Genomic DNA, 57,015 nt, shown 5'->3' on the forward strand with positions numbered 1-57,015 from the left:
ATCTGTTATCAGATTAAAAGAAAAGGTAATGGCAGTGTATATCCAGCAGCTGGAAAGAAAACTGAAAGACACCTGGTCTCTTCAGATGCAGGTAGAGCGTGGAAATCCGGTTCGTACATTTTCAGGAACAGATTTTAAAAAGAATGACGAAGACAGGACATTCAAAAAACAAAGGAATGCCTTGAAAAATGAATTAAAAAACTACAAAAATGACCTTAACTAAAAGTAAATATTATTTTGAAGCATTAGATTATTTTCCATTCAATCTTTCTGAGTGTATGGATGCTCTGAACTATGCTCTGTCTTATGAACCGGAAGATTCAGACAGCCTCTGCCTGATGGGCCGTATATACTCTGAAGTTCTTAAAGATTATGAAACTGCTAAAAATTTCTTTAACGAAGCACTGCAAAACAATATGGGAAATGTGAATATCCCTAAATATTATATTGAATGTCTTTTGAATTATGAAGATTATGACGAAGCAGAAAAACTAATCGGCTTTGCTTATACTATCAAAGGAATTGATAAAGCTGATATTCTACGTTGCAAGGCACTTTTATGTGAAAGAAAAGAGGAATATTCCGAAGCGCTGGAACATTTAAAAAATGCTGAGAGATTTAGTTATTGCAAAGAAATGACCGCTACATTAAAAGAAAGAGAAAGATTCATCAGGAAAAAAATGCCAAAAATGGAAAAAGAAGAGAAGGTCATCTAGATCTTCTTTTTTTTTGCATAAAATTAATAAAATAGATCACAATGTTATGAATAATTTATAGATTTGCTGTAAATAAACAATTTTATGAATAGAAAATTATTTTTACTTCCGGTTTCGGTAGTCTTTCTCTTTGCCTTTGGCAAAATGAATGCACAAAACGCTACAAAGCTTATTCTGGACTATTACCGGAAAAGTGGAAAATTGATTCAGAAGAACAGCAGCAGTGATAAAGTTGGAGTGATTGTTCTGAATGAAGATCCTTCAAAAAGCCTTGGAGCTACTGTTGTTTATGTACAGCAAACCTACGATGGCCTCAGGATATATAATGCTTTGGGAAAAGTAATTATAAAAGGTGATCAGATCATTTCTGAAAAGAATGACTTTAGCAGGAATATTTTAACAGCCGGTTCTTCACAAAACGCAAAGAGGTTTACGGAAGATTTTATCAGACAAAAATTGGGACTCACCAAAATTTCAAAATTAGATTATTCATCTGATTTATATTTTGAGAAGAATGGAATGTATGTTCTTTCAAAAGAAATATTCGTTTCAGACGGAAATTCTGCAGATGTATGGCACGTTATTATGGATGCTGCGAGTGGCGAGATACTGAGTAAAGATAACATGACTCTTCATTGTAATTTTGAAAACAGTTCGGATTCTCATGGACCATCCTTTGACGTATCAGATGCCCATACGGAACAGCATCCCATAAATTATAAAGCTGAGACTCCAGCTGGCGCAGCTAATCTGCTTTTACCTGGTAACGCTTCGTATAATATTTTTGCACTACCGGTGGAAGCGCCAACATTTGGAACCCGTACCATCGTCAATAATCCATGGGATCTGACAGCGTCTCCTGAAGGATGGCATTCTGATGGTACAAATAATTATACCATTACAAGAGGGAATAACGTATATGCGTATTCGGATCAGGACAATGCCAATATCCCGGGATATTCTCCTGACGGGGGGAGTACTCTGAATTTTAATTATGCTTTTGCCGATGACCGGTATGCCGACCCATTTGCCTACAGGGACGCTGCCGTAACCAATTTATTTTATATGAACAATAAGATGCATGACCTATTTTATAAGTTCGGATTTACAGAAACAGCAAGAAACTATCAAACCAATAATTTTACGAATGGAGGATTTGGTGGTGATGCGGTAAGAGCAGAAGCTTTTGATGGAAGTGGCCTGAATAATGCTAATTTCAGCTCAGGATATGAAAGAATTACAACTGCAGGTGTGATTCAGGTTTTAGCCCCGAGAATGCAAATGTATCTGTATGACAGAACCCAGACCGCAGCTGATCCTATTGTAAGATACCAATACAATGCGCCGGCAACGGCAGTAAGCAGACCGAAAGTATTAACCGGTGGGGCTTCATTCGGGCCTATCTTTGGACCTCCTGTTACGGGAGATCTTGCCTTGTCTGTCCCCACCGATGCCTGTACGGCGCCTGCAGCAGGAAGTCTTACGAATAAAATTGCAATAATGACCAGTACGGGATGCGAGTATGGACTTAAAGTACTGAATGCACAAAATGCCGGTGCCATTGGAGTCATTGTATACAGGCCATCCACTGATACTCCGGCAAGCATGGGAGGAGGAACATCAGGAAACCAGGTAACGATTCCAGCCATAAATATAGGGAAAACAGAAGGTGAATTCATGGTGGCACAGCTGAATGGCGGTACGACAATGAACGCTACCTTAAATGTTGATTTTAGCGGATTTAAGCATTCAAGCTTTGACAACGGGATTATAGCCCATGAGTACGGTCATGGAATTTCAAATCGGCTTACAGGACAGGGATACAGTTGTCTTTCAGCAGCAAATACAACTGAGCAGATGGGAGAAGGGTGGTCTGATTATTTTGCACTGATGCTAACCACGAGACCCGGTGACACTTCTGCTGTTGCAAGAGGTGTAAGCACTTATCCAAAAGGCCAGCCTAGTACGGGAGAGGGAAACAGGCCGGCAAAATATTCTCCGGATTTTTCAATAAATGATTATACCTATGCGAGAACAAACACGGCAGTGATTCCCCATGGAGTCGGATTTATATGGGCAACCATGCTATGGGATCTTAGCTGGAAGTATATCGAAAAATATGGATATAACAGTGACGTCTTAGCCAGTACAACTTCAGGAAATGCCAAAGTCTTACAGCTGGTGATAGATGGACTTAAACTACAGGCCTGTAGCCCGACGTTTATTGACGGGCGAGATGCCATTCTTCAGGCTGATGCCGTTGGAAACGGAGGCGCAGACAAATGTATGATCTGGAAAGCTTTTGCCAAACGGGGGCTGGGAGTAAATGCTTCTGCCGGAGTAAAGACGGTGGCCAATGATCAGGTAGAAGATTTTACAGTTCCACAGGAATGCGATACTATTCTTGCAACCCAGGATGTTAAAACAGCTGATCACCAATTCATTGTATTCCCGAATCCAACCTATGATGAATTCTTTGTAGGAAATATCGATCAGTCCTCTAAAGAAGTTAAGATTAAAATGTTTGATATGTCTGGTAAGCTGTTGTTGTCTGATTCCAGGGAATCCGGTTCAAAAAAGGCCATTTCTACAAAAGGATTCCAGAAAGGAGTGTATATGGTTCACATTCAGCAGGGAGATAAAACACAGCTTGAAAAGCTGATCGTAAGATAAAAACTCTGTTGAACAGGATACAAAATAAAAAATAAGCTTTCCAAAGAAAGCTTATTTTTTATTTACAGAAATCAGATAATCGTAAACCATTTGATGCTGGTCATCATTAAGCTTGGCTTTTGGAGCCATACGGTTTAACGTTTTGATCCATCCCTGGTTGTCATGCTTGGTAGGTTCAGGCAGTTTGTGGCATTTTGCACAAGAGTTTTCAAAAATTGTTTTTCCCTGAGCCAGCTGTTCGGATGCCGTGTACTTGGGACCTGTTACAGCTGTGCTTTTCGGACCACAGGATACAAGAAATGCCGATGCTGCGATACTCGTTAAAATTAATTTTTTCATACCGTATTATTTTTGTTTGATCTTTATTTTTTCCCAGAAACAATATAATCGTATACCCACTGATGCTGCTCATCGGTCAGCTTTGCCTTTGGAGCCATTGAATTCATGATGCCTACCCACTGTACAGGATTGTGCGAAGCCGGATCCGGAAGTTTGTGACATTTACCACATGAATTTTCAAAAATCGTTTTTCCCTGGGCAATCTGCTCTGCTGTGGAAAACGCCGTTCCAGGAATAGCGGGAGCCGTTGAAGCTTGCGGTGTACAGGAAACTAACAGGATAAATGTGAATAATGCCGCAGCAATGAGTTTTTTCATTTTTCTTATTATTGTTGAATAACAAATGTAATCAATTCCACAGGCCGCTGATACAGAGCGATGTATTTTTAATTTAGAAGAAATAAAAATTAAAAATTGACGAATAATGAATCCAAAAAGACACGTTGTTATTTTTCTGAGCTCATTCCTCACTGGCTATTGATCATTCGCTTTTTAATTATTAATTTTGAAACAATGAAATTTTCTACAGAAGAGTTAATAGCGGGAATACGGTCAGGGAATAAACGTCTGATCGCAAAAGCTATTACACTGGCTGAAAGTAAAAAAGCAGAGCATAGATTACAGGCGGAAGAACTTCTGAAAAAAATAATGCCTTTCACGGGCCACTCTGTTCGGGTAGGGGTGACCGGAGTTCCTGGTGCAGGAAAATCAACTTTTATAGAGAACTTCGGCAGGCTTGCTATTGCTGAAGGTAAAAAAGTCGCTGTCCTGGCTATTGATCCCAGTTCATCCCTTAATAAAGGAAGTATTTTGGGTGATAAAACAAGAATGGAAGAACTGGCCAGGGAAGAAAATGCATTTATCCGGCCTTCCCCGAGTTCCGGATTTCTAGGAGGTGTTGCCAATACCACTTTTGAAACCATGATGATCTGTGAAGCCGCCGGATACGATTATATTTTAATAGAAACCGTTGGAGTGGGACAGTCAGAAGTTCTGGTCGCAGATATTACTGACGTTTTCCTCTTTCTTAAAATTATTGGAGGCGGTGATGAACTTCAGGGAATAAAACGTGGAATAATGGAAATGGTAGACCTTATTTTTATTAATAAGGTGGATCAGGACAATTTGCAGAAAGCTAAAAATACCAGATTAGAACTCAAAAGAGCTCTGGACTTTATTCCACCCAAGGAAAAAGGCTGGAAGATTCCTGTTTTATTGGGGTCAGCCCTTCATAATGAAGGACTGCAGGAAATTTATGATACGATCAGTGAATTTATCGGGCTTAAAAAGAAAACCGGCCGTTTTGATGAGGTACGAACCCAACAGGCTGAAAAACGTTTCGAGTATTGGGTTCAGGAATATATCTTATCCCTGATGAAAAAAAGTAATTCTGTGGAAGAAGCCTATCTGATGCATAAAAAAAATGCTTCAGAAATGGTTTCCAATCCAAGTACTGAAGCAAAATTATTTGTAGAAAAATTCTTATCTGATCAAAAATAGGGATTAAGGATTGTCTGTTTCCTGTTTAACCACTCTTTTGGAAACGTAGCCACTATAGGTGATAGGCTGCCTGTCGTTACTTCGTATATAAACAAATGCTTTACCGTTGGTAAAAATTTCAATATTGATCTCGTCAACATTTTTTACATCATTAGGTTTGATCATTACCATCCATTTCCCTTTCTTACTTTGAGACGGCTTCACACTAAAATCTTTTGAAGTAAACCTGTAGCTGTTACTGCTGGTATCACCGTAGCTCGGATTGAATACTCTTCCGAAATAAGGAAGGACCACTTCCAGGTTGGTTTTACTCATTTCTATTGTATAATTTCCATTGAGATCCAGCATTCTTGCAGCCGTGGAATTCGGTATGGAGTTCATTACATTAATTACATCATAATTCATAGGATTAGCTCGCTGCGCATGAAATGTGAAGTCCTGTGAATTCACCAGCGCATCCACTGTTTTTGAATCTGCAGAACCTTGGGATGCACAGCTCTGAAAAAAGAACAGAAATCCAAAAAACATTATAAGGGAAATATACTTTTTCATGATTGAGATAATTATTCAAAATAAACAGCAAAATGTATGCAAATATATTCGTTCTGAGATATTTTGGAATAAAAATTGTTAAGGTTGACTTATTAACACTCAAACTATGAAAGTTACACATCTATTAGGAATGGGAGCTGTTGCTCTGACCTTTGCCGCCTGTACTACGAATCCGATCACCGGAAGGTCGTCTTTACAGCTGGCTAATAATTCAGAAATTTTAACAATGTCTTCACAGGAGTACAGAACGACATTGTCTAAAGGTAAAGTGATTTCCGGTACAGCAGATGCTAAGAGAGTGGTAAGCGTAGGGAACAGAATAAAAAATGCTGCAGAAAGATATTATCAGAGTATTGGCAGATCGGCAGATCTTGCCAATTACAGCTGGGAATTTAATCTTTTGCAGAGTAATGAACTGAACGCGTGGTGTATGCCGGGAGGTAAAGTGGCTGTTTACACAGGTATTTTACCCGTTACCAAGGACGATAACGGGCTTGCAGTCGTAATGGGACATGAAGTTTCCCATGCATTGGCAGGTCACGGTAATGAGCGTATTTCTCAGGCTATGGTAGCGCAGTATGGGGGGGCTATTCTTGGGGGAACCATTTCCAATGCTCAATGGGCTAGTGTTTTTCAAAAGGTATATCCTATCGGCTCACAAGTCGCTTTATTGAAATATGGAAGAGGACAGGAGTCTGAAGCCGATAAAATGGGACTTTACCTGATGTCGATGGCAGGGTATGATCCGAGAGCAGCAGTACCTTTCTGGAACAGAATGGAAGCCGCCTCTTCAGGATCCAGACAGCCAGAATTCTTGTCTACTCACCCAAGTCCTGAAACAAGGATCTCAGATATCAATAGAGATTTACCGAAAGCTTTGGAATATTATAAGGCTGCGGGAGGAAAAATATAATTAGAATTTTAATCTTGAGTAAGCCTTATTAAATTTTTAGTAAATTTGGTAAGGCTTTTTTTATAACCACCTAAACACAATATTATGAAGAGTTTATCAATCACAGGACTTATCCTTTTAGCTGTTTCCGCTTTACTGTTTTATCTTACCACAGACTTTGCCGTAGAACAAATAAAAATCTCTCATATTATGGGAATGATGGCAGGGGTTGGTATTGGCCTTATCATCGGCGGACTTGTGGGATACCTGAGCAAAGGGACTGCAATACGGGAAGAGCAGAAGAAAAAGGAATTCAAGCAACTGCAGAAAGATAAAGAAGAGCTGGAAAAGCAGGCTGCTGATATTGCCCAGCGTCAGGCAGAACTTGAAAGACAAAATAGAAACCCTCAAATCTAATCCGAGGGTTTCAAGTTGTTATTTTCGATCGTTGTTTAAAATTTATATCCCAAACCTACCATAAACAGGTTAGGTCTGTTATCATACCTGATCTCCGAACCGGAAACGCGGTTGATGAAGTTTCTCTGGTCTTTGCTGAATGCTCCTTCGTATCTTGCATTGACGATAAGCTTTTTGATTTCCAGTTGTGCACCAAACTGATATCCTACTGTAAAATCATTTTTAGCATTCTCTTGAAAATCGTTGTATGTATTGTCTTTGCTTAAATTAAAGCTTCCGACAGGTCCTACGAAAACCCCCAGCATATTTCCTAAAAGGTTGTACCCTAAAAGAACCGGTACATCAATACGGTTGCTTTTAACATCAAAAGTAGTATTTTCAGTAGTGAACTCATTTTTAAAATGAGTATAGTACACTTCCGGCATCAGGAATAACGACGTTGGAAGAGCTACCTTTAATGAAAGCCCCACATTGAAACCTACATTGTTTTTTCCTGTTCCCTCAATAGCATCGTTCACAGTTCCTTTTATATTAGACCATGATGGTGAACCCGTAGGGAAAATAATGTTGGCCTTACCTGCCAGTGAAATTTGTGCAGAAGCCCACATCGAAAATCCTATTAATGCTACACTAAGTACCTTTTTCATTATCATCTATTTTTGTAATTGTATTTTCAATTGTTTTATTATTCTCAAGTAAATATTCTCTCAGCTCCTTAAACAGTTCTGAAGAATAAACGAAATCGATCAGATTTTTATTGCCTGCAGTAATCAGGATCTCCTTATTCCCTTCCCATTCTTTGATTCCAAGTCTAAGGTACACAATTTTTTCACCAATTGTCATGACAGAATTCATGTCGTGGGTATTGATGATCGTCGTTGTGTTATATTCTTTTGTAATCTCATACAGAAGGTCATCAATAATTTTTGAAGTATAGGGATCCAGCCCTGAGTTAGGCTCATCACAGAACAGATATTTGGGATTGTTGACAATAGCTCTTGCAATCGCCACCCTTTTCTGCATTCCCCCTGAGATTTCGGAAGGATATTTTCTTTCAGCCTTATCCAGGTGTACCCTGCCTATTACTTCGAAAACCCTTCTTTTTTTCTCTCTGTAGGTGAGATTGGTAAACATGTCGAGCGGGAACATAATATTTTCTTCCACGGTAAGAGAATCAAATAGAGCACTTCCCTGGAATACCGTTCCGATCTCGGAACGCAGGTGCTGCTTTTCATCTCTGTTCATCGTATTAATGTCTTTGCCATCAAAAAGGATTTCACCTGATGAAGGATCGTATACATTCAGTAAGCTTTTTAGAAAAACTGTTTTTCCTGATCCACTCTGACCGATGATTAAGTTTACCTTTCCTTTATCAAATGTGGTTGAAATTCCCTTAAGTACTTCAACATCTCCAAAACTTTTCTTAAGATCTTTTACCTCAATCATCAGCTTAATATTAATTGGGTTAAAATTAATTCGGAAATGATAATGAATACCATTGTCCATACCACTGCCTGTGTACTGGCTCTACCTACTTCCAGAGAGCCGCCTTTCACAAAATATCCGAAATAAGCAGGAACCGTTGCAATGATAAAAGCAAAAACAATGGTTTTGGTAAATGCGTAATAGATAAACAGGTTGGGCATATACATCTGAATTCCCACGATATAGTCATTTTCATTCCAGTTTCCTGTTAAAATACCGGCAATATATCCTCCGCCAATACCGAATACAATACTGATGGCAATAAGAAGTGGATTAAAAATCATACATGCAATGATTTTTGGAAATATCAGAAAGTTGGGTGAATTTACCCCCATAATATCCAAAGCGTCAATTTGCTCAGACACTCTCATGGTTCCGATGCTGGAAGCAATATACGAGCCTACCTTACCAGCAAGAATTAAGCTGATAATCGTAGGAGCAAATTCCAAAACCAGTACGGCTTTTGTTGCATATCCTACGAATGAAGGCGGAATGGGGAATGAGGATGCATCAAAGTTATTGAACATCTGAATAGCTACTACAGCCCCCACAAATATGGAAGTGAAGACCACAAGCCCGAAAGAATTTACTCCCAAATCATTAATTTCTCTCATGAACAGCTTCCAAAAAACCCTCATTTTCTGGGGTTTCTGTAAGGATTTACCTAGTAAGATCATGTATTCTCCTACTGCTGTGAAAAACTTTTTTAACATACTGCTAAATTAGACTTTTTTATTGAATTAGGCTAAGGTTGTAATTAAGACTAAACGTAGGTTTAATGTTAAAATTTTCCCGGTTGATAACCCGGGCTACAGCCTTATTTTGCGTTTTTGTCACCACCAATGACCAGTAAGATCGTTTTCAAAATAACCACCAGGTCTAATACAAAACTCCAGTTCCTTACATAGAATGCGTCGGCAAGCACTCTTTTTTTCATTTCAACCTCCACATCACCAAAGTCACCACGGAGTCCGCTGACCTGCGCCAGCCCTGTAATGCCCGGATTTACCATACTTCTTAAGCTGTATCTTCCGATTTTGGGCTTATAGTAATTATCTACAGACAGCATATGAGGGCGGGGGCCCACCACAGACATTTCCCCTTTCAGAACATTAATGAACTGTGGAAGCTCATCAAAGCTGGTTTTTCTCAAAATTTTCCCGACTGTGGTGATTCTGGAATCATTTTCACGCGTGGTACTTGTGGCAGATTCATCATTAACCACCATAGTCCTGAATTTAATACAGTTAAAAACCTCTTCATGAAAACCATATCTTTTCTGCACGAAAAAAACCGGCCCTTTTGATGTCAGTTTGATAAGAACGGCAATGATCGGAAACAGCCACAAGCAAATTCCTAAGATCACCACAATGGAAAATACAACGTCAAAAAGCCTTTTTAAAAGGTAGTTGCTGTAATAATCCAACGGGTATTTTGTTTGGTTTAAAACCGGCTGTGTCTGCACGTATCCCAAGTCATAGGAAAAGAGGTCAATTTGTGAAATGTTGGGAATCAGTGAAATATGAACCTTGTTTGCTTCCGCTAATCTGAAGATTTCATCTTCTGTTTTAGGATCAAATGTGTTTTCAAGAGGTAAAAACAAGGTATGAATCCCATTATTTTTCCAGAAAGACTGAAGTTCGTCTAGATGGATGTTTTGAGGGTGATAATCGAAAATTTTATAGCCATAATCTTTTCTTTCCGTTAAAATATTTTTAAGAATATTCGTGGAAGTATTCTCGTCGAGAAACATAACATTCCTGTTATTCACCCCTAATGATCTCAGGTATTTTATTCCAAAATAGATAAGAGATTTTGTAAGCAGGATGAAAGAAAACAAATACAATGACAGCCATGAAAGTTCCGAGCTGAAAAATTTATTGTTGCTTACTTTTCTAATCAGCAAGAGACCAAGCACAAACAGCAGAAAATGGGTTACGATACGTTCTATAAAAATAGTATAGGTGAGATTTCTCCGGATATTATAGATTTTTGTTCTTCCACTTAGTAAAATCCAAAAAGAGATCAGCAAAAGCAAAGGAAAAGAATTTTCATACCAGATATCTTTGTCATGTACCGTATGCTGATTTCTGCTTAAAAAAAAGAATATAAATACAGCTGCTATAACCAGAAGGTCAAGCAAAAGGATAATCGATTTTAAATATCTTGAGTATCGAATTCTCTGCATCAATCAGTATTATAACGGAGACGGCTAGCTAATGTACGTATTTTTAAGGGATGTTCAGATATTTGTGAGTCTGAACAGAAGCCTGCCATTCCGGGTGTTCCAGAATGAAATCTGTAATTTTCGGATACATGTCATCTCGTTTGCTCCATTCGCTCTGAAGATAAAGCCTGCAGTTTTCAGAAACTTTTGCAGCCTGCTCCTGTGCAAATGCAAAATCGTGATTATTGAAAACGATAACTTTAAGTTCATTTGCTTTCTGGTAGATCTCTTCTTTCGGCATCCCGGTTTTCTTTGGCGAAAGCGTAATCCAGTCCAGTTGGCCACTCATAGGGTAAGCTCCCGAAGTCTCAATATGGATGGTACACCCCAGGTCTTTCAGCTTAGAGGTCAGGATCTCCAGATTCCACATCAGTGGCTCGCCACCGGTAAGTACGATCGTTTTACAATGCTTGGCTGCCGTTTCTGCAATTTCTGTGGCACTCATCAGTGGATGAAGTTTGGGATCCCAGCTTTCTTTTACATCACACCAGTGGCATCCCACGTCACAGCCTCCCAGTCTAATGAAATAGGCGGCTTTTCCGGTGTGTGCTCCTTCTCCCTGTAAAGTGTAAAAATGCTCCATTACGGGGAGCATTTTACCTTCTTTTAATAAAATATCTTCTTCTTTATTCATTTTAAAATTAGTCGTTATAGACCGAAGTCTTGTAGGCAATGATGGTATTTTTCATCAACATTGCTCTTGTCATGGGGCCCACCCCTCCAGGTACCGGAGTGATCCAACCTGCTTTTGCTGCACAGCTGTCAAAATCTACGTCACCGGCAAGGTAATAGCCTTTGGGAGAATCGTCATCTACTCTTGTGATCCCTACGTCAACAATCACTGCACCGTCTTTGATCATTTCTCCTTTTAAGAAGTGGGGATCTCCCAGCGCTGTAATGACAATATCTGCCTTTTTAGTATATTCTTCAATGTCTTTAGTGTAGGAATGGGTTAGGGTAACCGTGGAGTTTCCAGGGAAATCTTTTCTTCCCATAAGGATGCTCATCGGTCTTCCTACAATTTTGCTTCTTCCGATAATAACACAGTCTTTTCCTTTGGTTTCGATATTATATCTTTCCAGTAAAGTTAAGATCCCGAAAGGAGTTGCAGGTAAGAAAGTATCCATTTCCAGGGCCATTTTTCCGAAATTTTCCGGGTGGAAACCATCCACATCTTTTCTAGGGTCAATTGCGTTGATGATTTTTTCCTGATCAATCTGATCTGGTAAAGGCAACTGTACAATGAATCCGTCTACCGCTTTGGATTTATTCAGTTCGTCGATTTTTTCCAATAATTCGGATTCGGAAACTGTGCTTGGAAATTTAATCAAACTGGATTGAAATCCTACTTCCTCACAGTCTTTTACTTTCGCATTTACGTAAGCCTTACTCGCTCCGTTGTTTCCAACAAGAATAGCAACCAGATGGGGTGCTCTTCTTTTTCCTGCAAGGATTTTTTCTACTTCAGACTTGATCTCTGCTTTTATTTCTTTGGATACTTTAAGTCCGTCAAGAATTTCTGCCATTTTTACTTTTTTTACTTTATTTTAGATTAGATTTTTTCAAATACAACAATGTCCTGAAATTCGTCAGCATTTTCCTTTTGTACATCATTTCTCCAGTAGCCACCTTTTACAGTCGTGACTTTCAAGCCTGCATCGGAGGCTATTTGGTTTAACAGTGGAATGCTTACCGCAATATTCGCAGCCGTTACTTTATCATCCATCAGCTTGTAACCTTCATACTGATAGGGAAAATGCATGCTTCCTCCATTTTTTTCAGCATCATCATACAGGAAGAAGGTAGCCAGACACTGGCCGTCGCCTTTTAGAACCCTGCTGATTTCCTGCAGATATCTTCTGATTTCAGGGATCTGCATATGAGTAAATACCGAGAACAGAAATGCTTTGTCAAAACGGGCATTGTTATATGGAAATGTAAAATGCTCTGCCTTTTGGCTAAAAGTATTGTACAGATCATTATATATTGGGGTAAACTTAAAATTGAAATTCGGGTATTTGTTATGAATGTGCTTATCACACCATCTGATCCCTTTTTCCACCGCATCAAAACCGTCATATGTACCTTTATCAATGAATCCGGATAAGGCAACAGCAGTGCGTCCTATTCCGCATCCCACATCCAGAACATGATCGCTACTTCGGAGGGCAATGTACTTTTTCAATACATTCATCTGGCGGATCCCATGAGGAATGAAGTCGCTGCTTCCCACATAAATGTCCCCTTTTTTAGGCTCGTTTTCAGCTCTTTTTCCGGTAATTCCTTCATAGAGATCTATAGGGAAATAATAAATTTTCCTTCCCAAAAGTCTTAAGCCGGGAGGCAGTTTATAATAATATGATCGTAATGCAGACATCTGCTATTTATTTCCTTTATAATAATTAATTAACCCGTTGGTGGAACTGTCATGAGAAGTGACGGGGGAATTGTTTTCAAGTTCAGGAAGAATTTTATTAGCCAAAACTTTACCCAGCTCAACACCGAACTGATCGAAACTGAAGATATTCCAGATCACTCCCTGTACAAAGATTTTATGCTCATACATGGCAATTAGCTGACCCAATGAAAAGGGAGTTAATTCCTTGAATAATATAGAGTTGGTCGGTGTGTTTCCATGGAATACCTTGTAGTTTAAGAGTCTCTCTATTTCCTCGTCAGACTTGCCGGAACTTCTCAGCTCTTCTTCTGCCTCTTCCTCCGTTTTACCAAAAGCAAGAGCTTCAGTCTGCGCGAAGAAATTTGCTAACAGTTTTTCCTGATGATCTGAAACCTCATTACAACTTTTTACATACGCAATAAAATCAGCAGGAATCAATTCTGTACCCTGATGGATCAGTTGATAAAAGGCATGCTGCCCATTGGTGCCCGGTTCTCCCCAGATGATCGGGCCGGTTTCATATTCTACGAATTCACCGTTTCTGTCTACACACTTTCCGTTGCTTTCCATATCTCCCTGCTGAAGATAGGCAGCAAAGCGGTCCAAATATTGAGAGTATGGCAATATAGCATAGGTTGTGGCGGCATAGAAGTTTCGGTACCAGATTCCTAAAAGTCCCATTAAAACAGGAACATTTTCAGAAAAATCTGCCGTCTGGAAATGTTGGTCAGTATCAAAGGCTCCTTTTAACAGCTGTTCAAAATTTTCGTATCCTACAGCCAGTACAATGCTTAACCCGATGGCACTCCAAAGCGAATATCTTCCACCTACCCAATCCCAGAACTCAAAAATATTTTCCTCTGCAATTCCGAAGCTTTTAACAGCTTCAATATTAGTGGATAAAGCCACGAAATGCTTTGCGACATCTTCCTGTTTTCCTGCCTTCAGGAACCAGTCTTTAGCAGAGTTGGCATTGGTCATCGTTTCCTGCGTTGTAAATGTTTTGGAAGCAATGATGAATAAAGTGGTTTCAGGATTTAAGTTTTTAACCACCTCTGCAATGTGATTTCCATCAACATTGGAAACGAAATGGACATCCAGTCTTGTTTTAAAATGCTTTAAAGCCGAACAAACCATTACCGGCCCCAAATCTGAACCTCCGATACCGATGTTTACAACATCTGTAATATCTTTTCCGCTGAAGCCTTTATGTGTACCTGAAATAATTTTTTCAGAAAATGCTTTCATATGGTCAAGAACTCTTTTGATCTGTGGCTTGATGTTCTCTCCGTCTACAAGAATTTCGCGGTCAGAAAAATCCCTTAATGCAGTGTGCAATACCGCTCTTCCTTCCGTTTCATTGATCTTGTCTCCGGAGAACATTTTGGAAATAGCGTCTTTTAGCTGACAGTCTTCAGCCAATTGCAGCAAAAGGTCCTTGGTTCGGGAGTCAATTAAGTTTTTAGAATAATCAAAGAGATAGTCTTCTTTTTGTAAAGAGAATTCTTCAAAACGGTTGGGGTTATACTGGAAAAGGCTTCTCAGGTCAAAGTCATTTCCTCCGAAATGTTCGTCAAGGGCTTTCCAGCTGTTGGTTTGTATAGGATTTATTTTTGATAGCATATTCAGGAATTTTTTTGATTCAGAAATAAATATCGGATTGAAATGGATTAAAATCCATAGTGATTTATTTCTGATTTGCAAATTTAAGGAAAAATAAAACCTCAAATAAATTTGACGATGATAAATAACGATTTTTTAAAAAACAAAACCCCAGAAATGATATGAGGGACATTGCAAATCCAAGTTGTAATACATTTTTCATCTGTTAAATTTTTCTGGTTTCCTATTCTTTACGCAGTAATCAAAAGGTAACTGATATCCGTTATACTATATTTAAAAAATAAAAACCTCCCGAAAACAGGAGGTTCCAAAATCTAAAATTATGATGATAACCAATTGGTTAGGATGTTGTTATTCTTTGCTGGTCTGCTCCGGTATGGAGATTTTTCTTTTTCTTAAAAAATAGATCAGTGCACTGGCAATTAATAAGAGCGGCCAGATATTAATAAGCGTTACAATAATTTTCTGAATAAGATAAAACCCATAGACAAATCCATCTTTTGCATCATAGATAAAGTTATATCTGTATTTATTGTCGATGCTGTTGGTATTGGTAATGGCGATTTCTGCAACGCGGAGTTTAGGCTCTTTGATGTAGATGTCTACGGTACTGTATGTAAGGCGATCTGCCCTATTCATGCTGGTGAGTTTTTGGAGATTTCCTTCAGATTTGTTTTGATCATCAAGAATTACCTTGTCTTTATTGCTTGAAATCTTCCCAATATTTTCTGATGTTTTTTGATTTCTTTTCTCTTCCAGTTCTGCATATCTGATATTAGCGGTTACATCTTCCGCATGAATAGACCTTGAGTTTAGAAACAGCTTGTCATTATTCACTGATGTTAAAAATTCTCCCAGCTTTTCAGTAGGTACACGTACCTGCATCGTATTTTCTGTCTGATATTTTTTAATAAGCATAGCTTCCTGATCAGACGTATTATAGGTGTCTTCAGAAACAACATTGCTTCGAAGATTACTTTGGGTAACAAAACCTCCCATTTGCTGAACGGATTTCTCAATGGAGATCGTGGCATGATAAACGTCTTTTACTCCCATATTGATATCAGCTGTTTTAATAAACTGTTTGTCTTTTACATTCATACTCGCAGCAGAAGAAATACTGTCTGAAGTCATAGCGGATGCTGAATCTGTTGCCTGATAGCCTGTGTAATCAGTAGCGGAAGATTCTCCTTTTTTACATGAATAAATTCCCAACAGCAGAACGGTAGAAAGTGATAGCGTTAGATAAGTCGTTTTCATAGCATGAATTTTTTAATGGTTTCTTGAGTCAAAGTTCCATCAGGATCTTTTGTAATGCTTGAAAATCAGAAGTAAAAGGATTGTAAAGAAATTATTCTAATGTAAATTTCTGAAAGTAAGCGTTTTGTAAAACAGGGCGTTTTTTGATGACTTGTTTTCGGAGTAATTTTTGCTTATCTTTTACAAACCAAAAATTACAGTATATCATTATGTCAAATACCTTTTCCAAAATCAGAAATGCATTAAACCTATTCACATCTATAGATTTTGATCAGTTGAACACGATTTCTAAAAAAGTAGATCTGCCAAAGCTGATGCATAATTTTTCAAAACTGGATGATAAACAGCTTTCCGGACTTATGAAAATGCTCGATCCGGAAAAGAAACAAAGAGAACTTCCTCCTATTGATGGTGACTTTTACGATATCTATCATACATTGACTCCTGAGCAGCGTGAAATTCAGCTTAAAGTAAGAGCCTTTATGGAAAAAGAAGTGAAACCTCTGGTCAATCATTACTGGTTAAGAGATGAGTTTCCGTTTGAGCTGATTCCGAAATTCCAGAAGCTGGATATTTGTGGTGTTACTTATGAAGGATATGGTTGTCCTGGGATGCCTTTTCTAATGGAAGGTGTTATTGCCATGGAGATGGCAAGAATAGATGCGTCTATTGCTACTTTTTTTGGAGTACAGTCGGGGCTGGCAATGGGCTCCATCTATATCTGCGGTTCAGAAGAGCAGAAGCAGAAGTGGCTGCCGCAAATGCAGAAATTTGAGAAAATAGGTGCCTTTGGTCTTACTGAGCCCGAGGTTGGTTCAGGAGCGGCCGGAGGACTTACAGTGACTTGCAAAAAAACAGAAGAGGGATGGGTGCTTAACGGACAGAAAAAATGGATTGGAAACGCCACATTTGCGGATCTTATCATTATATGGGCAAGAGATCTCGATAGTGGAGAAGTGAAAGGATTTATTGTAGAAAAAGATAATCCCGGATATTCCGTAGAAAAAATAAAAGGGAAAATGGCCCTGAGAATTGTTCAGAATGGTCTTATCACCCTTAAAGACTGTGTCGTAACGGAGGAAAACCGTCTTCAGAATGCCAATTCGTTTAAAGATACCGGAAAGGTACTCAGAATGACCAGAGCAGGGGTTGCATGGATGGCTACCGGCTGTGCAAGAGGTGCTTACGAAAGTGCTTTGGACTACACCAGAAAAAGAGAGCAGTTTGGGAAGCCTATTGCGTCATTTCAGATGATTCAGGGGCATCTGGTGGAAATGCTTTCCAATCTTACTGCGATGCAGACGATGGTTTTCCGATTGTCTGAAATGCAGGACGAAGGTATTCTAAAGGATGAACATGCTTCTCTGGCGAAAGTTTTCTGTACCCTGAGGACAAGAGATATCGTTTCAAGGGCAAGGGAAGTTTTGGGTGGAAACGGAATTTTGCTGGAGTATGATGTTGCCAGATTTGTAGCTGATGCTGAGGCAATCTATTCTTACGAAGGGACCAAAGAAATCAACTCGCTCATCGTAGGACGATCGATTACAGGATTCAGCGCATTTGTGTAGTTGGGACATCCAATAGAGTAAAATTGGCGTTACGGAATACTTTTCAGGATAATGTTCTTTTGATTGGTAAGATTAGAGCGATCTGTTAAACAGTTAACTGTTGTAATATTATCTAACCCACCAGATTTTTATATTTACCCTTGTTGTCAATAAGGATCCAGATATTAATCAGAAACAAGGCAGCAGAAATGATGATCCCCGTTGTCGACGGATCTCTGAATAGATTATGAACAACAATTCCTACCATTACAGGGAGAATAATGATGGCTCCTAACGCTCTTGTTTTAGGAAAAATAAACAATAACCCACCAATGATTTCTACAGCGCCCACTAATGGAAGCAGCCAGCCAATTTCTCCGAAAGCAGCATAAATTTTAAGCTGTGCTTCAGTAAGTTTCGGTGTAGGGCTGTAATTGAGAAATTTATTTAATCCGGCATTAATAAACATAATTCCGAATAAAAGACATAGAATGAATTTTACAATTTTCATAATGAAGATTTTATAGTAAATGTAAAATAAAAATAGTATTCATTTATCAAATGATGGTGAAAATTAATTATTACTATGTTAATGATAGGTTAATGGTGGTTTTTGAATAATTTAATTTTTTATATTTGAGAAACAAATTAAATTCATATTATGTTGAAAAATCTTAAAAAATTAAACCGTATTGATTTGCGGGAAATTCAAGGCGGAGCAGGTATCGGATTATGTGATATAGGTCCTGTAGGATGCCCATGCAAAATTCCGGCTGGCCACCCTTGTTTAGGAGGCGGGCCTGGTGGAGGAGGAACACCGGAACCTGACCGAGGATATTGTCCTGATTCACAAACCTATATTCTGTGTACAGAAACCTGTCCCAACGGAATGAGCCCATTATGTGCGCTGCCTTAGCAAAATAATAAAAGACTGTCTTTTGTCAAGGCAGTCTTTTTTCTGTTTTTATTCTTTAAATGAAGGTATTCAGTTAGTTATTTTTAATCCATCTCTTTGAGCGTAATATTTTTCGAGATCTTATAGCTTTTCTTCTTTTTGTTAGGTTTCTGTTCTTCACCCAAAAGTTTTCCCCAGGGTTTCATCCCGTCTACTCTTTCACAGATAATTTTAATGATGGCAATAGCCGGAATACACAGAAACATTCCTGCAATTCCCCAAAGATGCTCACCCAGAAGAATACCGATAAAAGAAAACAGGGCATTGATCTTTACTTTTGAACCCACTACAAAAGGCAGGACAATATTTCCGTCAATGGCATGAATCGCTATATATCCAAGGGCTACGTAAATGCACGTGGATGGAGTTGCGGTAGCAAATGCAATAAAGCAGGAAATAAGGAGTGATATAAAAATTCCAAGATAGGGAATCACATTTAATAACCCGGTTAAAACGGCAAGCAAGATTGCATATTTTACTCCTAAAACAGTCAATACAATAGAAGTAAGAACCGATACAATAATTACCTGAAGAAAAAGTCCGAAAATATATTTCTTCGTCATGATACGGATTTCAGTCACGGCTTCCTGCACGCTGGCTTTATGTCTTTCGTTGAAAACAGTAACAATAAAATTATTAAGCAGCCTTCTGTAATTTAAAATAAAAATAAAAAACAAGGTGAAGAAAATGATGAATCCAAATCCTGTAGAAAATATTCCGAAAGTAAAACCTAAGATGGCACCGGATGACGACAGGAGCTTGTTCAGTCCCTGGTTGATATAGTCTACCTGTTCATCTACTTTTACATTAAATGTTTTTGATACCCAGTGCTGAAGATCGTTGAAAATGGTGGTAAACTGTTCTCTGAGGTGAGGCAGATCTTTGCTGAAGTCAGAAAGCTGTGAGCTAAAAAAATAAATCAGTCCGCTCAGAATAATCAGCATAACAAAAACAGAGGTCATTGTTGACATTGATCTCGGAAACCTTAGCCTTTTTTCCATAAACGTAGCAGTCGGTAAAAACAACATTGCCATGAGGAAAGCAAGAAAGAACGGTGCCAGTATGCTCTGCCCTAACGCGAGAAGGTAGCCAAGACCTATGATGGATATAACCACAAGGGTGAGCTTGACAAGGAAAGGAAGTCTAAGTAAATTCATAATCTAAAAATCTGCTGTGTGTAATAAAAGTAAGAAAAAACTGTGGAATTGAGAAAGTTTTTACCCCCATCCCGTCAGGTTTTCTTTTAGGTAAGCAAATTGTATTCCACCCTATGATGAATTGAGGGGTAAAGTCTTTAAAAACAAAAACACGCCCCGGTTACGGAGACGTGTTTTCTTATTGAGAAGTTAATATGTTAATAAGTCGTCTTACTTTTCGATGGCAATGTCAATTACTTCCTCCATTCTGCTGACATAGTGCACTTTTAGATTCTTCAGATAATCTTTTTTGATCTCTTCCACATCTTTTCTGTTCGCTTCACAAAGGATAACATCCTTGATGCCGGCTCTGGTAGCCGCAAGAAGCTTTTCTTTGATTCCTCCTACAGGAAGTACTTTTCCTCTTAATGTAATCTCCCCCGTCATCGCAAGGTGAGGTTTTACCTTTTTATTTTTATAAGAAGAAACCATTGAAGTAAGCATGGCAATCCCTGCAGAAGGTCCGTCTTTAGGTGTTGCTCCTTCCGGAACATGGACGTGAATATTTTTCTTATCAAGGTCTTCCTGGTCAATTCCCAGTTCATCGTGTCTGGCTTTAATATATTCCAAAGCAATCGTTGCAGACTCTTTCATGACCGTTCCAAGGTTTCCGGTCATCGTCAGAGCACCTTTTCCGTTGCTTAGAATGCTTTCGATGTATAGAATATCACCACCTACGCTGGTCCACGCAAGGCCTGTTACTACACCGGGAACTCCTGTGATCTCTGACAGACTTCTGGGTCTTGGAACTCCAAGAATCTCATCTACTTTCTTCAGTGAAATTCGTGGGTCATACTCTTGTACCAGAGCAGTTTGAAGAGCTACCCATCTTGCAATAGAAGCAATTCTCTTTTCCAGACTTCTTACGCCGCTTTCAGACGTGTGAGCTTCTATAATGTGTTTAAGTTCAGCGTTTCCAAGTTTAAATGATTTAATATCAAGACCATTTTCTTCCTGCTGTTTCCTGATTAAATGTCTTTTTGCGATCTCAATTTTTTCTTCCAGGGTATAGCCCGCAATCTGGATAATTTCTGTTCTGTCCAGAAGAGGAGTTTGTATGGTAGAAAGTGAATTGGCCGTTGCAATAAACATAACTTTGGATAAGTCATATCCCATTTCAAGGAAGTTGTCGTAGAATGACTTATTTTGTTCGGGATCAAGGACTTCAAGTAATGCTGAGCTTGGGTCTCCATGAAGTCCCTGCGCAATTTTATCAATCTCATCCAAAACGATAACCGGATTAGAGGTTCCCGCTTTTTTGATCGACTGTAAAATCCTTCCAGCCATTGCTCCGATATATGTTTTTCTGTGTCCGCGGATCTCACTCTCATCATGCAGGCCGCCTAAGGATAATCTTACATACTTTCTTCCCAGAGCATCAGCAATAGATTTTCCCAGTGAAGTTTTTCCTACTCCGGGAGGCCCTACCAATAGTAGGATGGGTGACTTCATGTTGTTTTTTAGTTTTAAAACAGCCATGTGCTCCAGAATTCTTTTCTTAATATCTTCAAGTCCGAAATGTGCCTTGTCTAATACTTTTTCTGCCTTCACAATGTCAAAAATATCTTTGGTGTAGGTCTCCCATGGAAGATCTGTGAAGAAATCCAGGTAGTTTCTCTGTACATTATAATCCGGGGAATTGGGATTCTGACGCTGCAGTCTGCTGATTTCCTTCTGGAAGTGTTCCTCTACTTCCTGATTCCATTTTTTTGTTCTTGCCTTGGCAATCAGATCTTCCACGTCACTTTCAGGACCTCCTCCCAGTTCTTCCTGGATGGTTCTGATCTGTTGGTTCAGAAAATATTCTCGCTGCTGCTTGTCAAGATCTTTAGACGTTTTTTGATGGATCTGGTTTCTAAGTTCCAGTTTTCTGAAGTCCTCATGCATCATCTCATAGCATTTGTTGGCTCTTTCCATGAGGCTTTTTTCTTCCAGGAGCTTCTGCTTTTCCACAGACGGAAAGCTGGCATTGGTGCAGATGAAATTCAGCAGATCGTCATTATTGTTGATGTTTTTAATCGCAAAATTGGCTGCGTTGGGAATATTGGGGTCCAGCTCGATGATCTTCAGAGCAAGCTCTTTGACATTTTCAAGCAGTGCCTCGTATTCTTCCTGATTTTTCGGCTTTGTATCTTTTAATTTTGATATTTCTGCTCTGAAATAAGGCTGCTTGTCCAGGATTTTTTTGATTTTGAATCTGTGAAAACCTTTCGTAATAGCAGTAATATTACCCTCCGGCAGTCTGATGATCTTGATGATCTTGGCCAGGGTGCCGGTTGTATAAATATCTTTTTCATCAGGCTGCTCCATATCCGAATTCTTCTGGCTCACAATGCCGATGAAATCCCCATTCTTCTGGGCTTCCTCAAGCAGTTGTATTGAGGTTTTTCTCCCTGCTGTAATAGGAATTACCACATTGGGAAACATGACCATATTTCTTACGGGAAGTATAGGGAATATTTTCTGTTCGGAATTTTTATCAGTCTCCGAAAAGTCGGAAAGATTGATTTCTTCAGCTACAATATCAAAACCGTCACTGATCATTTCTTCTAAACTAATATCTTCAAATTCTGTCATAGTCAATCGAATGACAAATTGTCATCTTCGTTTTTTATCGTTAAAGGGATTTTTTATAAGATGCTCTGAAAACGTGTGGCATATTATAATGTTCTAAAATGCACAATACTTATGCCATTCATTTTTTGCTAAAAAATATGGTCAAAATTTCCTTTTTTAAATAATCTTTAAGAATTAAAATCAAATTAAGGAAGTTCTGCTTCTGTAATTTCTTAAAAATGTGTATTTTCGCAAACTGATAAAAAACTATAATTTATAAAATGGCAATTTTAGGACAGATTAGGAGTAAGCCTTGGCTTTTAATGGGAGTAATAGCCTTAGCGCTTTTGGCGTTCCTGGTGAATCCCGATAGTATCGACAAGGTTTTTGGTAAAAATCCTGACATTTTAGGAAAAGTAAACGGTGAGAAAATCACCCGCGAAGAGTTTAATGATCAGCTTTTCGTGCTGCAGCAGCAGTCTGAGCAGCAAGGTCGTCCGAAAAATGGTCTTGAAGAGCAGGCTTGGCAGTTACTTGTACAATCTAAGCTGATCAAGCAGCAGTTTGAGAAACTGGGCTTTGAAATGACCGATGATTATTTCTGGAATCAGATCCAGTATGATCAGATGTTTGCTCAGAATCAGCAGTTGTTTGATGAAAAAGGTAACTTTAAAACTCAAGAGCTTAAAAAAGAAATTGAAACATTAAAAAACACCAATCCTCAAGGGTATACACAATGGTTGAAAACAAGAAAGACTATTGAGTACAGACTGATGGCAAGACAGGTGTTTACCAATATTTCAGCAGGGATTACTACAGGTAAGAAAGAAGCCGAAGAATTAATGAAGCAGAGAGATCAGCTTGCTGATATCGACTTTGTGAAAATTGATTATGCTGCCTATCTTCAGAAAACGAAGATCAATGTGACCACACAGGATCTTGCAGACTATATCAAAAAGCATCCGGTAATGTTTAAAGCTGAGCCTAGCAGAAATATCGGTATCGTATATTTTCCGTCTAAGCCAAGTGCTGCAGATGATGCAGCAGTGCTGAAAGATATTACAAAACTATACTCAGGAGGAACAGATGCCAGCGGTGGTGCTGAAAACTTCCAGAATACAAAAAGCGATTCTATGTTTGTGATGGCCAACTCGGATGCGCCATACAATCCTCAGTACGTGAATCCTGCACAATTGCCTCCGACGATAAAAGATCAGATCACTACTGCAGCAGTGGGACAGACATTTGGCCCATATAAGGAAGGAGATGTTTATGTAGTTTCTAAACTTGTTGGAAAAAAGACGTCTGACTCTACATTATCCAGACACATCCTTATTGCTTTCAAAGGAAGCCCTGCCGGTGAAGGAGTAACCCGATCCAAAGAAGAGGCCAAGAAGTTGGCAGATTCTATCGGAGCGATTGTAAAATCAACGCCGGCTAAATTTACAGAATTCTTAAAACTTTCCAGTGATCCAAACTCTGCAGCTCAGGGAGGTAGTCTTGGATGGACGACTCCGGAAACTCCATTTGTTCCGGAATTCCTTACCTACCTTGCCAATAACCCTAAGGGGGCAACAGGGGTTGTGGAAACACAGTTCGGTTACCATATCATCAATATTGAAGATAAAAAAGCCGGATCTATGGGATATAAAGTTGCTAACTTAGTGAAAGCTATCAAAGCATCAGATGCTACAGAAGCTGAAGCAGATAAAAAAGCCAGAAAATTCATTCAGCAGGTTCAGGGGAAATCTTTCAACGATTTTGTGAATATTGCTAAGAAAGGAAATTACCAGTTCTCCAATCCTAAAGCGGCTAAGAGATTTGAAGGCCAGCTTCAAGGTTTGGGCACTGAAAAAGATGCTGAAATCTTAACCTGGGCTTTCGACAAGAAAAGATCTAAAGGAGATACGGAATTCTTTACCGTAGACGGAACAGGAGATAAAATTGTAGTATATCTTAACGGAAAACAGGAGGCAGGTCTTGCTGACCCTGAATCGGTAAGAGATCAGATTGAAGTAATTGTTAAAAATAAACTGGCAGCGAAACAAATCTCTGATAAGATTGCAGGAGCTAAAGCTTCCAGCCTGGATCAGATTGCTAAATTGTTTGGCGCTCAGAAACAATCCGCTCAGGTTAACATGCTGAATCCTTCAGTAGCAGGAGCGATGGAGCCTAAAGTTGCCGGTGCAGCTTTCGGTGTTGCGAAAGGTAAACTTTCAAATCCGGTTGAAGGAGGAACAGGAGTTTATGTTCTGATTAAAAAATCTGAGACGGTAAACAAACAGCCTGGTGATCTTAAGCAGTTCACGGAATCTCTTACTCAGAGAAATGCCGGAATGTTCGGACAGGGTTGGATGAAGAGCCTTCAGGATAATGCAGATATCGATGACTACAGAATCGAAATCTGGAATAAGGTGGGAAATCAGCAACAATAAGAAAATCATCACACTGATATAAAGCGACAAAATTTTTTGTCGCTTTTTTTGTATTTAACGCAGAATAATAAAGGAAAAGATTTATTTAAAATGTACTATATTTGCTTATTAGAAAAAAATTAGCAAGTGAAGTTCAGTAAAGAATTAAAAGCTGGTGTGATCGCGCTTCTAGCTGTTGTAGGCTTTGTAGTGTTGTTTCAATTTATGAAAGGGAAGAGCCTTTTTACTACCGACAATATATTTTATGCCAAATATGATAATGTGGAAGGACTCGCGCAGTCTTCGGCGGTTTCTATCAATGGCCTCAAAGTAGGACAGGTGGATAAAATCATCCCATTAACTGATAAACAGGGTAAAATAAACTTTGTTGTAAAAATTACAATTGATAACAAATTCGAATTTTCAAAAAACTCGTCACTGGAAATTTTTGAACCGGGATTGATGTCCGGTAAGGAAATGAGAGTAAACCTGGCCTACGGTGGAGCTACTGCAAAAGATGGTGACACGCTGAAAGGAGCTTTCAAACTGGGAATGATGGGAAGCCTTTCTTCTCAGGTTGGACCTGTGAAAGACCAGTTGCAGGTAGTCCTGCACAGAGTAGATTCCTTAATGGCTAATGCCAATCAGATTTTTGACTCACAAAACAGGGCAGAGGTAAGAGCTTTGTTAACGAACCTTAACAAGACCGTAGGAGCGTTGCAGACTACCGCTGGGAGTGTAAATAACCTGGTTGGACATAATGATCCTAAACTTCAGAAAGTTCTGGATGATGCAAGCGTTACGATGCAGAGCGGAAAAGTAACTCTGGATAAATATGGAACCCTGGCAGAAAGTATTGATACCAAAAAGCTTAATGCAACCATTGCAAGCTTGGATGCTACCGTAGGAAAGCTGAATCAGGTCATTACAGGAATAGACAACGGACAGGGGAGCTTAGGGAAACTGATGAAGGATGAGCAGCTTTATAATAATCTGAATTCTGCATCTACCAACCTGAACTCGCTGATTGAAGATATGAAAGCAAACCCTAAGAGATACATCAATTTCTCGGTTTTCGGTAAAAACAACAAAGATTAATATACCTTATGCAGTACATTGATAACATTATTTTCCTGATTTTATTAGTGGCCGGATTTGGATTGTTTGCCAAAAGCCTCCAGAAGATTTATCGAAATATCATGCTGGGCCACGAGATCAACAGAACCGACAGAAAGGCGGAGCGCTGGAGCATCATGGCGAGAGTTGCCATGGGGCAAAGTAAAATGGTAAAACACCCTGTTGCAGGGATTTTACACCTTTTCGTATATGTAGGTTTTGTCATCATCAATATCGAGCTTATCGAAATTATTGTTGATGGACTTTTCGGTACCCATCGTTTTCTGGCTTCAATTTTTGGAAACGGATTTTACAGCTTCTTCACAGCAACATTAGAAGTGTTAGCCCTTCTGGTAGTGATTGGAGTCGTTGTGTTTTTCATCAGAAGAAACTTTTACGGGGTTAAAAGATTAACCATGAAAGAGCTATTCGGATGGCCGAAACATGATGCCAACTGGATTCTTATTATCGAATTTGCCTTGATGGTCGCTTTCTTCACCATGAATGGTGCCGATTGGGTGCAGCAGCAAAGAGGGCTTCTTCCGGAGCACGGAAGTTTTCCGATCAGTTCTGCCGTTCTAGGTCCGATTTTTAACGGATTTGGTGATGGTTTCTTAGCCTTTACAGAAAAAGGGGCATGGTGGTTCCACTTTGTAGGAATTCTATTCTTTATGAACTACCTGTATTATTCAAAACATCTTCATATTATACTGGCATTTCCGAGTACATGGTATGCCAATCTTGATAAGAAAGGAAAATTCAACAATCTGGATTCAGTAACGAAGGAGATCAAGCTGATGATGGATCCTAATGCTGATCCTTATGCTGCTCCTGCCGAAGGAGCTGAAGCTGATGTGCCTTCAAAATTTGGTGCCGAAGATATCTTTGATCTGAACCAGGTACAATTGCTGAATGCTTATGCATGTACAGAATGTGGACGTTGTACTTCCGTGTGTCCGGCAAATATTACGGGCAAAAAACTCTCTCCAAGGTTAATCCTTATGAAAACAAGAGACCGACTGGAAGAGGTAGGAAAAAACATTGATAAAAACGGAAAATTTGAAGACGATGGCAAGAAACTGTTGAATGACTATATTACTAAAGAAGAGCTCTGGGCTTGTACTACCTGCAATGCGTGTACAGAAGCTTGTCCGGTATTGCTGGATCCTCTTTCCATTATTTTTGAAATGAGAAGATTCCTGGTGATGGAGCAGTCTGCTGCCCCGCAGGAACTGAATCTGATGATGACCAATGTGGAAAACAATGCTGCCCCTTGGCAGTATAACCAGGCAGACCGTCTTAACTGGGCTAATGACTAATTTTCATACTATGAAAAATCTATTCTTCATATTTCTGTTCATCTGTTCAGGTCTTGTCATGGGGCAATCCGCTGATCAGAAGAAAATTCTTGAAGATTCACAGGCATTTATGTCCATGTTTCACAAGAAAGATTATGAAGGAATGCTTGATCTGACTCATCCGGCACTCTTTGAAAAAGTGGATAAGAATTCAATGATCAATGGTTTCAAAACCATGTTTGAAGGCAACGATGAGTTCAGAATAGAAATGGTAGATACAGACAAGAGCACATTCAATGTTTCGGATGTTTTTACCGCACAGGATGGAGCCAGATATGCTTTCAGTACCTATGCAATGAAGATGAAAATGGTTTTTCTTAAGGAAAAGTTTGATGATGAGAAAAAGAAAATGATGCTGGGAATGATGGAAGCACAAGGGATGAGTGCTCAATTCTTAAATGATACGACCTTGGAAATGAGCAAGCAGAGCATGATCCTTGCCCTCAATGACAAAAGCACTGGGAATACATGGAAGTATCTGAACTATGATGAGGCTAATCCTTTATACGTTTCTATAGTGCCCGTAGAGGTCATGAAGAAAGCAAAGGAGTACTATGCAAATTTATTAATTAAACAAAAAGGAAATGCAAATTAAAACCATGGCAGAATATGCTGCCGAAGGAAAAGCCCCGGAAGTTTTATTTTGGGTTGGATGTGCCGGTAGCTTTGATGACCGCGCCAAAAAAATTACAAAAGCATTTTGCAAGATATTAAATAAAATAGGAGTTGAATTTGCCGTTCTGGGCCAGGAAGAAAGCTGTACAGGTGACCCGGCAAAAAGAGCCGGAAACGAATTTGTATTCCAGATGATGGCACTTACCAATATTGAGGTACTGAATGCCTATGAAGTGAAAAAAATCGTCACTGCATGCCCACACTGTTTCAATACCCTAAAAAATGAATACCCTAACCTGGGTGGACACTTCGATGTCGTTCACCATACCCAGTTTCTTAAAACCTTGATGGATGAAGGAAGATTGAAAATTGAAGGTGGGGCATTCAAAGGGAAAAAAATTACTTTTCATGACCCATGCTACCTGGGACGTGCCAATGATGAATATGAGGCTCCCAGAGTACTGCTTGAAAAGCTGGATGCAGAACTTGTGGAAATGAAACGCTGCAAAACCAACGGGCTTTGCTGTGGAGCAGGAGGAGCACAGATGTTCAAAGAACCTGAAAAAGGGAATAAAGACATCAATGTTGAAAGAACGGAAGAAGCGTTATCCTTTGAGCCTAAAGTAATCGCAACAGGTTGTCCTTTCTGTAATACCATGATGACGGACGGGGTAAAACACTTCAACAAAAATACAGAAGTAGCCGTAAAGGATATCGTAGAACTTCTTGCAGAAGCAGAGGATTTGTAAACGGATATTTAATGAAAATAAAATGGCGGATTTCCTTTTTGTTGGTCGTTTTAATACTGGTTCTTTTAACCGTCCGGAATTATCAAAACAGGGTCTATGATTGGGATATGCCAGGGTATTTAGGATGTTTGTATACTTCTGAATTTCCTGACTCCCCGGATAAAGTTCGCCAGATTACCTATATATCCATACAAAAAGAAGCACCGGACGATCAATACCAAGATCTGATCGGAACTGCTCCTTTTAACATTCCAAGGCAGTATTTCGCAAAAAATACCCAGGCATTTACAGAACAATTACCCTATTTTCGCATAAAAGTAGGATATATCTGCATGATCAGTCTTCTTTATAAGCTGGGTGTTACGTCTCCTTTATCAGTCCTACTCGTGAGTCTTATTTCTTATTTTTTTTCAGGGTTACTCGTATTTTACATTCTAAAGATTCTATATCCCGAAAAATATATAATGACTGCTTTCCTGACGGTTGGGATCATGCTTTTCCCTCTCATGACTTATATTGCAAGGATACCGGCTCCTGAAATGTTTATTTTCCCATTTCTTCTCACCTTTATAATAGGTCTAATAAGAAAGTGGAGCACGCTGACCATGTTCCTGTTGTTGCTGGTCATTACTTTTATACGGCCGGATTATGCAACCTTTACCTTGTCTTACCTTGTTACTATTTTTTTATTTACCTATTATAAAGAAGAAACAGTCTATATCTCTTTTATAGTACAAGGGGCTGTTATATTTATACTTTATATATCGATCATCAACTTTTACGATTATCCAGGGTGGAAAAATCTGTTTTTTGATTCATTTATTAAGCGAAGACCTATTATTTCTGCGGAGCCTCCCGAATTTGGGATCAGCGATTATGTATCCATACTGTATCATAAAGCTATTTATTTTAAGAAAATTACTTTTGCTGCTTTGCTCTTTATAGCTGTGGTTTTTTGGAAATCCAAGGATCTGTGGGTACGGGTGTTTTCAGTTTTTTTCTTTGCGAATGTCTATATTAAATTTCTTTTCTTCCCCCAATCTGCAGAAATCAGATTTTTCTTTCCATTGATTTTTCTTTTATTTCTGATGATGATGTATGCGATAAGCCAAAAACACAATAACTTTAAACTCACGAATATTTCTTAATTTTACATCTTAAATTATAGGATATGAAAATCGAAGAATCAAATATCGTAGAGACCAACGACTACAGAGTTATTATATACCCTGCCTCCAGACCTTTTGAAACGAAAGAGGCAAAAGCAATTACCGAAAAACTGTTTGATTTTCTGGCCACCTGGGCAGCACACGGAAAACCGCTATCTTCTTCTTTTAAAATCGAAAAGAACCAGTTTATTGTGGTTTGCGTAGATGAAGAAAAAGAAATGGCGTCAGGCTGCAGTATTGATGCCTTAGGTAAAATAATGAGAGAAATTGATGAGGAATACCAGCTGGGACTTTTTGACAGAATGAAAGCGAGTTTTGTAGAGAACGGAGAGGTGAAAACCCTAAAGCTTCAGGATTTTAAAGCCAAGCTGAGAAATGGTGAGCTTACCAATGATATCCAGGTTTTTGACTTTTCTAAAAATACGTATCTTGACTTTTTAAGTCACTTTCTTCTTCCTTTAGAGAAAAGCTGGGCTGCTTCTATAAAGTAATCTGAATGAAAATACTCTTTATCTCCTCATGGTTTCCCAGCAAAATTGAACCCACAAATGGTAATTTTGTGCAACGCCATGCAGAGGCTGTATCGCTGCTGCATGATGTGGAAATATTACATGCCATAGGAGATTCTACACAGAGAGAAGAGTTTATATCTGATGATCAGATCATTAACGGGATAAGGACCCTTATAGTGTATTACAAAAACTCCGGAAATCCTGTTCTGAATTTTAAAAGAAGAATGCAGGCCTATAAACTGGGATTTCTTAAGTTGCAGAGACCAAACCTTGTCCATGCCAATATACTGCAGAATACCATGCTTTTTGCAGTATATATAAAAAAGAAATATAAGATTCCATTTGTGGTGTCAGAGCATTGGTCGGGTTTCCTCAAGGTAAACAGACAGAAACTTTCTTTTACAAAGGTAATTGTAGCACGATATATCGCCAACAGGGCCTCGTGCCTTCTTCCAGTGAGTAAGATTCTGATGGAGAACTTGAAGGAACTGAAAATAGGCAGCCAATTCAAGGTGGTTGGAAATGTAGTGGATACAGATATTTTTGTTCCTTCAGATGCTTCTGGTCACCAACCTTTTACATTCCTTCATCTTTCTAATCTTATTCCGCTTAAAAACCCCGATATGATCATCGAAGCTGCTGTCAGGCTCAGAAAGGAGTTTAACGGTTTTGAGCTTCATATTGGTGGAGATGGTGATGTGGAAAGACTGAATGCGAAAATTAAAAAGTCAGATGCTCAGGAGTTCATCAAAACTTTTGGTGAGATCTCCTATCAGCACGTTGCAGAAAAAATGAAGAGAAGTAATTGTTTTGTCCTTTTCAGCGATTATGAAAGTTTCTCTTGTGTGCTTCTGGAATCCCTTTCTTCAGGTGTTCCGGTCATTGCCACACGGGTTGGAGCAATTCCTGAGATGATCAGCAATAACCATGGAATTGTGATTGATAAGTCTGAAGAAGAACTGTACAAAGCCATGAAAAATATGCTGATGGGAGTGCACAGAACGGATACTCCGGCTGAATTGCATCATTATGTTGAAAATGGTTTCTCAAAACCGGCTATTGCAAAAGAATTTAGTACTGCTTATCAACAATTTGTCTCATTTACAAATACATGCTCAACCACTTTAAAATGACTCTGATCAGGCTGAAATGAAAAGTTTAAAGGATTTTATCAGGGCTTTTTTTGCCAATAAAGGACAGCATGTTTTTCTTTCCCTGCTGATTGCGAAAGTATGTGCTTTTTCCGGCTCCCTGGTTATGATCAGGATTTTACCCGAGAGAGAATTCGGAATTTTGAGCATTGTAGCATCTGTTTTTGCCATTTTTGCACCGTTCAGTGGTCTGGGAAGCGCTCAAAGTCTGATCCGGTTCGGATCCTTAAGCAATTCTGAAGAGGATAAAAGAGAATTGTCAGCTTACCTTTTCAAAAAAGGATTTGTTAACCATCTGATGATTTGCCTGATCTTTTTCTTCCTGTCATTTTTCTATGTCTCGCACTATTACTACATCTTTTATATCTTTCTTTTCTTTACCATCAGACTTGTTGGTGTATATTTTCTGAGCCATGTGCAGTCTGAGCGTCGCATCTACTTGAAAAACAAGGAATTTGCGATGGTGAATAATGTTGTTAATATCTCCGGGCTTGTGATGATGATTGTCTTTTCCTATTTCTGGGGACTTTATGGATACCTGGTTGCCAATGCCGTTGCACCTTTTCTATCGTTGTATTGGTATCAAAAGCCAATATTGAAGGTGAAGAATTACAGATTACGGTTTACTAAAAAAGAGATCTGGAGTTTTGCCCTGCATGCCTCCGTTACCGCATTGCTTTCTGATGCTTTTTTTTCGGCAGATATTTTACTGCTAAACTATTTCAGGAATGAAACCGCGGTAGCCAATTACAAGGTGGCCATGCTTATTCCTGCCAATATCACCTTCCTTGCCCTTTCATTTATGCAGAGCGATTATCCTGTTTTGGCTAAAAATTACTGGGACAGGACTTTTTTAAAGAATTATATCATCAACTACTATAAGATCTTTATTCCGATTACTATTGTAATATTCACAGTGGGCAGTTTTCTCAGCAAAATCATTATACAGCTTTTTTTTGGAGAGCAGTATGTAGACAATGCCATTACTTTCGTTCTTCTGCTTGGAGTATTCTGTGGAAGTATGCTCCTGAGGAATTTGTACGGGAATATGCTTTCGGCAGTCGGCCTGATGAAAAGAAATACTTTTTTCTCCAGTCTTTCATTACTTCTTTTAACCGGCTTTTCGTATTTCCTGGTTCCCAGATATGATATTGTGGGAATGGCTGTTGCATTGGGAATTACCTTGACAATTATCGGATTTTTAATGATGTTTTCATTTTTCGCTTATCTTAGAAGGCTGAAATAAAGTATATTTGCGTTATGAAAAGCATTCTTTTTGGACTATTGGCTGTTATCTGCACACTTTTAAGCTGTAAAAGTGATGAGGAGTCTTTGCAGAGAATTGATCAGATCATGAATATCTATATGAAAAGCGATACCAATCCAGATCTTTTAAACAGCAAAAAAGAAGGGTCCTACATTTCGTACTCTGTAAATGATGCTTTTGGAACCAGAGATATCTCTCCTGTTACGATACCTCTCAGGATGACTACAGATTCACTCTTTTATATGGAGTATATCGCCGGAGCGAAAAGAATAAGATCCGATTCTACAGGTCCTGATAATCCAGGAACCGGAAATTTTTATCATTCGCGGATGCAACTTACCCTAAGAAAAACAGTCGATTCCCTGGTTCAGGAAACTGAAGGTATACTGGAAATTCAATATAGAAATACCCCTACACTTTTTCAGGTCTCAAAAGTATTGTATGATGGGAAAACGGTATTTTCAAAAAATGCTGATGCTCCAAATTCTATCAATACGGTGACTATCGTAAAATAATTTTTTAAATTTGCATAATTGTTAGTGTATTGATGCTAACTTTCTAATATTTAACATCTAAATAAAATGTTACAAGTCAATTTTTTGCGCGACAACAAAGAACGCGTTTTAGAAGGTCTTAAGAAAAGACAATTCAAAAATCTTGAGTTGGTGGACGAGGCTATCGCTGCTGACGAAGAAAGGAAAAGAATCCAGTTTGAACTAGATTCCCAGCTTTCCGAGATCAACAAAATCTCCAAAGAAATCGGGCTTTTGATGAAAGAAGGAAAGAAAGAAGAGGCGGAATCGGCAAAATCTAAAACAGCACAATACAAGGAGTCGAGTTCTGAATTGAAAGCTCAGTTAGAGGTAAAAGAAACCGCTTTACTGGATATCTTGTACCAGCTTCCCAATATTCCGAATGGATTGGTGAAAAGCGGAGCTTCTGCTGATGACAACGAAATTATTTTCCAGTCTCACCCGGTAGAGGGTCTTGGTGAAGGGGCTATTCCGCACTGGGAGCTGGCAAAAAAATACAACCTTATTGATTTTGAACTAGGAGTAAAAATTGCCGGTGCCGGTTTTCCTGTGTATTTAGGAAAGGGGGCGAGGCTTCAAAGAGCTTTGGTTCAGTATTTCTTAGATAAAAACGTAGATAAAGGATATACGGAAGTAAATCCGCCGCACGTGGTGAATGAAGCTTCCGGTTTTGGTACAGGACAGCTGCCTGATAAGGAAGGGCAGATGTATTACATTAATGAAGATAAGTTGTATCTGATCCCTACAGCAGAAGTTCCGGTAACCAATCTTTACCGTGATGTATTGCTTGAGGAAAAAGAGCTTCCTATAAAAAATACTGCATTCTCTCAGTGTTACAGAAGAGAAGCAGGAAGCTATGGGGCTCATGTAAGAGGATTGAACCGTCTTCACCAGTTTGAAAAAGTAGAGATCGTAAGAATTGAAAAACCTGAAAATTCTTATGCTGTTTTGGAAGAGATGGTAGAACATATCAAAGAAATTCTGACAGACCTTGAACTGCCATTCAGAGTGTTAAGGCTATGTGGTGGTGATACAGGTTTTGCTGCTGCAATGACGTATGACTTTGAAGTGTGGAGCGCTGCTCAGGAAATGTGGCTGGAAGTAAGCTCCGTATCAAACTTTGAAACGTTCCAGGCTAACCGATTGAAGTGCCGTTATAAAGCGGATGGTAAATCTCAATTGGTTCATACCTTGAACGGATCGGCAATGGCATTGCCAAGAATCATGGCGGCGCTGCTTGAAAATAACCAAACCGCAGAGGGCATTAAGCTTCCGAAAAAGATAGCAGAATATGCAAGATTTGATATGATCAACTAAAAGATATTGATATAGTATTGAAAGCCTCCCGTCAAGCGACGGGAGGCTTTTATGTATTTAAGGGAGAAATTTCTTAAGAGTAAGCTTCGGAAACAGGCTGAGATATTTATTCAGTGGTGATAACAATTTTTTTGTCAGCATTCTTCAACTTTGCTTCCTTGTCATAAAGAGTCTTTAGATCATAATCTATCTTTACCGAATACTCATCTGTCTGTTTCAGCCAGTCATGTTTTCCTGTAATCGTTCTGATTTTATGATCAAACTTCAGGGTGGTTCCGATCTCTTTGAAAAACATCATCATCATCCCTTCTATCTTTTCTGTTCCTTCTTTTGAGCTTTTAGAGCGAAGAGTTTCCTCTATATTCCTGAGGTTAAAGTTTTCCGTGTCGATGGTTAATGTTTTGCCGTCCCAGGCATTGTAAATGTTCTGGTCCAGGGGAAGTTTTTCTCTTTTATTATAATTTTTAAGAACTTGATGATCATCTGCCGTGAAATGGTCCATTTTAAAAGAAAGGCCGACCAGTTTCCGGTCATCCTGCTTAGATTTCATGAAGATCTTTTTCATGATTCTGACTGTATCCGGATGCTGGGTTTTTATTTTTCCCTCGCGTTTCTCGAGATCATACAGACTTGTCCAGACCGTTGGGAGTTTGTCAATTTCTCCAAATTCTTTTTGTTTCAAAGAATCGGGGGTCATTGCCTGCATTTCTGACATGAACTCGCGGGTATCAATATCGGTAACAAAAGTAGAGGAGGAGTCTTTATGATAAGTAATTTCAGAGCTCACACTGCAGGATTGCAATGTAAACAAACCTATCAGAAATAAGACGATCATTTTCTTCATGGCTAATGTCATAAAAATTAGTGGCAGTTTACAGCCCCGTTGGGATCTTTCGAGATGGTCATAGCTTCAGCCTTTGGAGAAACATAAGGAATTCCCAGCTCAAGACCGCGGAGAATAAATAATCCTCCTAAAATAATCATGATGACCGGAACGGCTTTTAAAATTTTTGTTCTGAAAGCCTGATTCATGAGGTTTCCGGCTAAAACTACAGCAAACATGAAAGGAAGGGTTCCCAAACCAAATAAAGCCATATATAAAGCTCCCTGCCATATTCCGCCAGATGCTAGGCTGGCAGTAAGAGCCATATAAACCATTCCGCAGGGTAAAAACCCGTTCAGGATCCCTGTACTGAATCTGGAACGGTAATCTGCTTTCTGCAGCAGTCTTCCCAGGTTTGATTTTACAGAATACAAAAACTTTGAAAGGAAAGGAATTTTTGAAGCAAAATCTTTTCCTCCAAAAGAAAATACGGCCATAATGATGAGCAGAATACCAGCTGTAATAGTAAGATACTTCTGAAAGCCTGCCATCTCAAATCCCTGGCCTATGATTCCCAGAAGAGCTCCAAGCAAAGAATACGTACATATTCTTCCAAACTGGTAGGTCAAATTCTGGAGGTAAAAATTGGCCGCCTGTTTCTTTGTAAGTCCCATCGATAAAGCAATAGGTCCGCACATTCCGATACAATGAAAACCGGAAGCAAAGCCTAAAGCAATAGCCGATACAAGAAGTCCTATTTCCATATCAAGTCATAATCCATTCTGTAGCTTGTCTTGTCTTTCTCCCAATTGAGCCTTAAGGTATAATTCCCCATCTTCAGTACCTGAGCAGGGATGATGAAAGACTGCGCAGCATCAAGCTGCACCGATTTTTTAATATCTAAATTCTGGTCGTCGGTTCTGTTTAAAACAAATTTTACCGTAGTATTTGAGTTGTTATAATCTTTTGGGAAAGTGATTTTAATTCCACTTTTATCCTGACTGTAGACAGGTTTTTCCTGTAGATCATCAGCTCTTTTCTTGGCATCAATTACATCCTGGTATTGTAATTCTTCTTCATAATAATTATCCGTTACCATTTCAGAATTCTTTTGCCCGTTCGGGAAAAGAAATAACATAGATAATATAAAAACTATAAAAGCAAATAATGCAAGTACAACACCGTGTCCCCAGCTAAAGTTCTTCATTCTTTTTAATTAAAATTGTAGTTTAAATGGTCCTTCAAAATACGTTTGGTAGGAGTCTATGAGATTACCTTTCATATCGTATACCCCAATGGTGATATTCTGTTTGGAGAGTTTCATTTCGTCTTCCGGGAAGCTGATGTTAATGGTTCCCTTAGAAATCTTATCGCGGTCTACCTGAATTTTGCTGGAAGCACTATAGATAATTTCTCCATGGGAGGGTTCAATTACTTTTATGGTAACTATTTTCTTCTCGTTTGTTTTATTAAGGAAAGTATAATTGTAGGTGTTGGTAATCTTACCGTCTCTTACAAAGAATGTGCTTCCTGCAGGCTTAATGAATTTAGCTTCCATTTCACCTCTGCTGTATAGAAGATATCCCAGAAACCCAACCAAAAGGAATAAAAGAACTGAGAAACCTTTCATTCTGCCTGTAAACTTAAATTGAGTTTCTTTTTCAATCTCATTTTCGGAAGCATACCGGATCAAACCTTTAGGAAGTCCCACTTTTTCCATCACTTCATCACAGGCATCAATACATGCTGTACAGTTGACGCACTCCAGCTGCTGACCATCTCTGATATCAATTCCAGTAGGACAAACGACTACACACTGATGGCAATCAATACAGTCTCCTTTACCCGCTGCCTTTCTATCTTCACCTTTTCTCCATTTCGACCTGTTTTCTCCCCTTTTGAAATCATAGAATACATTGATGGTGTCTTTGTCGATCAAAACGCCCTGAAGTCTTCCATAAGGACAAACCAGGGTACACACCTGCTCTCTGAACCACGCAAATACGAAATAAAATGCTGCGGTAAGAAGGATCATCACAATAAAATTGGTTGGGTGTGCAAATGGCCCTTCAGATACAATTCTTAAGACTTCCTCATAGCCCACGATATACATAAACATAAAGTGCGTGATGATCAGTGAAATAATAATATAAACTGACCATTTCAGGATCCTTTTCCAGATTTTTTCGGCATTCCACTCCTGTCTGTCCAACTTCATCTGCTTATTTCTGTCTCCTTCAATCAGATATTCTATTTTACGGAAAATCGATTCCATAAAAATTGTCTGAGGGCAAATCCACCCGCAGAAAATTCTTCCGAACGCAATCGTAAAAACAATAATAAAGATCAGTGAGACAATAGCACCTAAAGTAAGGATAAAAAAGTCCTGTGGATAAAAAGGCTGTCCAAAGATGAAAAACTCTCTGTCTATTACATTAAACAATAAGAGCGGGTTGCCATTGATTTTGATAAATGGCAGCGAAAAATAAATGATTAATAAAACATAGCTTACAAGATTTCTATAGTTGGTATACTTCCCTTTTGGTTTTCTTGGAAATACCCATTTTCTTTTTCCGGATTGCTCCATTGTCCCTATAGAATCTCTGTAAGTTTCAGGGTCCAGAACCTGTCCCTGTCCGCCTCGTACTTCTATTTCTTCTATGTCTGACATGTTGTAATATGTTTAAAAAAGAAAAAACATAATTCGTTACTATTTTACTGTAATAACAAATTATGTTTTTTTCATATGTTTCTAATTTTTTAAATTATTCTTTTTCCCAATGTGCCTCGGTTCCCTGAGGAGCTGCTCCTCCCTGAGCCGGAGTCACTGGCGGTTGTTCCTGATTGATGTGATATACATAAGCTGCAATCTTTTCAATCTCTGCACCGGAAACTTCCCCATTTTTACCAAATGCTCTCATCGCAGGGTTGGTAGGAGAACCATTCCAGTCCATATGGAATACGTTCTTGAATAAAGTTTTCTCTGGCATATTGATCCAGTAATTATCTGTCAGGTTCGGTCCGATACCTCCACTACCGTCTTCTTTATGACAAGATGCACAGTTTGTTTTGAATAACTCTTTACCTTCTGCAATGTTGTCAGCTGAATACTTTGCTGTTTCAATGGTTACAGGAGGCTGCTCACTTTCGTATTTTGCAATACTTGCCATCTGCTCTTTATATTCTTTCTCATATTCGCTCAATGGGTGAGCAAAGTCTGTGAAAGCATACGCAGCGATATATACAATACAAAAAGCGGTCCCAAAATAGAATAAACCTACCCACCATTTTGGCAATTGGTTATCCAACTCCATAATCCCGTCAAAACCGTGGTCGATAAGGATGTCTTTCTCCTCGGTTTCAGATTGCTTTTTGAATGCTGCAGCATACATTCTTTTTAAGAAAGGAATTTTCTTTTCTGCGATATAAGCTGCTTTTTCTTCCTGAGATAGCTTTTTGAACTTATTGTTTTCAATCAGATCTCCGATAGCACTGTGGATGTAGGCTAAGATCCCCGCGATCACAACGGTTCCCCAGAAGTAAGGTGAAGCCAGGAACGCATAGCTTTGTACAAACAAATAATAAAAAACGATTAAAAGTCCGATTATTATTAAGATGTTTACGACAACAGGTGTTCTTTGTTTCATAAAAATAGTTTAATTTTTTAAATTAAAATCGTCATCTTCATCATCCTGCAGAGGAGCCTCTTCTTCTTCTTTGTAATATTTTTTAGGCTTGCTAAAAACATAGATTATCAAAGCTACGAAGAACAGCATAAAGAAAATAAGAGCCAGAGTCTGGTAGAAGCCAGCATTTTCCGTATTGGATAATATATCTTTAAAGTTCTGAGGAATCATATGAACCTTTTAATGTTTTTAGTTATTACTCGCTGTTTTGATTTCAGTTGTTTTGATATCAGTTCCCAATCTCTGAAGGTAAGAGATAAGAGCAATAATCTCTTTTTTCTCCAGTTCTCCTTTAGGTCTCTTAGCATATGCCTCTTTAAGGTCATTAGCTTCAGAGAAGATATCTCTTACAATTCTTGCTGATTGATTATCTGCCCACTTGTCTGCAGAATCAATTTCCGCTTTTGTATAAGGTACATCAAATGTTCCTTTCATCAGCTTCATTTTGTCTACCATTTTAGTTCTGTCTAAGTTGGTAGCGATCAGCCAAGGATAACGAGGCATGATGGAACCTGCAGAAGTAGATCTTGGATTATACATGTGCTTGTAATGCCAAGAACTTGGGTTTTTACCCCCTTCTCTATGTAGATCCGGTCCTGTTCTCTTAGAACCCCATAGGAATGGTCTGTCATATACGAATTCTCCTGCTTTGGAGTATTGTCCGTTTTTACCGTTAAATCTTACAATCTCATCTCTGAACGGTCTGATCATCTGCGAGTGACATGCATTACATCCTTCACGGATATAAATATCTCTACCTTCTAGTTCAAGCGGAGAATAAGGCTTCACTGCCGAAATGGTAGGCACACTTTTCTTAAGGGATAGGGTAGGGATAATCTCTACCATACTTCCTATGGAAATTGTAAACAATGATAATACAGTAAGCAACATCGGCATTCTTTCCAACCAAAGGTGGAATCCTTCTCCTTCTTTACGTTTGTTTCCGATATTAGCCAATGCAGGTGCTTCTGCAGGAACTTCCTTCTGGAATGATCCTTTTCTTACCGTAGCAATTACGTTGATGATCATTAAGATTGCCCCTGAAATATAGAACAGTCCTCCTAAGAATCTCATTTTGAAATAAGGAATAATCGCCGTTACCGTATCCAACCAGTTTTTCCATAGTAAGGTTCCGTCCGGGTTGAATTGCTTCCACATTAATCCTTGTGTGAATCCTGAGATATACATTGGTACTGCATAGAAAATAATTCCTAATGTTCCTAACCAGAAATGCCAGTTAGCTAATTTTACAGACCACATTTTTGTTCTCCACATAATCGGTACCAGATAATAGATAACCCCGAATGCCATGAAACCATTCCATCCAAGAGCTCCTAAGTGAACGTGACCGATAACCCAGTCTGTAAAGTGACCAATTTTGTTGATGTTTTTAGTTGCCAATAATGGTCCTTCAAATGTTGCCATACCATAACAGGTAACTGCTACAACGAAGAACTTAAGGATAGGATTTTCTCTCACCTTATCCCATGCTCCTCTTAAGGTAAGAAGACCATTTAGCATTCCTCCCCATGATGGTGCAATAAGCATAATAGAGAACCCTGTTCCTACTGCCTGTGCCCATGCCGGTAGAGCGGTATACTGAAGGTGGTGAGGACCAGCCCAGATATATACGAAGATTAATGACCAAAAGTGAATAATAGACAGTTTATACGAGAATACCGGTCTGTCTGCTGCTTTTGGAAGGAAATAATACATTAATCCTAAAACCGGAGTAGTCAATACGAATGCTACTGCATTGTGACCATACCACCATTGTACGATGGCGTCTTTTGCTCCTGCATAGGCAGAATAAGATTTCCAGCCAGTGAATGATAATGGAACTTCAAGGTTGTTGAAAATGTGAAGCATAGCTACTGCAACCCATGTACCCAAATAGAACCAGATCGCTACATAAAGGTGTCTTACTCTTCTTTTTGAAATGGTAAGAATCATATTTACCCCGAAAATAATCCAGGAGATAGCGATTAATATATCGATCGGCCATTCATGTTCAGCATATTCTTTTGAAGTATTGATCCCCATAAAGAACGTAATGAACGTAGCAACGATCATAAACTGCCAGGTCCAGAAATGAATCCAAGATAATGTATCACTGTACATTCTTGTCTTTAATAATCTTTGGGTAGAGTAATATACTCCTACATACACGATATTACATACGAATGCAAAGATTACCGTATTGGTGTGCAACATCCTGATTCTACCAAAACCAAATGCACCATGAGTGTTTATTAACCCTTGAATATTACCGGATGACAAACTTCTGATGGTTGTGTCATCTGTACCGAATAAGAATTCAGGTAATTCCGGGTAGAAAAGCATTAATGCCGCCGTAAGCCCGAACGTAAATCCTATGAAACCAAAGATAATGGTCGCATAGAGGAACGCACGGACAATACTATTGTCATAACTAAACTTTTGTGTTTCCATATCAACTATTCACTATTTTTCTCAATTTTTATTATTTTCTCCTGTTTCTTTTTTGTCTTTATCCTTGTCGCCGGGATCATTATTTTCTCTGATTTTCTCATCATCGAAAAGAATCCTGACAGCCGGAGATTCATCATCTTCAAACTGTCCTTTCCGGGCATACACTATAAATACGACCAAGAAAATCGCAGCCAAAGAAACACTGCAGAGGATCATTAAATATAGAATATCCATTGGACAACAAAATTAACCTATTTTCGGGGTTCAAATTTAGTGAAAAATAATGACATTCATCACGAAATGCCGATTTCAGCTAATTTAAAATCAGTCTAAATAAGGGCTTTTACGCCTGTTTTTTGAAATATTTCCTACCTAAAATCCAGGTTGAAAGTGTCGTAAAGGTAACTACTGTAATCGAACTGATTGGCATAATGATAGCAGCAAACAGGGGATGCATATGGCCTGTAACAGCGTAACTTAAACCGACGATATTGTATAAAAAACTGATTATAAATGTCATTTTCACAATAGTGATAGAGCCTTTGCAAACGTTCAGATAGTCATCCAGACTTACCACTTTTTCCCCATTCATAATGACGTCGGAGGAAGGCGTAAAACTGTTGGTATCGTCTGCGATCGCTATTCCTACGTTACTTTGCTTCAGAGCTCCTGCATCATTGAGTCCGTCTCCCAGCATGGCCACTTTCCTATGCTGATCCTGGAGGTTTTTGATGTAATTCAGTTTGTCTTCCGGGCTTTGATTGAATGCCATTCCTTCGTAATTCGGAATGAGTTCTTTAAGCTGGTTTTCTTCTGAGGAATTATCTCCACTGAGGATGTATATTTTGTAATCTGTTAATTTTTTAAACAGGTCTTTCAGTTTTGGACGATATTCATTCTTAAAGATAAATTTTCCCAGATACTCGTCGTTTTTGCTAATGTAGACCGCTGTTTCAAGGTTTTTTGGCTCCTGTTGGTTGTAGCGGGCAGATCCGATTTTATAAACGCTGCCTCTTATGGTGGCTTCATAGCCTTTTCCGGAAATTTCTCTGAAGTGTTCTACAGGAAAGTAGTCATCGCTAACCTCTATAAACTCGTACAGTGATTTTGAAAGTGGGTGGTTGGAATTCTTTAAAAGCGTTTTAAGGTTCAGTAAATCAAATTCTTTGATGTCATTGCCCTGATATTTGATATTTGATTTTTTTCTGTGGGTAATGGTTCCCGTTTTATCAAAAACAATGGTATCCAGTTTAGCAATTTTCTCAATGGTTAACGTATCTTTTACGTAGAACTTATTTCTGCCCAGAATCCTCATAATGTGGCCGAAAGTAAACGGAGCAGATAGCGCAAGTGCACATGGGCAGGCGATGATCAGTATGGCTGATATCACCTGGAACATTTTCTCCAGATCGATAAATGCCCAATAAATTCCTGAAATAAGCGCGATCCCTAAAATAATGAATGTGAAATATTTACTGATGCTGTTGGTGAGAGTATCCAGACCGGTTTCGTGCTTTTTAAAGGCTTCCTTGTTCCAAAGCTGGGTAAGGTAACTCTGATCCACATCTTTGATGACTTCAAGTTCCAGCGAGGAGCCAATCTGCTTTCCGCCGGCAAATATTTTGTCCCCAGGTTGTTTGCTGATGCTTTCACTTTCCCCTGTGATAAAGCTGTTATCGATATTTCCTTCCCCATTGATGAGAATAGCGTCTACCGGAATGATTTCCTGATTTCTAACGAGTATTCTGTCCCCAACTTTAATCTGTGAAAGTAGAATATTATCCTGTTTTCCTTCAAAGTCTACTTTTGTTACAGCGATGGGATAAAAAGACTTATAATCTCTGTCGTATGAAAGAGCGCTGTACGTCCTTTTCTGGAAAATTTTCCCCATCAGCATGAAGAACAGAAGACCGCAAAGTGTATCAAAATACCCGGGACCATAATTCGTTGCCACTTCGTAGATGCTTCTTCCGAAAAGAACGAAAATTCCAAGTACAATGGGAACATCAATGTTGACAATTCCATTTTTCAGTCCGTACCATGCGGATTTGTAGTAGTCTGAAGCAGAATAGAATACCACCGGACAGGCCAGTAAAAACATCAGTACCCTGAAGAGTCCTTTGTAATGCTCCATCCAGTAATCTTCACCGCCAACATATTCCGGAAAGGCAAGAAACATTCCGTTACCAAAGGCAAATCCGGCAATCGCAAATTTTACCAGAAGGGATTTGTCTAAGTGATCTACATTTTTTTCAGCAGTTTCAAGGCTGATAACAGGCTTGTATCCTAAATTAGTTAAAAAATTAGCTAGTTCGCTTAATTTCAGATCGTTGTGGTTGAATGAGATCTGCAGGGTCTTTCTGGTAAAGTTGACCTGAGAATAGTTAATATGTGCATTCAGTGTATGAAGGCTTTCCAGTAGCCATATGCATGAAGAACAATGTATTACGGGAATTTTAAATGTGACAAGACTGGTTTTCCCTTCAGAGAAATCAGTGACTTTTTCAAAGATTTCGGGAGTGTCAAGATAATCGAACTGGGTGGCATTCTCATCATTAGGACGGATTCCTGCCCCCTTATTAAGCTCATAAAAATTGCTTAAATTATTAGTATTCAGAATTTCATAGACAGACTTACAGCCATTGCAACAGAAAGTCCTTTCGTCAAACAAAATTCTCTCTTTTTCTATACCTTGACCACAATGAAAACAGTTCTCGCTCACCACCATAAAATATTGAACTACAAAATTATAACAAATTTTTTTGTTTATCGTGTTAAAAAGTTCTATTTTTGTGATAAATATCATATAAAATGCCGCAGGAACAACAGATAGCAATTGAAGAGAGGTTCGCCAGAGTTTTTAGTGATAAATCATTTAAGGAAAGACTTTCCAGCGTAGATTTTGAAAAATACATTAATGGCAAAAAAAAACTGAGTTTTCAGAAACACGATACTATTTTCGAGGATGGTGAAACTCCAAAAGGAGTATATGTCCTGGAAAAAGGTGCTGCCAAATTATCAAAATCCGGAGCGTTCGGAAAAGATCAGATTTTAAGATTTATCAAAGAAGGGGATATCATCGGCTATCGTTCTTTGCTTTGCGGGGAAAATTTCCAGGCCAAAGCAGAAGCAATGACAGACATTGAATGTGTTTTCTTACCCGCAGATATCTTTATGTATCTGTTGGAGGTAGATCCTCAGTTGTCTTTCGTGATGCTTCAGAAAATCTCATACGAATTAGGAGAATCATCCAATACCATTACTTTCCTTGCTCAGAAAACAGTGCGGGAAAGGCTGGCTGAAATTCTGTTGCTGCTGGAACAGAAGCTTGGCGTGGATCCTGAAGGCTTCATTAAGATCTCGCTGACAAGGGAAGAGATCGCCAATATCATCGGTACCGCTACAGAAAGTGCCATCCGTCTGATCTCGGAATTCAAGCAGGACAGCCTCATTGAAGTCGACGGAAGAAATATCAAGATCTTAAATCACGACAAACTCATGAAACTCGGTCACGTAGTTTTATAAAAATCATACAAAATTCAAGTCGGCCAGAGGCCGACTTTTTAACTTTTAAAAATAGATAAATTATGTCTGTTCATTCTGAAATTAAAAAAGTTACGACTGAAACCTTGCGTAAAATGAAATTCGACAAGGAGAAAATAACGATGCTTACCGCTTATGACTTTACTACTGCAAAAATGGTAGATGCGGGTGGAGTAGATGCTATTTTGATTGGAGACTCTGCAGCGAATGTAATGGCAGGTTTTGAAACCACATTGCCTATTACGCTGGATCAAATGATCTATCATGCCCAGAGTGTGGTAAGAGGAACCGACCGAGCATTGGTTGTTGCTGATTTACCTTTCGGAACATATCAGAGTAATCCCGAGAAAGCATTGGAGTCTGCAGTAAGAATGATGAAAGAAGGAGGTGCCCACGCAGTAAAGATTGAAGGCGGAAAAGAAATTTCCAAATCGATCAAGAAAATCATCAATGCAGGAATTCCTGTGATGGGACATTTGGGACTTACACCTCAGTCAATTTATAAATTCGGAACCTATAAAGTAAGAGCTAAAGAAGAAGCGGAAGCAGAAAAACTGATTGCTGATGCACAGCTTCTGGAAGAGTTAGGCTGTTTTTCCATTGTCCTGGAAAAAATCCCTGCGGATCTGGCTAAGAAGGTTACAGAAAGTATCTCTATTCCAACCATCGGAATTGGTGCCGGATCAGACTGTGACGGTCAGGTGCTGGTTTATCATGATATGGTAGGGATGAATAAAGGCTTCAGCCCGAAATTCTTAAGAAGATACCTGGACCTTTACACAGAAATCACGGGAGCTGTTTCCCAATACGTGAAAGATGTGAAAAATGTTGAATTTCCAAACGAAAACGAAAGTTATTAATCTATGCAGAACCAACAACAATCTATCCAGGGTATTTTATCCATCGCAGCATTGATCTGTCTGGCAGTCGGGTGGTTTAATCTGTTTTCTCCTGAAATCAATCATTTGCTGTCCAGGAAAGTATTTTACGTGCTGATTGGTGCATCCTTCTTTATTCAGGCTCCACTACTGACGAATAAAAATTTTGTGTATGCCATGTATGCAGCAGCTGGAATCTGTATAATAGGAGCATTTTTGCCTGAAAACACAGGCCTTGCCTGGCTGAAAACCGTTGGGCTTTTGGGGGGAATTATTCTTTCGCTATCCAATAGAAGAAGATAGACAGACGCAGTATGAAGGAGCAGATCGTATATGAGGACAACCACCTTCTTGTGGTGAACAAAAAAGTCGGCCAGCTTGTACAGGGCGATAAAACGGGCGACGAATCGCTGTTGGAATCCATTAAGAATTTTATCAAAATAAGAGATGCTAAGCCGGGAAATGTTTTTCTCGGCTTGGTTCATCGTATAGACCGCCCCACTTCCGGGTTGGTTATCTATGCCAAAACCTCAAAAGCGCTGTCCCGTCTTACCCAGATGGTAAAAAACCGTGAGGTTAAAAAGACCTATTGGGCAGTAGTAAGAAAAGAAATGATTCCGCAGAGCCAAAGGCTGGTTCACTATTTAAAGAAAAACGAGAAGAATAATAAAGCGATTGTTTTTACTAAAGCTACGGAAGGAGCGAAGGAGGCTATCCTGACGTACCACATAATCAGGACACTGGATAACTATTTGCTTCTTGAAGTTGATCTTGAAACCGGGAGACATCATCAGATCAGGGCCCAGCTATCCAAAACAGGAGTTCCCATCAAGGGAGACCTGAAATATGGAGCGCCACGTTCCAATCCTGATGGAGGAATCAATCTTCACGCAAGAAAACTAGAGTTTATCCATCCGGTAACCAAAGAAAAAATAAAAATTACAGCTCCCGTACCGCAGAATGATGCGATCTGGAGAGCTTGCGAAGAATAAGCGTATCATAAAACTATATCATGAAATTCAAATCACTTTTATTAGCCGCATTGCTGGTTATGGCATCTTGTTCAGACAATGAGGAATTGCCAGTTGATCATTCGCACCAGACAATTATTGAAAATACAAGTAAAATATCATGGCATTATCCTGTTTTGTCACCTGTCGTTAATGGATTGGAACAAAATTATATGTTCGAATATGATGCTCAAGGAAGAATTAGTAAAAGAGTAGGAGGAGTGTTGGAACTTTCCGGAAGTACAGGGTATCCTAATGCTTATTCAAAATCTGTTTATACAATGGTAACATATACAGGAAATACAGCAATAATGAAAAATTATAGCTCGGATCCTAGTTTCAATGTTCCGTTGAAGGAAAGAAAACTTGAGTTTGATAATCAAGGTAGAATTATTAAATTAATTATTCCACAGGTTAATAATTCATATATGGATAAGTATTTGACCTATACTTATGACGCTTCAGGAAAATTAACTGAGATTTTAACTCAATATCCTAATGCTCCATACGATCCGACTGATCCTCAAGATTATATTTTGACCTACGTAGAAAAGTTTATGTATAATAGCTCAGGAAATTTAGAAAAGGCTATTAAAACGGAAAAGCATAATAATATCGATGCTTATATTACGAATGAAATTATATTTGATAACTTTGATGCTGCACAAAATCCATTTAAGAATTTGGGTATTTTTGAAGATTATTTATACTTTTCATTATCAAAAAATAATCCTCAAAGAAAAATTTCAAAAGGGTATACACCTTATAGTTCCGAATTTTTTATGAGCCAATCAAATTGGACTAATCAATATAATTCTGATGGAAGCTTGAAGCTTTTTTACTAAAGAATTATTTAAAATAAAAGTGAAGACTGTCTCAAAATCGAGATGGTCTTTTTTCATTATAGGCAAAAATCAATTTTGCTTATATCAAAATAATGTCTAACTTCGTCCCCAACTTTAGGGGTGTCTGTTACCAACAGACTGAGACTTTACCCTTTGAACCTGATCTGGATCATACCAGCGTAGGGAAAAGTAGATGACTTTTGCTGTACATTCTATTGTACAATAATGGCCATTCCTAAAGTATATGTAAATCATTAGGAATGGAACTTATAATCAACCACACCCGAAAAACATTTGATGCACCACCGGAAAATCTGGAGGCACTGCTGGCTATGGAATTGCCCGGAAAGAAAAAAGGAATTGCCGTAGCCATCAATAATCGTATTATCCCAATGTCCGTCTGGGCAGAAACAGTTCTCAAAGACCAGGATTCAGTTTTAATCATTACTGCCACTCAAGGTGGTTAATTCTCATATTTAATACCAATACTATGGCTCACTCCATTACATGTTCGCCATTTCCGAACTCAAAGAAAACGTATGTTACAGGAAAAATACATCCCATCCGTGTTGCAATGCGTGAAATAAACCTTAGTCCAACCAAACTTACCAATGGAAGCTTTGAAGATAATCCGCCGGTTACCGTTTATGATACCTCTGGCCCCTACACGGACGAAAACGTGGTCATTGATATTCAGAAGGGACTCCCAAGAATAAGAGAACAATGGATACTGGACAGAAAAGATGTGGATATTCTGGAAGGGATTACTTCAGAATACGGTAAGATACGTCTGGCTGATCCACGTCTGGATGAATTGCGGTTTTCTTATGATCATAAGCCAAAGGTTGCCCAAAGCGGGAAAGAGCTTACTCAGTTGTACTACGCAAGACAGGGCATCATCACTCCTGAAATGGAATATGTGGCAATCAGGGAAAACCAGCGTATCGAGCAGCTGGAAACGGTGTCCGGAGAGATGGCTTTTCAGCATTCCGGAAACAGTTTCGGAGCCCGAACACCCAAAAGCAGAATTAGTCCGGAATTTGTCAGAGATGAGATTGCAGCAGGAAGGGCTATTATACCGAATAATATCAACCACCCCGAAAGCGAGCCGATGATCATCGGACGCAATTTTTTAGTAAAAATAAACGCCAATATCGGAAACAGTGCTGTTTCGTCCAGTATTGATGAGGAAGTGGAAAAAGCAGTGTGGGCATGCCGATGGGGAGCAGATACCATCATGGATCTTTCCACGGGAAAAAATATTCATGAAACCAGAGAATGGATCATCAGAAATAGTCCAGTTCCTATTGGTACGGTTCCCATTTATCAGGCACTGGAAAAAGTAAAAGGTGTTCCGGAAGACCTTACCTGGGATGTTTTCAGAGATACGCTGATTGAACAGGCTGAGCAGGGCGTGTCTTATTTTACGATTCATGCAGGGGTTTTGTTGAGATACATTCACTTGACGGTCAATAGAGTAACAGGAATTGTTTCCAGAGGTGGATCCATTATGGCGAAATGGTGTCTTTATCATCATCAGGAAAATTTTTTATATACGCATTTTGAAGAAATCTGTGAGATCATGAAGAAGTATGACGTTGCGTTCTCGTTAGGAGACGGGCTGCGTCCGGGTTCTATAGCCGATGCCAATGACGCGGCACAGTTTGCAGAGCTGGAAACTTTGGGCGAGCTTACAAAAATTGCATGGAAGCACAATGTACAGGTAATGATTGAAGGTCCTGGACACGTTCCGATGCATATGATTAAAGAGAATATGGATAAGCAGCTCGAGGTTTGCGATGAAGCACCGTTTTATACCTTAGGTCCTTTGACTACTGATATTGCCCCGGGTTATGACCACATTACTTCCGGAATCGGAGCGGCAATGATCGGGTGGTTCGGCTGTGCAATGCTTTGCTATGTTACACCCAAGGAACATTTAGGGCTTCCCAATAAAGAAGATGTAAAAGTTGGGGTGATCACCTATAAACTGGCTGCTCATGCCGCAGACCTTGCAAAAGGACATCCGGGAGCACAGTATAGAGACAATGCATTGAGTAAGGCAAGATTTGAATTCAGGTGGGAAGATCAATTCAATCTTTCGCTGGATCCTGATACTGCCAGAGCTTACCATGATGAAACGCTACCTGCTGAAGGAGCAAAAATAGCTCATTTCTGTTCGATGTGTGGGCCCAAATTCTGTTCGATGAAAATTACCCAGGAAATCCGTGAATCTGCTGAAAAAGGAATGCTGGATATGTCCAAAGAATTTATTGAAAAAGGAAAAGAAATTTATATATGATCCTTGTTATCACTCCGGAGACAGGGGTTCCCAATGAAGCCGATATCATCCATCAGATGTTTCGGGAAGGATTGGACCTGCTTCACATCAGAAAACCTCAGATGACAGAGGCGGAGATGTCTGACTTTATCTGCAGAATTGATGATATTTTCTATCCACAGCTGGTGCTGCACACTCATTATGATCTCGGAAAAGAATATAATATTTCAAGATTTCATGTTAGGGAAGCCGACCGCCAGCAGGGGAAACACAGGTTTATAGCGAAAGAAAGTATCATCTCAACTTCGGTACACCATATCGCTGCGTATAACAGCCTGGAAAAAGAATGGGAATATGCTTTTATAAGCCCGTTCTTTACCAGTATTTCTAAAAAAGGATATGGCACCGATACCATGCTTAAGGAAGAGATTAAAAACAGGAACAATCCGGAAGTAAAACTGATCGCTTTGGGAGGAATTGGTCACGACACAATTCAAAACGTTTTTGACAGGGGAGTTGATGGAGCTGCTTTATTAGGAGCTGTCTGGGAATCTGATCAGCCATTGGAAGCATTTAAAAAATGCAGAAAAGCGATCCTTCGGTAAAAAAATAGTATCAATGGAAAAACTACAATATATATCACAAGGGACTACCATTAACGAGCAGGATTTTAATATCAGAAAGGCGCTGGATCATGGGATACAATGGATACAGATTCGATGGAAAAATGCTCTCGAAAATGAATTAATCCGTCTTTGTGAAGAGACAAAAAAGCTTTGCAGTACTTATCGGGCAGTTTGTGTTATTAATGATCATGTGCAGCTGGCAAAAGAAATAGATGCCGATGGAGTTCATTTAGGCCTCCATGACGGATCAGTAGAAGAGGCAAGACTTGCGTTGGGAGATCATAAATTGATCGGGGGAACGGCCAATACCCTTTCTGATGTTCTTCAAAGAATTCAGGAGCCCTGTGATTATATCGGATTAGGGCCTTTAAGATTCACATCAACGAAAGAAAGGCTAAGCCCAATCCTGGGCTTTGAAGGATACAAGAAAATCATTGAGGGTCTGAAAGAAAGGTCGATGGAAATTCCGAAAATTTTTGCCATTGGAGGGGTGGGGTTGGAAGATATCATACCATTACAGAAGGCCGGCCTCTATGGAGCTTCCGTTTCAGGATTGATTACAAAACAGCCCTCCATTATTAGTGAATTTAAAAAAGTAATGATATGAACGAAACTCAAAAATTGATTATAGCTGGAAGAACATTTGAATCGAGGCTGTTCTTAGGGACAGGGAAATTCGGAAGTCTGAGAGACATGGCAGCATCTGTAGCAGCTTCAGAAACCGATATGGTGACGATGGCGCTGAAAAGGATTGATTCGCAATCGTCTGAAGATGATTTATTAGATTCATTGAAAACTACCAATGTTCATCTTCTTCCTAATACTTCAGGAGCGCGAACAGCAAAAGAAGCTGTATTAGCAGCCCAGTTGGCCAGGGAAGCATTGGAGACCAACTGGGTAAAGCTGGAAATTCATCCTGATCCAAAATATCTGTTACCAGATCCTATTGAAACCTTGTATGCTACTGAAGAACTTGCCAAACTGGGGTTTGTTGTCATGCCGTACATCCATGCTGATCCGGTCTTATGTAAACGTCTTGAAGATGCAGGAACAGCAGTCGTAATGCCTTTAGGAGCTCCCATCGGGACAAATAAGGGATTGAGAACATTGGATTTTTTAGAAATTATTATCAGTCAGAGTAAAGTTCCCGTTGTCGTAGATGCCGGAATTGGTGCTCCCTCAGATGCTGCAAAAGCAATGGAGATAGGCGCTGATGCCGTTTTAGTGAATACCGCTATCGCTGTAGCAGGAGACCCGGTAAGTATGGGCATTGCATTTAAAGAAGGAGTTATTGCCGGCAGAAGAGCTTTTGAATCTGGGCTGGGAGCAATTACCACTCATGCCGAAGCGTCAAGCCCGCTCACTTCATTTTTATTTGAATAAGCCCGCCATGAAAAACTTTAAAGATGTTTTTGAGCAGTATCAATGGGATGAGATCAAGCTAAGGCTTGATAACGTCACGGTATCTGATGTTCGCCGGAGCCTCCAGAGAAAAAATAAAACGCCGCACGACTTTCTGAATCTGCTTTCACCGGCAGCTTCACAGGAACTCGAGCTTATGGCAAAAATGACGCAGGCGCTTACCCAAAAACGTTTCGGTAAAACTATTCAGCTGTATGCTCCGCTCTATCTCAGCAACGAATGCCAGAATATATGTACCTATTGTGGATTTAGTTTAGACAATCCCTTGAAGCGAAAAACGCTTTCGGATACAGAACTAATGGCAGAAGCTTCGGTCTTGAAATCTATGGGGGTAAATCATGTCCTTCTGGTAAGCGGAGAAGCTAACAAAATAGTGGGAGTTCCTTATTTTCAGAACGCGGTCCGCCTGCTCAGTCCTCATTTCTCCAATATTTCTATTGAAGTACAGCCATTGCTGGAAGAAGAATATCAGCTCCTTCATGAAGAAGGGGTTCATTCTGTGCTGGTCTATCAGGAAACGTATCATCAGGAGGTTTATAAAGAATACCATCCGAAAGGTAAAAAATCTAATTTCCATTTCCGTTTAGATACACCGGACAGAATCGGGAGGGCCGGAATTCACAAAATGGGTCTGGGAGTTTTGCTGGGGCTTGAGGACTGGCGGGTAGACAGTTTTTTTAATGCCCTCCACATTGACTATCTTCAAAAGCAATACTGGAAGAGTAAATTTTCGGTTTCTTTTCCCAGGCTGCGGCCTGCTGAAGGAATCATTGAACCCAACTTTATCATGGAAGATAAAGATCTCCTGCAGCTGATCTGTGCCTACAGGATCTGGAATGAAGATCTGGAAATATCCATTTCTACAAGAGAAAATGAAATCTTCAGAAATCATATTGTTTCTTTAGGAGCCACAGCCATGAGTGCAGGGTCCAAAACGAATCCCGGAGGGTATTCCGTAGATAAGGAATCTCTTGAACAATTTGAAACGAGCGATGAACGAAGCATGGATCAGATCCGGAAAATGATAAAAGAGGCCGGCTATGATCCCGTGATGAAAGACTGGGAGTCTGTGTATAGTGGAATTTAATTGTACAATATGAAAAGAGATGTTTTTTCGCGATACAGCCGCCAGATATTTATTGAAGAAATAGGCCTTGAGGGACAAAGAAAAATGATGAACTCAAAAGTACTTGTTGTGGGTGCAGGAGGTCTTGGAAGTCCCGTGATCCAATATCTGGCTGCTGCCGGGGTGGGGACGTTAGCTGTGGTGGATTTTGACCATGTAGAACTGCATAATTTAAACCGACAGATTATTCATAATGAGGATCATATTGGAATATTAAAAGTAAGCAGTGCTGAAATATTTGTAGAAAACCTGAATCACCAGGTGAAGTATATAGGGATAGAGGAAAAGATTGATGAAGGTAACGTTGATGAGATCCTGTTACCCTATGATGTGATTATAGACGGATCTGATAATTTTTCCACAAGATATCTGGTCAATGACACCTGCGTAAAATTGCGGAAAACACTGGTCTACGGAAGTATCTTAGGATTTTCCGGACAGGTAGCCATTTTCAATCATAAGGGAAGCAAAAACCTTAGAGATCTGTTTCCTGAGCCGCCTTTTGATGAAGATGTACCGGATTGTGACAGCCTGGGTGTCCTGGGAGCGTTACCCGGAATAATTGGGAGTATGATGGCGCTCCAGACTTTAAAAATCATAACAGATCTTCCAGTAATTAGCAATCAGCTGACTTTAGTGGATGCACTGGACTGGAGATTTCAGACAGTGGATTTTTGATTTGAAAACACTAAAGCCATTCATGTTTTTACCATACATCATTTCAATATCAATAGAAAGAGGCAGCAAAAATGATTGCTGCCTCTTTAAGTTATCGTTCAGTGGAATTACTGTCCTTGCTGTTGCATCACCCCTCCATTGTCCTCTTTCTTTGTCTCTTTAAGGATACTGGCATCCTCTTTCGCCAGTTTATTTTTGGTAGGAATTTTATAATTAATGGAAATTCCGAAATTCCTTGAGTCAAATTTGGTTCTTAGCATTACGCTCTGGCCGGATGGCGGATTAGAACGTACCTGCATTACCTGACCATTGAAAATATCATTCGCAAAAACAGAGAGCGTAAGACGGTTATTCATGAATTTTTTAGTCAGTGTAATATCCAGGCTGTTATTAAATGGCTTTTCTGCAGTAAAGTAGAAATATCCAGCTCTTGGCGTCAGATAGCTGTAATTAGCTGTCATTTTGATGTCTTTTGGTAAAATCAGCTGGGTCATCACATTGAAAATCCAGAATCCTTTGTTGTTAAGATCATCAATATCATGTTTCTGATACCCTGCATACAGGTACATAAAATTGATTTTATCAGGATTGAAGTCAAATTTCATGATTTCACTGATAGGCTTACTGAAAACCATAAATGGTATTGGAAGTCCAACATTAAAGTTATGAATTCTCATATTGGAGATGTTTACCTGCTCATTATAAAGGTTTTTACCATCTCTTCTAATGATCTGTGCCACCTGGTTATTGGCCGAGCTCACACTGTATCCGATAAACGCGTAATCAAAAGCTGATATTTTTAACTCATAATTGTCAAAGATAGTGGGCTGAAGATTTGGGTTTCCATTGATTTGAGTATTCGGCCCTGAAAATGTGGTGTTATTTGGGTTAAGGGCTGAAATACTGGGTAAATTTATTTTTTTGTTATAGTTAGCCGCTATATAGACCTGTTTCATCAGGTTATATTGTACGCTTGCGTTAGGGAATAATTTAAACTTTTTGAATGGGATAAGATCCTTTTGTACAATACTACCCAAACTATCTTTTCTTGTAACCCCATAGATGTCGTAATTTTCGGCTCTTGCCCCTAATGTAAAATCAAACTTCTTTAATTTAGCCTGTAATTCCAAGTAGGTGGAAGCGGTCTGCCTGTGGTATTCAAGGTTTTTTAATCCTTTGCTTTCAGTATCATAATCCTGTCTCTCATACAATCCTCCGGCACTTACTTTACCGCCGTCCAGCAACTTGATAGGCTGCGCATAATCAACCTTCAGATTGGCTACCCTCATATCCGATGTATTGTTGAGTATATCATTGAAACCCTGATTAAAAAATTTCTGGCCATTATCTGTATACTTTCCTTTCTGGTAAAAATTGTCCTGAGAAAATTGGCTGTCTGCTTTCGTAAAGCCAAGTTGGAAATCCAGTTTTTGAGACCTGTCCCCGAAACGTTTCTGGTAGGTTACTACAGCCTCTTGCCTCAGCGTATTAGTACGGGCAGCATCAGAGGATCCGAATTGTGCTTCCCTAAAAGTTTCAGTGGGTTTATAAAAGAGATCTGCAATACCATCACTCAGCGTATAGTTGTCATTATTGTTATGATAAATATCGTAATTCAATAACAATTTGTCTTGTCCTAAATCAAATGTTAATCCTGATTTCGCAAAATAAGTACGCGCATACCGGTCTGTATTACCATTCAGCAAATTATCCTGTTGGGTGTTCAGCATGCTTTCACGATAATTTTGGCCCACGTTCAGCTGCCATCCGAAATACTTATTTCTTGCATTTAAATTGATCGAATTGCTCGTTCTGTTTCTGTAACGGTCGTAGTTGGTAAAGGTATAATTTCCCGAATAGGTGGCGCTTAAATACTTATTGGCATTTTTATTCGTGATAATATTCATGATAGCTCCGCCGGAAGTAGCAGGAAACTCCGCGCCAGGCTGTGTAATCACTTCAATTCTTTCTACAGAATTGGCTGGCATGCCTTCTAAGAAGGAGTTCAACTCATTAGAAGTAATATTCAAGGGTCTTCCATTCAGGAAAACTTCCAGCATTTTCCCCTGGTACATCATTCCTGCGATGTCTGTGGCTACAAGGCCGGGAAGTTTTTTAATACCTTCCAGAACATTACCGTTATTAAGCTGAGGCTGTTCAGAAAAATCGAAAATCGTGCGGTCAGCTTTTTGCTCAACGGCTTTTTTAGTTTTGGTAATGACTACCCCTTCAATCTGTTTTTCTTTGGGTTGGTTATCTCCTTTTTCCTGTGAAAAAACAAACACAGAAATTACAAGAGACAAAGCGAATATAGTTTTTTTCATAATGTTTTACTACTATCCGGTTAGACGCTGAAAAATAAACTTTGTTACAGAAGTTTAAAATAGTAGCTGATTTTTTATGTTAGAAAAGCAGTGATCACCAAACAGTATTATTGAAAAATAATTTATGTTGATACGGGAAAAAAAATAAAGTAAAATCAGACAACCTTTCGTCTTGTATCATGTAAGCCATTGAACACCTACACAGTGGGCAATGAAAAAGTAGATCCGGATTTGCTACATTTTACACCAAAAGGAATTACAATTTAATAACAAACAAAATGAACAATAAAATAAAATTTTTTCTGCCCAGATTATTAGGAATCACAGTAGTGGTAGGAGCAGCGCTATTTCTTTTATCCATAATTTTCAAATTATTGCTGGCTGGGCTTGTGCTGGCAGGAATCGGGATGTTTGCCGTTAAGATAATGGGTAACAGACGCGAAAAACAAATGAAATATGGACAGGATAAAATTGAATTTCTTCCTTATCACAAGGACTTTGCCAAACCTCAGGAACCTGTAAATCGGCAGATGTCAAAGGAGAATTTAGCCATTATTCCTATTCAATAATCAATCATAAAAAACCTATCAAATTATTAAAATTATGTATACACAACACAATACAACACAACATCCATTTGAAAAATTCCGTCAGTGCGGTGGATTCGAAAAGACTAATTTTGGGAGAAAATTCAGAGACCATTTTATGGCTGGGAATCATCCGCTGAAAGACATGTTTGACCGAAAAATCAATAATTACAAACCTGTCAATATCATAGAAAGTGAT

At 39.1% G+C, this 57,015-nt stretch carries 58 protein-coding genes and 1 riboswitch (2 of these 59 running past the window's edge); of the genes, 33 read left to right on the top strand and 25 right to left on the bottom strand.

Features of this window, described 5'->3' with window-relative positions:
• The 3 genes from prfH to DRF67_RS07715 form a co-directional block, all read left to right on the top strand.
• On the top strand, window positions 1–223 hold the 3' portion of the coding sequence (gene prfH, locus DRF67_RS07705; protein ID WP_115927717.1) for a peptide chain release factor H. It extends 476 nt beyond the left edge of the window; the window shows 223 of its 699 coding nt (coding positions 477–699); its start codon lies beyond the left edge, outside the window; the stop codon is at window positions 221–223.
• Window positions 210–716 (top strand): tetratricopeptide repeat protein, encoded by a 507-nt coding sequence (locus DRF67_RS07710; RefSeq protein ID WP_115927718.1) that lies wholly within the window; start codon window positions 210–212, stop codon window positions 714–716. The genes prfH and DRF67_RS07710 overlap by 14 nt, the downstream gene beginning before the upstream one ends.
• An 84-nt stretch (window positions 717–800) precedes the next feature.
• Entirely contained in the window at window positions 801–3,389 is a 2,589-nt protein-coding gene (locus DRF67_RS07715) for a T9SS-dependent M36 family metallopeptidase (protein WP_115927719.1), read from the top strand.
• 51 nt (window positions 3,390–3,440) lie between these two features.
• Here DRF67_RS07715 and DRF67_RS07720 read toward each other — a convergent pair whose 3' ends face one another.
• Window positions 3,441–3,728, bottom strand: a complete 288-nt coding sequence (locus DRF67_RS07720) for a cytochrome C (RefSeq protein ID WP_115927720.1) — start codon at window positions 3,726–3,728, stop codon at window positions 3,441–3,443.
• A 23-nt stretch (window positions 3,729–3,751) separates the two neighbouring features.
• Window positions 3,752–4,045 (bottom strand): c-type cytochrome, encoded by a 294-nt coding sequence (locus DRF67_RS07725; RefSeq protein ID WP_115927721.1) that lies wholly within the window; start codon window positions 4,043–4,045, stop codon window positions 3,752–3,754.
• A 195-nt stretch (window positions 4,046–4,240) separates the two neighbouring features.
• Here DRF67_RS07725 and meaB point away from each other — a divergent pair, with 195 nt between their 5' ends.
• Window positions 4,241–5,227 (top strand): methylmalonyl Co-A mutase-associated GTPase MeaB, encoded by a 987-nt coding sequence (gene meaB / locus DRF67_RS07730; RefSeq protein WP_115927722.1) that lies wholly within the window; start codon window positions 4,241–4,243, stop codon window positions 5,225–5,227.
• Between the two features lie 3 nt (window positions 5,228–5,230).
• Here the strand turns inward: meaB and DRF67_RS07735 are convergent, their stop codons facing one another.
• The gene (locus DRF67_RS07735) at window positions 5,231–5,779 is read right to left on the bottom strand and encodes a DUF4251 domain-containing protein (protein WP_115927723.1); all 549 of its coding nucleotides are present in this window, start codon (window positions 5,777–5,779) and stop codon (window positions 5,231–5,233) included.
• Window positions 5,780–5,885: 106 nt separating this feature from the next.
• Here DRF67_RS07735 and DRF67_RS07740 point away from each other — a divergent pair, with 106 nt between their 5' ends.
• Both DRF67_RS07740 and DRF67_RS07745 read left to right on the top strand, forming a co-directional pair.
• Window positions 5,886–6,692 carry a M48 family metallopeptidase gene (locus DRF67_RS07740; RefSeq protein WP_115927724.1) on the top strand — a complete coding sequence of 269 codons (807 nt, stop codon included), beginning with the start codon at window positions 5,886–5,888 and terminating at the stop codon, window positions 6,690–6,692.
• An 84-nt stretch (window positions 6,693–6,776) separates the two neighbouring features.
• The gene (locus DRF67_RS07745; RefSeq protein ID WP_115927725.1) at window positions 6,777–7,088 is read left to right on the top strand and encodes a DUF1049 domain-containing protein; all 312 of its coding nucleotides are present in this window, start codon (window positions 6,777–6,779) and stop codon (window positions 7,086–7,088) included.
• A 35-nt stretch (window positions 7,089–7,123) separates the two neighbouring features.
• Here the strand turns inward: DRF67_RS07745 and DRF67_RS07750 are convergent, their stop codons facing one another.
• The 9 genes from DRF67_RS07750 to DRF67_RS07790 all read right to left on the bottom strand — a co-directional run bounded on the left by DRF67_RS07750 (window position 7,124) and on the right by DRF67_RS07790 (window position 16,081).
• Window positions 7,124–7,735 carry an outer membrane beta-barrel protein gene (locus DRF67_RS07750; protein ID WP_115927726.1) on the bottom strand — a complete coding sequence of 204 codons (612 nt, stop codon included), beginning with the start codon at window positions 7,733–7,735 and terminating at the stop codon, window positions 7,124–7,126.
• Window positions 7,719–8,534 (bottom strand): ABC transporter ATP-binding protein, encoded by an 816-nt coding sequence (locus DRF67_RS07755; RefSeq protein ID WP_115927727.1) that lies wholly within the window; start codon window positions 8,532–8,534, stop codon window positions 7,719–7,721. The genes DRF67_RS07750 and DRF67_RS07755 overlap by 17 nt, the downstream gene beginning before the upstream one ends.
• Window positions 8,534–9,286: an MlaE family ABC transporter permease gene (locus tag DRF67_RS07760; protein WP_115927728.1), complete on the bottom strand. Its 753-nt coding sequence runs from the start codon at window positions 9,284–9,286 to the stop codon at window positions 8,534–8,536. The genes DRF67_RS07755 and DRF67_RS07760 overlap by 1 nt, the downstream gene beginning before the upstream one ends.
• Window positions 9,287–9,390: 104 nt before the next feature.
• A complete protein-coding gene (locus tag DRF67_RS07765) occupies window positions 9,391–10,761 on the bottom strand; it encodes an exopolysaccharide biosynthesis polyprenyl glycosylphosphotransferase (RefSeq protein WP_115927729.1) in 1,371 nt (456 codons plus the stop codon).
• Window positions 10,762–10,804: 43 nt separating this feature from the next.
• Window positions 10,805–11,434, bottom strand: coding sequence for a 7-carboxy-7-deazaguanine synthase QueE (locus DRF67_RS07770; protein WP_115927730.1), 630 nt, complete (start codon window positions 11,432–11,434; stop codon window positions 10,805–10,807).
• A gap of 7 nt (window positions 11,435–11,441) precedes the next feature.
• The gene (locus tag DRF67_RS07775) at window positions 11,442–12,326 is read right to left on the bottom strand and encodes a bifunctional 5,10-methylenetetrahydrofolate dehydrogenase/5,10-methenyltetrahydrofolate cyclohydrolase (protein WP_115927731.1); all 885 of its coding nucleotides are present in this window, start codon (window positions 12,324–12,326) and stop codon (window positions 11,442–11,444) included.
• A 26-nt stretch (window positions 12,327–12,352) separates the two neighbouring features.
• On the bottom strand, window positions 12,353–13,177 hold the full coding sequence (locus tag DRF67_RS07780) for a class I SAM-dependent methyltransferase (RefSeq protein WP_115927732.1): 825 nt from the start codon (window positions 13,175–13,177) through the stop codon (window positions 12,353–12,355).
• A gap of 3 nt (window positions 13,178–13,180) precedes the next feature.
• Entirely contained in the window at window positions 13,181–14,821 is a 1,641-nt protein-coding gene (pgi, locus tag DRF67_RS07785) for a glucose-6-phosphate isomerase (RefSeq protein ID WP_115927859.1), read from the bottom strand.
• A 351-nt stretch (window positions 14,822–15,172) separates the two neighbouring features.
• Window positions 15,173–16,081 carry a DUF4349 domain-containing protein gene (locus DRF67_RS07790; protein ID WP_115927733.1) on the bottom strand — a complete coding sequence of 303 codons (909 nt, stop codon included), beginning with the start codon at window positions 16,079–16,081 and terminating at the stop codon, window positions 15,173–15,175.
• 209 nt (window positions 16,082–16,290) lie between these two features.
• Here DRF67_RS07790 and DRF67_RS07795 point away from each other — a divergent pair, with 209 nt between their 5' ends.
• The gene (locus tag DRF67_RS07795) at window positions 16,291–17,649 is read left to right on the top strand and encodes an acyl-CoA dehydrogenase family protein (protein ID WP_115927734.1); all 1,359 of its coding nucleotides are present in this window, start codon (window positions 16,291–16,293) and stop codon (window positions 17,647–17,649) included.
• Window positions 17,650–17,761: 112 nt separating this feature from the next.
• Here DRF67_RS07795 and DRF67_RS07800 read toward each other — a convergent pair whose 3' ends face one another.
• Window positions 17,762–18,139, bottom strand: coding sequence for a DoxX family protein (locus DRF67_RS07800; RefSeq protein ID WP_115927735.1), 378 nt, complete (start codon window positions 18,137–18,139; stop codon window positions 17,762–17,764).
• Window positions 18,140–18,289: 150 nt separating this feature from the next.
• Here DRF67_RS07800 and DRF67_RS07805 point away from each other — a divergent pair, with 150 nt between their 5' ends.
• Window positions 18,290–18,544, top strand: coding sequence for a bacteriocin-like protein (locus DRF67_RS07805; protein WP_115927736.1), 255 nt, complete (start codon window positions 18,290–18,292; stop codon window positions 18,542–18,544).
• An 83-nt stretch (window positions 18,545–18,627) separates the two neighbouring features.
• Here the strand turns inward: DRF67_RS07805 and DRF67_RS07810 are convergent, their stop codons facing one another.
• Both DRF67_RS07810 and lon read right to left on the bottom strand, forming a co-directional pair.
• The gene (locus tag DRF67_RS07810; protein ID WP_115927737.1) at window positions 18,628–19,740 is read right to left on the bottom strand and encodes an AI-2E family transporter; all 1,113 of its coding nucleotides are present in this window, start codon (window positions 19,738–19,740) and stop codon (window positions 18,628–18,630) included.
• 210 nt (window positions 19,741–19,950) lie between these two features.
• Complete coding sequence (gene lon, locus DRF67_RS07815; protein WP_115927738.1) at window positions 19,951–22,356, bottom strand: endopeptidase La; 2,406 nt, start codon at window positions 22,354–22,356, stop codon at window positions 19,951–19,953.
• Between the two features lie 260 nt (window positions 22,357–22,616).
• Here lon and DRF67_RS07820 point away from each other — a divergent pair, with 260 nt between their 5' ends.
• The 11 genes from DRF67_RS07820 (at window position 22,617) to serS (ending at window position 34,536) form a co-directional block, all read left to right on the top strand.
• Entirely contained in the window at window positions 22,617–24,770 is a 2,154-nt protein-coding gene (locus tag DRF67_RS07820; protein ID WP_115927739.1) for a SurA N-terminal domain-containing protein, read from the top strand.
• 126 nt (window positions 24,771–24,896) lie between these two features.
• The gene (locus DRF67_RS07825; protein ID WP_115927740.1) at window positions 24,897–25,847 is read left to right on the top strand and encodes an MlaD family protein; all 951 of its coding nucleotides are present in this window, start codon (window positions 24,897–24,899) and stop codon (window positions 25,845–25,847) included.
• 8 nt (window positions 25,848–25,855) lie between these two features.
• Window positions 25,856–27,184, top strand: coding sequence for a (Fe-S)-binding protein (locus DRF67_RS07830; protein WP_115927741.1), 1,329 nt, complete (start codon window positions 25,856–25,858; stop codon window positions 27,182–27,184).
• A gap of 10 nt (window positions 27,185–27,194) precedes the next feature.
• A complete protein-coding gene (locus tag DRF67_RS07835) occupies window positions 27,195–27,818 on the top strand; it encodes a hypothetical protein (protein ID WP_115927742.1) in 624 nt (207 codons plus the stop codon).
• Complete coding sequence (locus tag DRF67_RS07840) at window positions 27,808–28,587, top strand: (Fe-S)-binding protein (RefSeq protein WP_115927743.1); 780 nt, start codon at window positions 27,808–27,810, stop codon at window positions 28,585–28,587. Before DRF67_RS07835 ends, DRF67_RS07840 begins: the two co-directional genes overlap by 11 nt.
• An 11-nt stretch (window positions 28,588–28,598) precedes the next feature.
• Window positions 28,599–29,735 carry a hypothetical protein gene (locus tag DRF67_RS07845; protein WP_115927744.1) on the top strand — a complete coding sequence of 379 codons (1,137 nt, stop codon included), beginning with the start codon at window positions 28,599–28,601 and terminating at the stop codon, window positions 29,733–29,735.
• A 23-nt stretch (window positions 29,736–29,758) separates the two neighbouring features.
• Window positions 29,759–30,247, top strand: a complete 489-nt coding sequence (locus DRF67_RS07850; RefSeq protein ID WP_115927745.1) for a hypothetical protein — start codon at window positions 29,759–29,761, stop codon at window positions 30,245–30,247.
• A 5-nt stretch (window positions 30,248–30,252) separates the two neighbouring features.
• Window positions 30,253–31,401: a glycosyltransferase gene (locus DRF67_RS07855; RefSeq protein WP_115927746.1), complete on the top strand. Its 1,149-nt coding sequence runs from the start codon at window positions 30,253–30,255 to the stop codon at window positions 31,399–31,401.
• A gap of 16 nt (window positions 31,402–31,417) precedes the next feature.
• Window positions 31,418–32,665: an oligosaccharide flippase family protein gene (locus tag DRF67_RS07860; protein ID WP_115927747.1), complete on the top strand. Its 1,248-nt coding sequence runs from the start codon at window positions 31,418–31,420 to the stop codon at window positions 32,663–32,665.
• A gap of 14 nt (window positions 32,666–32,679) precedes the next feature.
• Entirely contained in the window at window positions 32,680–33,201 is a 522-nt protein-coding gene (locus DRF67_RS07865; protein ID WP_115927748.1) for a hypothetical protein, read from the top strand.
• A gap of 66 nt (window positions 33,202–33,267) precedes the next feature.
• Entirely contained in the window at window positions 33,268–34,536 is a 1,269-nt protein-coding gene (serS, locus tag DRF67_RS07870; RefSeq protein ID WP_115927749.1) for a serine--tRNA ligase, read from the top strand.
• A 106-nt stretch (window positions 34,537–34,642) separates the two neighbouring features.
• Here serS and DRF67_RS07875 read toward each other — a convergent pair whose 3' ends face one another.
• From DRF67_RS07875 to DRF67_RS07915, 9 genes are all read right to left on the bottom strand, one after another.
• Window positions 34,643–35,392: a hypothetical protein gene (locus tag DRF67_RS07875; RefSeq protein WP_228435760.1), complete on the bottom strand. Its 750-nt coding sequence runs from the start codon at window positions 35,390–35,392 to the stop codon at window positions 34,643–34,645.
• A 5-nt stretch (window positions 35,393–35,397) separates the two neighbouring features.
• A complete protein-coding gene (locus tag DRF67_RS07880) occupies window positions 35,398–36,123 on the bottom strand; it encodes a sulfite exporter TauE/SafE family protein (RefSeq protein WP_115927751.1) in 726 nt (241 codons plus the stop codon).
• Window positions 36,114–36,566, bottom strand: coding sequence for a FixH family protein (locus DRF67_RS07885; RefSeq protein ID WP_115927752.1), 453 nt, complete (start codon window positions 36,564–36,566; stop codon window positions 36,114–36,116). The genes DRF67_RS07880 and DRF67_RS07885 overlap by 10 nt, the downstream gene beginning before the upstream one ends.
• A 9-nt stretch (window positions 36,567–36,575) precedes the next feature.
• Complete coding sequence (gene ccoG, locus DRF67_RS07890; RefSeq protein ID WP_115927753.1) at window positions 36,576–38,030, bottom strand: cytochrome c oxidase accessory protein CcoG; 1,455 nt, start codon at window positions 38,028–38,030, stop codon at window positions 36,576–36,578.
• A gap of 94 nt (window positions 38,031–38,124) precedes the next feature.
• Window positions 38,125–39,006: a cbb3-type cytochrome c oxidase N-terminal domain-containing protein gene (locus tag DRF67_RS07895; RefSeq protein WP_115927754.1), complete on the bottom strand. Its 882-nt coding sequence runs from the start codon at window positions 39,004–39,006 to the stop codon at window positions 38,125–38,127.
• A gap of 9 nt (window positions 39,007–39,015) precedes the next feature.
• Window positions 39,016–39,216: a cbb3-type cytochrome oxidase subunit 3 gene (locus tag DRF67_RS07900; RefSeq protein WP_115927755.1), complete on the bottom strand. Its 201-nt coding sequence runs from the start codon at window positions 39,214–39,216 to the stop codon at window positions 39,016–39,018.
• Between the two features lie 18 nt (window positions 39,217–39,234).
• Window positions 39,235–41,496, bottom strand: a complete 2,262-nt coding sequence (gene ccoN, locus DRF67_RS07905) for a cytochrome-c oxidase, cbb3-type subunit I (RefSeq protein WP_115927756.1) — start codon at window positions 41,494–41,496, stop codon at window positions 39,235–39,237.
• 21 nt (window positions 41,497–41,517) lie between these two features.
• A complete protein-coding gene (ccoS, locus tag DRF67_RS07910; RefSeq protein WP_115927757.1) occupies window positions 41,518–41,730 on the bottom strand; it encodes a cbb3-type cytochrome oxidase assembly protein CcoS in 213 nt (70 codons plus the stop codon).
• A gap of 109 nt (window positions 41,731–41,839) precedes the next feature.
• Window positions 41,840–44,218 carry a heavy metal translocating P-type ATPase gene (locus DRF67_RS07915; protein WP_115927860.1) on the bottom strand — a complete coding sequence of 793 codons (2,379 nt, stop codon included), beginning with the start codon at window positions 44,216–44,218 and terminating at the stop codon, window positions 41,840–41,842.
• Window positions 44,219–44,307: 89 nt separating this feature from the next.
• Between DRF67_RS07915 and DRF67_RS07920 the strand changes: the two genes are divergently transcribed.
• From DRF67_RS07920 to DRF67_RS07975, 12 genes are all read left to right on the top strand, one after another.
• A complete protein-coding gene (locus DRF67_RS07920) occupies window positions 44,308–45,021 on the top strand; it encodes a Crp/Fnr family transcriptional regulator (RefSeq protein ID WP_115927758.1) in 714 nt (237 codons plus the stop codon).
• 62 nt (window positions 45,022–45,083) lie between these two features.
• Window positions 45,084–45,899, top strand: a complete 816-nt coding sequence (panB, locus tag DRF67_RS07925) for a 3-methyl-2-oxobutanoate hydroxymethyltransferase (RefSeq protein WP_115927759.1) — start codon at window positions 45,084–45,086, stop codon at window positions 45,897–45,899.
• Between the two features lie 3 nt (window positions 45,900–45,902).
• Window positions 45,903–46,220, top strand: coding sequence for a hypothetical protein (locus DRF67_RS07930; RefSeq protein WP_115927760.1), 318 nt, complete (start codon window positions 45,903–45,905; stop codon window positions 46,218–46,220).
• 11 nt (window positions 46,221–46,231) lie between these two features.
• Window positions 46,232–46,909 carry an RluA family pseudouridine synthase gene (locus DRF67_RS07935; RefSeq protein WP_115927761.1) on the top strand — a complete coding sequence of 226 codons (678 nt, stop codon included), beginning with the start codon at window positions 46,232–46,234 and terminating at the stop codon, window positions 46,907–46,909.
• Window positions 46,910–46,929: 20 nt separating this feature from the next.
• Window positions 46,930–47,772 (top strand): hypothetical protein, encoded by an 843-nt coding sequence (locus tag DRF67_RS07940; protein WP_115927762.1) that lies wholly within the window; start codon window positions 46,930–46,932, stop codon window positions 47,770–47,772.
• 106 nt (window positions 47,773–47,878) lie between these two features.
• Window positions 47,879–47,975, top strand: a riboswitch (TPP riboswitch).
• 57 nt (window positions 47,976–48,032) lie between these two features.
• Window positions 48,033–48,239 carry a sulfur carrier protein ThiS gene (gene thiS / locus DRF67_RS07945; RefSeq protein ID WP_115927763.1) on the top strand — a complete coding sequence of 69 codons (207 nt, stop codon included), beginning with the start codon at window positions 48,033–48,035 and terminating at the stop codon, window positions 48,237–48,239.
• 23 nt (window positions 48,240–48,262) lie between these two features.
• The gene (thiC, locus tag DRF67_RS07950) at window positions 48,263–50,074 is read left to right on the top strand and encodes a phosphomethylpyrimidine synthase ThiC (RefSeq protein WP_115927764.1); all 1,812 of its coding nucleotides are present in this window, start codon (window positions 48,263–48,265) and stop codon (window positions 50,072–50,074) included.
• A complete protein-coding gene (locus tag DRF67_RS07955; protein ID WP_115927765.1) occupies window positions 50,071–50,658 on the top strand; it encodes a thiamine phosphate synthase in 588 nt (195 codons plus the stop codon). Before thiC ends, DRF67_RS07955 begins: the two co-directional genes overlap by 4 nt.
• Window positions 50,659–50,671: 13 nt before the next feature.
• A complete protein-coding gene (locus tag DRF67_RS07960) occupies window positions 50,672–51,286 on the top strand; it encodes a thiamine phosphate synthase (RefSeq protein WP_115927766.1) in 615 nt (204 codons plus the stop codon).
• Complete coding sequence (locus tag DRF67_RS07965) at window positions 51,283–52,062, top strand: thiazole synthase (protein WP_115927767.1); 780 nt, start codon at window positions 51,283–51,285, stop codon at window positions 52,060–52,062. The genes DRF67_RS07960 and DRF67_RS07965 overlap by 4 nt, the downstream gene beginning before the upstream one ends.
• Before the next feature lie 7 nt (window positions 52,063–52,069).
• On the top strand, window positions 52,070–53,188 hold the full coding sequence (thiH, locus tag DRF67_RS07970) for a 2-iminoacetate synthase ThiH (RefSeq protein ID WP_115927768.1): 1,119 nt from the start codon (window positions 52,070–52,072) through the stop codon (window positions 53,186–53,188).
• A 9-nt stretch (window positions 53,189–53,197) separates the two neighbouring features.
• Window positions 53,198–53,905 carry a HesA/MoeB/ThiF family protein gene (locus DRF67_RS07975; protein WP_115927769.1) on the top strand — a complete coding sequence of 236 codons (708 nt, stop codon included), beginning with the start codon at window positions 53,198–53,200 and terminating at the stop codon, window positions 53,903–53,905.
• A 107-nt stretch (window positions 53,906–54,012) separates the two neighbouring features.
• On the opposite strand, the gene DRF67_RS07980 is transcribed toward DRF67_RS07975, so the two are convergent.
• Window positions 54,013–56,229, bottom strand: coding sequence for an outer membrane beta-barrel family protein (locus tag DRF67_RS07980; protein WP_115927770.1), 2,217 nt, complete (start codon window positions 56,227–56,229; stop codon window positions 54,013–54,015).
• Window positions 56,230–56,507: 278 nt separating this feature from the next.
• Between DRF67_RS07980 and DRF67_RS07985 the strand changes: the two genes are divergently transcribed.
• Together DRF67_RS07985 and DRF67_RS07990 are read left to right on the top strand one after the other, a co-directional pair.
• Window positions 56,508–56,798 (top strand): hypothetical protein, encoded by a 291-nt coding sequence (locus DRF67_RS07985; protein WP_115927771.1) that lies wholly within the window; start codon window positions 56,508–56,510, stop codon window positions 56,796–56,798.
• A 34-nt stretch (window positions 56,799–56,832) separates the two neighbouring features.
• Window positions 56,833–57,015, top strand: the 5' end (the start) of a protein-coding gene (locus DRF67_RS07990; RefSeq protein WP_115927772.1) for an Hsp20/alpha crystallin family protein. Its footprint extends 288 nt past the window's final position; only the first 183 of its 471 coding nucleotides appear in the window; the start codon lies at window positions 56,833–56,835; its stop codon lies beyond the right edge, outside the window.

The organism is Chryseobacterium pennipullorum (assembly GCF_003384725.1).
GTDB lineage: Bacteria > Bacteroidota > Bacteroidia > Flavobacteriales > Weeksellaceae > Chryseobacterium > Chryseobacterium pennipullorum.

What these genes read in the sequence shown, in the direction of transcription:
- DRF67_RS07710 (WP_115927718.1), top strand. Translation starts at nt 210, where the DNA reads ATGACCTTAACTAAAAGTAAATATTATTTTGAAGCATTAGATTATTTT.
- DRF67_RS07715 (WP_115927719.1), top strand. Translation starts at nt 801, where the DNA reads ATGAATAGAAAATTATTTTTACTTCCGGTTTCGGTAGTCTTTCTCTTT.
- DRF67_RS07720 (WP_115927720.1), bottom strand. Translation starts at nt 3,728, where the DNA reads ATGAAAAAATTAATTTTAACGAGTATCGCAGCATCGGCATTTCTTGTA.
- DRF67_RS07725 (WP_115927721.1), bottom strand. Translation starts at nt 4,045, where the DNA reads ATGAAAAAACTCATTGCTGCGGCATTATTCACATTTATCCTGTTAGTT.
- meaB (WP_115927722.1), top strand. Translation starts at nt 4,241, where the DNA reads ATGAAATTTTCTACAGAAGAGTTAATAGCGGGAATACGGTCAGGGAAT.
- DRF67_RS07735 (WP_115927723.1), bottom strand. Translation starts at nt 5,779, where the DNA reads ATGAAAAAGTATATTTCCCTTATAATGTTTTTTGGATTTCTGTTCTTT.
- DRF67_RS07740 (WP_115927724.1), top strand. Translation starts at nt 5,886, where the DNA reads ATGAAAGTTACACATCTATTAGGAATGGGAGCTGTTGCTCTGACCTTT.
- DRF67_RS07745 (WP_115927725.1), top strand. Translation starts at nt 6,777, where the DNA reads ATGAAGAGTTTATCAATCACAGGACTTATCCTTTTAGCTGTTTCCGCT.
- DRF67_RS07750 (WP_115927726.1), bottom strand. Translation starts at nt 7,735, where the DNA reads ATGAAAAAGGTACTTAGTGTAGCATTAATAGGATTTTCGATGTGGGCT.
- DRF67_RS07755 (WP_115927727.1), bottom strand. Translation starts at nt 8,534, where the DNA reads ATGATTGAGGTAAAAGATCTTAAGAAAAGTTTTGGAGATGTTGAAGTA.
- DRF67_RS07760 (WP_115927728.1), bottom strand. Translation starts at nt 9,286, where the DNA reads ATGTTAAAAAAGTTTTTCACAGCAGTAGGAGAATACATGATCTTACTA.
- DRF67_RS07765 (WP_115927729.1), bottom strand. Translation starts at nt 10,761, where the DNA reads ATGCAGAGAATTCGATACTCAAGATATTTAAAATCGATTATCCTTTTG.
- DRF67_RS07770 (WP_115927730.1), bottom strand. Translation starts at nt 11,434, where the DNA reads ATGAATAAAGAAGAAGATATTTTATTAAAAGAAGGTAAAATGCTCCCC.
- DRF67_RS07775 (WP_115927731.1), bottom strand. Translation starts at nt 12,326, where the DNA reads ATGGCAGAAATTCTTGACGGACTTAAAGTATCCAAAGAAATAAAAGCA.
- DRF67_RS07780 (WP_115927732.1), bottom strand. Translation starts at nt 13,177, where the DNA reads ATGTCTGCATTACGATCATATTATTATAAACTGCCTCCCGGCTTAAGA.
- pgi (WP_115927859.1), bottom strand. Translation starts at nt 14,821, where the DNA reads ATGCTATCAAAAATAAATCCTATACAAACCAACAGCTGGAAAGCCCTT.
- DRF67_RS07790 (WP_115927733.1), bottom strand. Translation starts at nt 16,081, where the DNA reads ATGAAAACGACTTATCTAACGCTATCACTTTCTACCGTTCTGCTGTTG.
- DRF67_RS07795 (WP_115927734.1), top strand. Translation starts at nt 16,291, where the DNA reads ATGTCAAATACCTTTTCCAAAATCAGAAATGCATTAAACCTATTCACA.
- DRF67_RS07800 (WP_115927735.1), bottom strand. Translation starts at nt 18,139, where the DNA reads ATGAAAATTGTAAAATTCATTCTATGTCTTTTATTCGGAATTATGTTT.
- DRF67_RS07805 (WP_115927736.1), top strand. Translation starts at nt 18,290, where the DNA reads ATGTTGAAAAATCTTAAAAAATTAAACCGTATTGATTTGCGGGAAATT.
- DRF67_RS07810 (WP_115927737.1), bottom strand. Translation starts at nt 19,740, where the DNA reads ATGAATTTACTTAGACTTCCTTTCCTTGTCAAGCTCACCCTTGTGGTT.
- lon (WP_115927738.1), bottom strand. Translation starts at nt 22,356, where the DNA reads ATGACAGAATTTGAAGATATTAGTTTAGAAGAAATGATCAGTGACGGT.
- DRF67_RS07820 (WP_115927739.1), top strand. Translation starts at nt 22,617, where the DNA reads ATGGCAATTTTAGGACAGATTAGGAGTAAGCCTTGGCTTTTAATGGGA.
- DRF67_RS07830 (WP_115927741.1), top strand. Translation starts at nt 25,856, where the DNA reads ATGCAGTACATTGATAACATTATTTTCCTGATTTTATTAGTGGCCGGA.
- DRF67_RS07835 (WP_115927742.1), top strand. Translation starts at nt 27,195, where the DNA reads ATGAAAAATCTATTCTTCATATTTCTGTTCATCTGTTCAGGTCTTGTC.
- DRF67_RS07840 (WP_115927743.1), top strand. Translation starts at nt 27,808, where the DNA reads ATGCAAATTAAAACCATGGCAGAATATGCTGCCGAAGGAAAAGCCCCG.
- DRF67_RS07845 (WP_115927744.1), top strand. Translation starts at nt 28,599, where the DNA reads ATGAAAATAAAATGGCGGATTTCCTTTTTGTTGGTCGTTTTAATACTG.
- DRF67_RS07850 (WP_115927745.1), top strand. Translation starts at nt 29,759, where the DNA reads ATGAAAATCGAAGAATCAAATATCGTAGAGACCAACGACTACAGAGTT.
- DRF67_RS07855 (WP_115927746.1), top strand. Translation starts at nt 30,253, where the DNA reads ATGAAAATACTCTTTATCTCCTCATGGTTTCCCAGCAAAATTGAACCC.
- DRF67_RS07860 (WP_115927747.1), top strand. Translation starts at nt 31,418, where the DNA reads ATGAAAAGTTTAAAGGATTTTATCAGGGCTTTTTTTGCCAATAAAGGA.
- DRF67_RS07865 (WP_115927748.1), top strand. Translation starts at nt 32,680, where the DNA reads ATGAAAAGCATTCTTTTTGGACTATTGGCTGTTATCTGCACACTTTTA.
- serS (WP_115927749.1), top strand. Translation starts at nt 33,268, where the DNA reads ATGTTACAAGTCAATTTTTTGCGCGACAACAAAGAACGCGTTTTAGAA.
- DRF67_RS07875 (WP_228435760.1), bottom strand. Translation starts at nt 35,392, where the DNA reads ATGACATTAGCCATGAAGAAAATGATCGTCTTATTTCTGATAGGTTTG.
- DRF67_RS07880 (WP_115927751.1), bottom strand. Translation starts at nt 36,123, where the DNA reads ATGGAAATAGGACTTCTTGTATCGGCTATTGCTTTAGGCTTTGCTTCC.
- DRF67_RS07885 (WP_115927752.1), bottom strand. Translation starts at nt 36,566, where the DNA reads ATGAAGAACTTTAGCTGGGGACACGGTGTTGTACTTGCATTATTTGCT.
- ccoG (WP_115927753.1), bottom strand. Translation starts at nt 38,030, where the DNA reads ATGTCAGACATAGAAGAAATAGAAGTACGAGGCGGACAGGGACAGGTT.
- DRF67_RS07895 (WP_115927754.1), bottom strand. Translation starts at nt 39,006, where the DNA reads ATGAAACAAAGAACACCTGTTGTCGTAAACATCTTAATAATAATCGGA.
- DRF67_RS07900 (WP_115927755.1), bottom strand. Translation starts at nt 39,216, where the DNA reads ATGATTCCTCAGAACTTTAAAGATATATTATCCAATACGGAAAATGCT.
- ccoN (WP_115927756.1), bottom strand. Translation starts at nt 41,496, where the DNA reads ATGGAAACACAAAAGTTTAGTTATGACAATAGTATTGTCCGTGCGTTC.
- ccoS (WP_115927757.1), bottom strand. Translation starts at nt 41,730, where the DNA reads ATGGATATTCTATATTTAATGATCCTCTGCAGTGTTTCTTTGGCTGCG.
- DRF67_RS07920 (WP_115927758.1), top strand. Translation starts at nt 44,308, where the DNA reads ATGCCGCAGGAACAACAGATAGCAATTGAAGAGAGGTTCGCCAGAGTT.
- panB (WP_115927759.1), top strand. Translation starts at nt 45,084, where the DNA reads ATGTCTGTTCATTCTGAAATTAAAAAAGTTACGACTGAAACCTTGCGT.
- DRF67_RS07930 (WP_115927760.1), top strand. Translation starts at nt 45,903, where the DNA reads ATGCAGAACCAACAACAATCTATCCAGGGTATTTTATCCATCGCAGCA.
- DRF67_RS07935 (WP_115927761.1), top strand. Translation starts at nt 46,232, where the DNA reads ATGAAGGAGCAGATCGTATATGAGGACAACCACCTTCTTGTGGTGAAC.
- DRF67_RS07940 (WP_115927762.1), top strand. Translation starts at nt 46,930, where the DNA reads ATGAAATTCAAATCACTTTTATTAGCCGCATTGCTGGTTATGGCATCT.
- thiS (WP_115927763.1), top strand. Translation starts at nt 48,033, where the DNA reads ATGGAACTTATAATCAACCACACCCGAAAAACATTTGATGCACCACCG.
- thiC (WP_115927764.1), top strand. Translation starts at nt 48,263, where the DNA reads ATGGCTCACTCCATTACATGTTCGCCATTTCCGAACTCAAAGAAAACG.
- DRF67_RS07955 (WP_115927765.1), top strand. Translation starts at nt 50,071, where the DNA reads ATGATCCTTGTTATCACTCCGGAGACAGGGGTTCCCAATGAAGCCGAT.
- DRF67_RS07960 (WP_115927766.1), top strand. Translation starts at nt 50,672, where the DNA reads ATGGAAAAACTACAATATATATCACAAGGGACTACCATTAACGAGCAG.
- DRF67_RS07965 (WP_115927767.1), top strand. Translation starts at nt 51,283, where the DNA reads ATGAACGAAACTCAAAAATTGATTATAGCTGGAAGAACATTTGAATCG.
- thiH (WP_115927768.1), top strand. Translation starts at nt 52,070, where the DNA reads ATGAAAAACTTTAAAGATGTTTTTGAGCAGTATCAATGGGATGAGATC.
- DRF67_RS07975 (WP_115927769.1), top strand. Translation starts at nt 53,198, where the DNA reads ATGAAAAGAGATGTTTTTTCGCGATACAGCCGCCAGATATTTATTGAA.
- DRF67_RS07980 (WP_115927770.1), bottom strand. Translation starts at nt 56,229, where the DNA reads ATGAAAAAAACTATATTCGCTTTGTCTCTTGTAATTTCTGTGTTTGTT.
- DRF67_RS07985 (WP_115927771.1), top strand. Translation starts at nt 56,508, where the DNA reads ATGAACAATAAAATAAAATTTTTTCTGCCCAGATTATTAGGAATCACA.